36 protein-coding genes, 4 tRNA genes and 1 pseudogene are annotated in these 44,370 nt (G+C 60.2%); 23 read left to right on the top strand and 18 right to left on the bottom strand.

What is annotated here, in order from left to right; genetic code table 11:
- Window positions 1-58 precede the first annotated feature (58 nt).
- Complete coding sequence (locus tag SNL23_RS24880) at window positions 59-1,342, top strand: Zn-dependent hydrolase (RefSeq protein ID WP_318303914.1); 1,284 nt, start codon at window positions 59-61, stop codon at window positions 1,340-1,342.
- A gap of 19 nt (window positions 1,343-1,361) precedes the next feature.
- Here SNL23_RS24880 and SNL23_RS24875 read toward each other — a convergent pair.
- Both SNL23_RS24875 and SNL23_RS24870 read right to left on the bottom strand, forming a co-directional pair.
- Window positions 1,362-1,451 (bottom strand): annotated as a pseudogene (locus SNL23_RS24875) (outer membrane lipoprotein carrier protein LolA); the annotation flags it as partial.
- Window positions 1,452-1,472: 21 nt separating this feature from the next.
- Entirely contained in the window at window positions 1,473-1,721 is a 249-nt protein-coding gene (locus tag SNL23_RS24870) for a DUF6124 family protein (protein ID WP_167663080.1), read from the bottom strand.
- A 430-nt stretch (window positions 1,722-2,151) separates the two neighbouring features.
- Here SNL23_RS24870 and SNL23_RS24865 point away from each other — a divergent pair, with 430 nt between their 5' ends.
- A complete protein-coding gene (locus SNL23_RS24865; protein ID WP_318303912.1) occupies window positions 2,152-2,535 on the top strand; it encodes a polymorphic toxin type 44 domain-containing protein in 384 nt (127 codons plus the stop codon).
- A gap of 49 nt (window positions 2,536-2,584) precedes the next feature.
- A complete protein-coding gene (locus tag SNL23_RS24860; RefSeq protein WP_318303910.1) occupies window positions 2,585-2,965 on the top strand; it encodes a hypothetical protein in 381 nt (126 codons plus the stop codon).
- 230 nt (window positions 2,966-3,195) lie between these two features.
- On the opposite strand, the gene SNL23_RS24855 is transcribed toward SNL23_RS24860, so the two are convergent.
- From SNL23_RS24855 to SNL23_RS24845, 3 genes are read right to left on the bottom strand one after another with little or no spacing between them, the layout of a single operon-like run.
- Window positions 3,196-4,632, bottom strand: a complete 1,437-nt coding sequence (locus tag SNL23_RS24855; protein ID WP_318303909.1) for an efflux transporter outer membrane subunit — start codon at window positions 4,630-4,632, stop codon at window positions 3,196-3,198.
- On the bottom strand, window positions 4,616-5,782 hold the full coding sequence (locus SNL23_RS24850) for an efflux RND transporter periplasmic adaptor subunit (RefSeq protein WP_076014244.1): 1,167 nt from the start codon (window positions 5,780-5,782) through the stop codon (window positions 4,616-4,618). The genes SNL23_RS24855 and SNL23_RS24850 overlap by 17 nt, the downstream gene beginning before the upstream one ends.
- The gene (locus SNL23_RS24845) at window positions 5,772-8,993 is read right to left on the bottom strand and encodes an efflux RND transporter permease subunit (RefSeq protein WP_076014243.1); all 3,222 of its coding nucleotides are present in this window, start codon (window positions 8,991-8,993) and stop codon (window positions 5,772-5,774) included. The genes SNL23_RS24850 and SNL23_RS24845 overlap by 11 nt, the downstream gene beginning before the upstream one ends.
- Before the next feature lie 216 nt (window positions 8,994-9,209).
- On the opposite strand from SNL23_RS24845, the gene SNL23_RS24840 reads away from it, so the two are divergent.
- On the top strand, window positions 9,210-9,620 hold the full coding sequence (locus SNL23_RS24840; protein WP_017476929.1) for a PA0061/PA0062 family lipoprotein: 411 nt from the start codon (window positions 9,210-9,212) through the stop codon (window positions 9,618-9,620).
- 4 nt (window positions 9,621-9,624) lie between these two features.
- On the opposite strand, the gene SNL23_RS24835 is transcribed toward SNL23_RS24840, so the two are convergent.
- A complete protein-coding gene (locus SNL23_RS24835) occupies window positions 9,625-9,786 on the bottom strand; it encodes a hypothetical protein (RefSeq protein ID WP_167663083.1) in 162 nt (53 codons plus the stop codon).
- 262 nt (window positions 9,787-10,048) lie between these two features.
- Here SNL23_RS24835 and SNL23_RS24830 point away from each other — a divergent pair, with 262 nt between their 5' ends.
- Window positions 10,049-10,678, top strand: coding sequence for a peptidase C39 family protein (locus tag SNL23_RS24830; protein WP_318303908.1), 630 nt, complete (start codon window positions 10,049-10,051; stop codon window positions 10,676-10,678).
- Between the two features lie 47 nt (window positions 10,679-10,725).
- On the opposite strand, the gene pbpG is transcribed toward SNL23_RS24830, so the two are convergent.
- Window positions 10,726-11,658, bottom strand: coding sequence for a D-alanyl-D-alanine endopeptidase (gene pbpG, locus SNL23_RS24825; protein WP_076014240.1), 933 nt, complete (start codon window positions 11,656-11,658; stop codon window positions 10,726-10,728).
- A 209-nt stretch (window positions 11,659-11,867) separates the two neighbouring features.
- Complete coding sequence (folD, locus tag SNL23_RS24820) at window positions 11,868-12,722, bottom strand: bifunctional methylenetetrahydrofolate dehydrogenase/methenyltetrahydrofolate cyclohydrolase FolD (RefSeq protein WP_076014239.1); 855 nt, start codon at window positions 12,720-12,722, stop codon at window positions 11,868-11,870.
- A gap of 230 nt (window positions 12,723-12,952) precedes the next feature.
- Here folD and SNL23_RS24815 point away from each other — a divergent pair.
- The 10 genes from SNL23_RS24815 (at window position 12,953) to SNL23_RS24770 (ending at window position 22,344) form a co-directional block, all read left to right on the top strand.
- Window positions 12,953-13,029 (top strand) — tRNA-Arg (locus SNL23_RS24815).
- Between the two features lie 32 nt (window positions 13,030-13,061).
- Window positions 13,062-13,137: transfer RNA gene (locus SNL23_RS24810), tRNA-His, on the top strand.
- A 55-nt stretch (window positions 13,138-13,192) separates the two neighbouring features.
- Window positions 13,193-13,277, top strand: a tRNA-Leu gene (locus SNL23_RS24805).
- A gap of 83 nt (window positions 13,278-13,360) precedes the next feature.
- Window positions 13,361-13,436: transfer RNA gene (locus SNL23_RS24800), tRNA-His, on the top strand.
- Window positions 13,437-13,838: 402 nt separating this feature from the next.
- Window positions 13,839-15,149, top strand: coding sequence for a trigger factor (gene tig, locus SNL23_RS24795; protein WP_076014238.1), 1,311 nt, complete (start codon window positions 13,839-13,841; stop codon window positions 15,147-15,149).
- Window positions 15,150-15,241: 92 nt separating this feature from the next.
- Window positions 15,242-15,877, top strand: coding sequence for an ATP-dependent Clp endopeptidase proteolytic subunit ClpP (clpP, locus tag SNL23_RS24790; RefSeq protein ID WP_003174822.1), 636 nt, complete (start codon window positions 15,242-15,244; stop codon window positions 15,875-15,877).
- A gap of 112 nt (window positions 15,878-15,989) precedes the next feature.
- Window positions 15,990-17,273, top strand: a complete 1,284-nt coding sequence (clpX, locus tag SNL23_RS24785) for an ATP-dependent Clp protease ATP-binding subunit ClpX (RefSeq protein ID WP_003207856.1) — start codon at window positions 15,990-15,992, stop codon at window positions 17,271-17,273.
- 150 nt (window positions 17,274-17,423) lie between these two features.
- Window positions 17,424-19,820: an endopeptidase La gene (gene lon, locus SNL23_RS24780; protein ID WP_076014237.1), complete on the top strand. Its 2,397-nt coding sequence runs from the start codon at window positions 17,424-17,426 to the stop codon at window positions 19,818-19,820.
- 146 nt (window positions 19,821-19,966) lie between these two features.
- Entirely contained in the window at window positions 19,967-20,239 is a 273-nt protein-coding gene (locus SNL23_RS24775) for an HU family DNA-binding protein (protein ID WP_003174819.1), read from the top strand.
- Window positions 20,240-20,469: 230 nt separating this feature from the next.
- Window positions 20,470-22,344: a SurA N-terminal domain-containing protein gene (locus tag SNL23_RS24770; protein WP_318303906.1), complete on the top strand. Its 1,875-nt coding sequence runs from the start codon at window positions 20,470-20,472 to the stop codon at window positions 22,342-22,344.
- Window positions 22,345-22,435: 91 nt separating this feature from the next.
- On the opposite strand, the gene nhaA is transcribed toward SNL23_RS24770, so the two are convergent.
- Together nhaA and SNL23_RS24760 are read right to left on the bottom strand one after the other, a co-directional pair.
- Window positions 22,436-23,770 carry a Na+/H+ antiporter NhaA gene (gene nhaA / locus SNL23_RS24765; protein ID WP_076014235.1) on the bottom strand — a complete coding sequence of 445 codons (1,335 nt, stop codon included), beginning with the start codon at window positions 23,768-23,770 and terminating at the stop codon, window positions 22,436-22,438.
- Between the two features lie 115 nt (window positions 23,771-23,885).
- Complete coding sequence (locus SNL23_RS24760) at window positions 23,886-25,064, bottom strand: MFS transporter (protein ID WP_318303905.1); 1,179 nt, start codon at window positions 25,062-25,064, stop codon at window positions 23,886-23,888.
- Between the two features lie 127 nt (window positions 25,065-25,191).
- Between SNL23_RS24760 and SNL23_RS24755 the strand changes: the two genes are divergently transcribed.
- Entirely contained in the window at window positions 25,192-26,091 is a 900-nt protein-coding gene (locus tag SNL23_RS24755) for a LysR family transcriptional regulator (protein WP_318303904.1), read from the top strand.
- A gap of 89 nt (window positions 26,092-26,180) precedes the next feature.
- The gene (locus SNL23_RS24750) at window positions 26,181-27,011 is read left to right on the top strand and encodes a DUF2242 domain-containing protein (protein WP_076014232.1); all 831 of its coding nucleotides are present in this window, start codon (window positions 26,181-26,183) and stop codon (window positions 27,009-27,011) included.
- Here SNL23_RS24750 and aceE read toward each other — a convergent pair whose 3' ends face one another.
- A complete protein-coding gene (aceE, locus tag SNL23_RS24745; RefSeq protein ID WP_318303902.1) occupies window positions 27,012-29,681 on the bottom strand; it encodes a pyruvate dehydrogenase (acetyl-transferring), homodimeric type in 2,670 nt (889 codons plus the stop codon). It lies immediately after the preceding gene.
- Between the two features lie 145 nt (window positions 29,682-29,826).
- On the opposite strand from aceE, the gene SNL23_RS24740 reads away from it, so the two are divergent.
- On the top strand, window positions 29,827-30,297 hold the full coding sequence (locus tag SNL23_RS24740) for a MarR family winged helix-turn-helix transcriptional regulator (RefSeq protein WP_076014230.1): 471 nt from the start codon (window positions 29,827-29,829) through the stop codon (window positions 30,295-30,297).
- Window positions 30,298-30,441: 144 nt separating this feature from the next.
- On the opposite strand, the gene SNL23_RS24735 is transcribed toward SNL23_RS24740, so the two are convergent.
- The 3 genes from SNL23_RS24735 to SNL23_RS24725 form a co-directional block, all read right to left on the bottom strand.
- Window positions 30,442-31,431, bottom strand: a complete 990-nt coding sequence (locus SNL23_RS24735) for a transketolase-like TK C-terminal-containing protein (RefSeq protein ID WP_318303900.1) — start codon at window positions 31,429-31,431, stop codon at window positions 30,442-30,444.
- 330 nt (window positions 31,432-31,761) lie between these two features.
- Complete coding sequence (locus tag SNL23_RS24730; protein WP_076014228.1) at window positions 31,762-32,796, bottom strand: AraC family transcriptional regulator; 1,035 nt, start codon at window positions 32,794-32,796, stop codon at window positions 31,762-31,764.
- A gap of 4 nt (window positions 32,797-32,800) precedes the next feature.
- Window positions 32,801-33,931: a carbon-nitrogen hydrolase family protein gene (locus tag SNL23_RS24725; protein ID WP_076014227.1), complete on the bottom strand. Its 1,131-nt coding sequence runs from the start codon at window positions 33,929-33,931 to the stop codon at window positions 32,801-32,803.
- 211 nt (window positions 33,932-34,142) lie between these two features.
- Between SNL23_RS24725 and SNL23_RS24720 the strand changes: the two genes are divergently transcribed.
- Together SNL23_RS24720 and SNL23_RS24715 are read left to right on the top strand one after the other, a co-directional pair.
- The gene (locus SNL23_RS24720; RefSeq protein ID WP_318303899.1) at window positions 34,143-36,182 is read left to right on the top strand and encodes an NADPH-dependent 2,4-dienoyl-CoA reductase; all 2,040 of its coding nucleotides are present in this window, start codon (window positions 34,143-34,145) and stop codon (window positions 36,180-36,182) included.
- A 57-nt stretch (window positions 36,183-36,239) separates the two neighbouring features.
- Entirely contained in the window at window positions 36,240-37,127 is an 888-nt protein-coding gene (locus SNL23_RS24715; RefSeq protein ID WP_318303898.1) for a 1-aminocyclopropane-1-carboxylate deaminase/D-cysteine desulfhydrase, read from the top strand.
- Between the two features lie 97 nt (window positions 37,128-37,224).
- Here SNL23_RS24715 and SNL23_RS24710 read toward each other — a convergent pair whose 3' ends face one another.
- The 3 genes from SNL23_RS24710 to SNL23_RS24700 form a co-directional block, all read right to left on the bottom strand.
- Window positions 37,225-37,785, bottom strand: a complete 561-nt coding sequence (locus SNL23_RS24710) for a cytochrome b (protein ID WP_318303897.1) — start codon at window positions 37,783-37,785, stop codon at window positions 37,225-37,227.
- 123 nt (window positions 37,786-37,908) lie between these two features.
- Window positions 37,909-38,736, bottom strand: coding sequence for a phosphonoacetaldehyde hydrolase (phnX, locus tag SNL23_RS24705; RefSeq protein WP_318303896.1), 828 nt, complete (start codon window positions 38,734-38,736; stop codon window positions 37,909-37,911).
- Between the two features lie 143 nt (window positions 38,737-38,879).
- Window positions 38,880-39,989: a 2-aminoethylphosphonate--pyruvate transaminase gene (locus SNL23_RS24700; RefSeq protein ID WP_318303895.1), complete on the bottom strand. Its 1,110-nt coding sequence runs from the start codon at window positions 39,987-39,989 to the stop codon at window positions 38,880-38,882.
- A 112-nt stretch (window positions 39,990-40,101) separates the two neighbouring features.
- Between SNL23_RS24700 and SNL23_RS24695 the strand changes: the two genes are divergently transcribed.
- Window positions 40,102-40,959: a LysR substrate-binding domain-containing protein gene (locus SNL23_RS24695; RefSeq protein ID WP_318303893.1), complete on the top strand. Its 858-nt coding sequence runs from the start codon at window positions 40,102-40,104 to the stop codon at window positions 40,957-40,959.
- A gap of 125 nt (window positions 40,960-41,084) precedes the next feature.
- On the opposite strand, the gene SNL23_RS24690 is transcribed toward SNL23_RS24695, so the two are convergent.
- Window positions 41,085-41,957, bottom strand: a complete 873-nt coding sequence (locus tag SNL23_RS24690) for a LysR substrate-binding domain-containing protein (protein WP_076014221.1) — start codon at window positions 41,955-41,957, stop codon at window positions 41,085-41,087.
- Window positions 41,958-42,223: 266 nt separating this feature from the next.
- Here SNL23_RS24690 and SNL23_RS24685 point away from each other — a divergent pair, with 266 nt between their 5' ends.
- Window positions 42,224-43,537 (top strand): MFS transporter, encoded by a 1,314-nt coding sequence (locus SNL23_RS24685; RefSeq protein WP_318303891.1) that lies wholly within the window; start codon window positions 42,224-42,226, stop codon window positions 43,535-43,537.
- 109 nt (window positions 43,538-43,646) lie between these two features.
- Window positions 43,647-44,354, top strand: a complete 708-nt coding sequence (locus SNL23_RS24680) for a YebC/PmpR family DNA-binding transcriptional regulator (protein ID WP_076014219.1) — start codon at window positions 43,647-43,649, stop codon at window positions 44,352-44,354.
- Window positions 44,355-44,370 lie beyond the last annotated feature (16 nt).

Below are 44,370 nucleotides of genomic sequence, written 5' to 3'. Positions count from 1 at the left end.
CAGTCCGCCAGTGAGAGCCTGGTCAAATTCATAAGAATTACTGTCTGAGGAGATCCCCATGAACGCTGCCATAGACGTTCTGCAATCCACCCATCAGCACATCAACCGCGATCGCCTGTGGCTGTCCCTGATGGAACTCGCCAAGCTCGGCGCCACCCCCAAGGGCGGCGTCTGCCGCCTGGCCCTGACCGACCTCGATCGCCAGGCCCGCGACCTTTTTGTGAAGTGGTGCGAGGAGGCGGGCTGTACCGTGACCATCGATGGCGTCGGCAATATCTTCGCCCGCCGGCCGGGGCGCAATCCCAAGTTGCCGCCGGTGATGACCGGCAGCCATATCGACACCCAACCCACCGGCGGCAAGTTTGATGGTTGTTTTGGGGTGTTGGCGGGAGTGGAAGTGCTGCGAACCCTCAATGACCTGAAAGTGGAAACCGAAGCGCCGCTGGAAGTGGTGGTGTGGACCAACGAAGAAGGCTCGCGCTTTCCGCCATGCATGATGGGGTCCGGGGTGTTTGCCGAGAAATTCACCCTGGCCGATACGCTGGCCAAGACGGATGCCGACGGCGTGACCGTGGGCGATGCGCTGAATGCTATTGGTTATGCCGGTACGCGGCCAGTGAGCGGGCACAAGGTCGGCGCATATTTCGAAGCGCATATCGAACAAGGCCCGATTCTTGAGGATGAAAAGAAAACCATCGGCGTAGTGCTGGGCGCCCTTGGCCAGAAATGGTTCGACCTGAAATTACGCGGTGTCGAGGCGCACGCCGGCCCAACGCCCATGCACCTGCGTAAAGACGCATTGGTAGGCGCTGCTGCTGTGGTCGCCGCCGTCAATGCGGCTGCGTTGGGTCATCAGCCTCACGCCTGTGGCACCGTCGGTTGCCTGCAAGCGTATCCCGGTTCACGCAACGTCATTCCTGGCGAAGTGCGCATGACCCTGGATTTCCGTCATCTGGAACCGGCACGACTGGATTCGATGATCGCCCAGGTGCGCAAGGTAATCGACGAGACCTGCGCCAAGCACGGCCTCACGTTCGAGATGACACCCACCGCTGACTTCCCGCCGCTGTATTTCGACAAGGGCTGCGTGGATGCTGTGCGTGATGCGGCCAATGGCCTGGGACTGTCGAACATGGACATTGTGAGCGGGGCAGGGCATGACGCGATTTTCGTCGCAGAGTTGGGGCCGGCGGGGATGATCTTTGTGCCATGTGAGGGCGGCATCAGCCACAACGAAATCGAGAATGCCGCACCGGATGATCTGGCGGCGGGCTGTGCGGTGTTGCTGAGGGCGATGGTGGCGGCGTCGGTGGCGATTGCCAACGGCAAACTGGCTGCATAAATCACTGACCCTAGAAACCTACTGTAGGAGCGAGCTTGCTCGCGAAAAACCTGAGGGCGCCGCGTACATCCAGGCTGTACGCGTAATCGTTGACGTTTTTCGCGAGCAAGCTCGCTCCTACAGTTATGGGTCAGCGCACGGCTACCGTCGCATCCACCACCCGATCTACCAGCAACTGCACGCCCTCCAGCATCCGACACATCCCCAGCACCACACTGCGCTGTGAACCATCAACCTCAAAGGCCAAGTGCGCGGCGATGGCATTGATGGATTCCAGATCCTGAGAGGCATTAAGCAGCAGGGTTTCGGTATCGAGACCAGGGCGGAGGGTGAAGAGCAGGTTCGAATCGGAAGGAGGATTTGGACTGTCTTTGATCATGATGCAGTTCCTGGAGAGTTAGAGACTACCACCAGGTTTTTCTCACGAACGAAGGTGGCAGCTGTACGCGGAGTGAGAAAACCAAAACCCCAGGAGCTTGGCCACGCCGAAGCGTGCCCGCGCACAGCCGCCATAACAGCGAGCACAGAAAAAGCGCCTGCACTGTATACGGAGGGCGCTTTTGCGCCAATGGAGTCTTCGGATTTCTCACGTCCGGTCGCTGAATTGGCAGCGACTGGCGAAGACTAGTGGTGCCCGTTCCGACCAGCAACCCGAAAGAAATGTAGGAAATATGTCGCTTCGAGGATGGGTTGTAAGGCATGTCCTGCACCTATGTACGAAGTCTCTTTTGTTCTTCGTACCGCTCATTATTTCGGGCTTCCAGTGTTAGGTTCCGTCACGCAAAAACCTAATGCAGAGGAAGCATTTGATGGCGGACCCTATGCCACCACCCGGCGTATCGCTCGACGAAAATATGGCCGCCGCGTTCCACAAAAAGAATGTGCTGAAGGCTGGTTCCGCGTTTATGTACTCTTGGTTTTATACTCAGGTCCGCAATCGCGGTCCTTGGGACTACAAGAAGATTTCTAAAGAATATGAAGCCTTTGGAAACTTTCATTATGGCGCCGTGGGGACAGCTGCTGGTTTCAGCGAAGAAGTGCTTTTGCGCGCAGCGGGGCTTGCTCAAAGCAGAGCGGGCACGGATAAACCCGAGTTCGGCCGTTGGTGGGGAGAGGCACCTTTCGGTGATGATCCGGTCGACCAATATTGGATCAAGGAAGGAATCAGGTATGCCAGGTTCAGGGACTACTAGAAAGTCAGTTTATTCAGTTGTCACTACTATCCTATTGGCGTGTTGCCTGGTGTATATCGGCGGTGATTGGCTGCTTTCGCCGGGTCGCCCGCAATTGACAGAAGTTGTAATGAGAGTGCCACTTGGCACTGACGGGGCCATCTATGGCGTCAAGGATGACCGTGGAGGGTCAACTGTTCCGTTCAGCTATCGATATTACGTTTACCGCACCTTGGAGGACGACAGTGAAGTATTGGCTGCGTTGAGGGATGCCAGTCCATTTTTAATTACGCGTGACGCATCGGCAAAAGTCGATGTTCAGGGCCGTACCATCACTGTGTCGGTGGCGGGGGACGTATCCGACTATCACAGCAGTACGCTATATCGACATGCCAATGGCAGTGACTACACAGCGGTGAGCGTTTTTCTGAATAGTCGGCCGGAAGATTGAAATTGGCGGTGGCTCAGTCTAGATGTTTGACTGACCCACCGCCTTCGCGAGCAAGCCCGCTCCCACATTTGATCACTGTCGTTCTTGAGACAGGTGCGATCGTTCCCACGCTCTGCGTGGGAATGCATCCCGTGACGCTCTGCGTCACCACTGCGCATGACTTTAACCTTGCATCGCCAGTTGGACGCAGAGCGTCCGAGGCGGCATTCCCACGCAGAGCGTGGGAACGATCATCCAGTGGGCTCGAGATTTGTGTCAGGCTTCCAACCGCCGCCGAGTGCTGTCACCAAACCCACACTCGCCTGCAACTGCCGTGTCTGCACCGCTTGCAACGTGCGCTGTGCCTGCAACGCTGCGGTCTGTGCCGTCACCACATCCAGATAGCTCACAGCCCCCGCCTGATAACTGTTCATCGCCAGCGCCTGGGTGTGCTCGGCTGCATTGGCGGCGGCCTGTTCATCCATCGCCTCCTGCTGCAAATCACGCAGTTGCCCAAGGTTGTCTTCCACCTCACGCACGGCTCTTAACACCTGGCTACGATAGTGCGCCGAAGCCTCTTCAAACTCCGCCTTGGCCTGGCGTTCATTGGCGCTCAGCCGTCCGCCATCAAAGATCGGCAGGTTGACCAAGGGCCCCAGCGCCCAGTACCGATTGGCCGCCGAGAACAAGTTGCCGACGCCTTGGGTCTGCCCGCCAATCAATCCGGTCAAACTGAAATCCGGATACCACGCGGCCTTTGCCACGCCGATATTCGCGTTGGCCGCAAACACCCGTCGCTCCGCCGCCGCAATATCCGGCCGGCGTTGCAGCAGATGGCTCGGCAGCTGTTGCGGAATCCCCGGCAACGCAATCAATTGCCGGCTCGGCGGCAGCTGGAATTCACTGGCCGACACACCCACCAATTCACCAATCGCATGCTCGGTGAGATTGCGCTGACCGCGTACATCGTCAAGCTGGGCCTCGGCTTCAGCCAGCTGATTCTGTGCGCGGGTCAGGTCGAGTTCCGAGGCGATCTGTCCTTCATACCGGCTGCGGGTCAGTTGCAGCGCCTGGCCAAAATCATCCAGCGAACTGCTGAGAATCCGGCTCTGCGCATCCAGCCCGTTGAGCTGCACGTACAGCGTCGCCAACTGATGCTGCAAGCTCAGGCGTGCCACCGCCAAATCATCCCCGGAGGCTTGGGCCTGCGCATCGCCAGCCGCCACTTGGTTGCGGATTTTGCCCCACAGATCCAGGTCAAAACTCAGTGAAAACCCTGCCGTGTTGCTGTTGTACACCGAAGGCTGGGTATCGCCCCGCAGCGGCCGGGAATCCGATTGGCGCTGACGCAACGGCTGTGCGCTGGCGGTGATTTGCGGGAACAATCCGGCATGCAGCTGGCTGGCATACGCCTGGGACGCGTCGAAATGCGCCAGCGCCGCCGCCAGGTCCGGGTTGGCCTTGAGCAGTTGTTCCTGCAGGCCGTTCAAGCGCTGGTCCTGGTAAAGCTGCCACCACTTCGGCGCCAGTTGGTCGGAGGGTTGGGCGCTGTGCCACGGACCGTCGCTGGTCTGTTCGCGGTATTTGGCCGGCAGGTCAATGGTCGGTGCCTTGTAGGTGGGCGCCAACGAGCAACCGTGCAGCGCCAGCAACACCAAGGCTGCGAGGGGTTTAAGCCTTGGGTGCATGGGCACCTCCGGCGTCGGCCAGTTGCACGGCGTCGCCTTCGCGCAGGGCGTCGGGCGGGTTGTCGACTACGCGATCGGCGGGTTTCAGGCCTTGATCGATGACCAGGCGCTCGCCGAGGTCGAGGCCGATGTGGATGTCTTGCAGGTGCACATGGTTCTTGGCGTCCAGAACCGCGACCTGGGTGCCTTGGGCGCGGAAGATCAGGGCGCTGGCCGGGATGCTCACACCATGGGTGTCTGCCGGAATCGCCAGGGTGGCTTCTGCGTAGTCGCCGGGCAGCAACTTGCCGTCCGGATTGTCTGCCACGAACTGCGCGAGCAGGGTGCCGGAGCGGCGGTCGATGGCGGTGGAGTCGCCCATCAGCTTCGCGCTGAAGTGTTCGCCGGGGTGCTCGGGTACCGTCAGTTGGGCGGCCAATCCGGGATGAATCACCGCCGCATAGTTCTGCGGCACCGGCACATAGAGCCGCAGTTGGTGGGTGTCGGCGATGTCGAACAGTTCCGGATCGCTGTCGCTGTCGGCCTTGATCAATTGGCCGATGTCGGTATTACGCGCGGTGATTACGCCAGCGAACGGCGCGCGGATGGTCTTGTAGTCTTCCAGGGCCGACAGCCGCGCATAGTCTGCCTCTGCTGCCTGGGCATTGGCCTTGGCAGCCAGGGCGTTGGAGGTTTTTTCATCGGCCTCCTGGCGCGATACCGAATGGCTGTCCAGCAGGTTTTTCCAACGGGTGGCGGTGGTTTCCGCCAGTCGTGCGTTGGCCTGTTCCTGCACCATGCGCGCGTGGGTTTGTGCCACTTGCTGGTCGAGGTCGGGGCTGTCGATCTCGGCGAGGATTTGCCCGGCCTTGACCTGGGTGCCGATGTCGACCTTCCAGTCTTTGAGATAACCGCTGACCCGCGCATGAATCGGTGCCTTGCTCCAGGCTTCCAGGTGTGCGGGCAGGCGCAGGGTGTCGCCGGCCGCGTTCTGCTTCGGCTGGAACACCAGCACCTGCGGCACTGCGGCGGTTTCGGTCCAGGCGGTGACGGATTTTTCATGCATCGTACGGGCGTGCAGGCCGTTGGCGACCAACAGGGCAGCCAGTGTCAGGCCGCCGACACCCATGAACATCAGACGCTTGCGCGAGGGTTTGTGATCAGACGACATGTGGGGTTTCTCCAGCAGCAGCGCGAGTAGGGTGACGACCGTGGACCAAACTGAAGACCACGGGTACAAACAGCAAAGTGGCAGTGGTGGCGAGGATCAGGCCGCCGATCACGGCACGTCCCAGCGGCGCGTTTTGTTCTTCGGACAAGGCCAGCGGCAACATGCCGATGATCATCGCCAGAGCGGTCATGCACACCGGGCGGAAACGTGTGTAGCCGGCTTCCAGTGCGGCCTTGAGTGCGTCGCCATGTTCGGCCAGGCGCTCTCGGCAGAAACTCACCACCAGGATCGAGTTGGCGGTGGCCACGCCCATACAGAGGATGGCCCCCGTGAGTGCGGGCACCGACAGCGAGGTGCCGCTGAGGAACAGCATCCACACGATGCCCGCGAGGGCCGCCGGCAGCGCGGTGATGATCACGAACGGGTCAGTCCAGGACTGGAAGTTGACCACGATCAGCAGGTAGATCAGCACCACTGCGCCGAGCAGGCCGAAGCTCAAGCCGTTGAACGCTTCATGCAGCGCATCGATCTGCCCGTGCAGGCTGATGGTCGCGCCTTTGGGGCGCATCGGGGCCATGTCATTCAGCACCTTTTGCACATCGCTGGCGACGCCGCCGAGGTCGCGGCCCTGCACGTTGGCGTACAGGTCCAGGGTCGGTTCGATGTTGTAGTGGGTCACCACCGCCGGGCTTTGTACCCGTGAAATCGTCGCTACGCCGCCGAGGATTTGCGACTGCCCATCGGCACCGGTCACCGGCAATGCTTCCAGGGACGGCAGGCTGTCGAGGCGATACTGCGGGGTGGCAGCCACGATCGAATACGACACGCCATTGGCCGGGTTCAGCCAGAACGTTGGTGCGGTTTGCGAGCTGCCGGCCAGGGACGCAACCATGCTGTTGGTCACGTCGCGCTCGGTGATGCCCAGGCCATTGGCGCGCATCCGGTCTACGTTGACTTGCAGTGACGGGTAGCCGGTGGACTGCTGGATACGCAGGTCGGCAATGCCCGGTACGTGTTTCAGGCGACGCTCCAGTTCCACGGCGTAGGCGCGGTTTTCTTCATCGCTGCGCCCGGAGATTTTCACATCCAGCGGTGCCGGTGAACCGAAGTTGAGGATCTGGCTGCTGATGTCGGCCGGCAGGAAGGCGAACTGGCTGCCGGGGAAACTTTCGGGCAGGGCTTCACGCAGTTTTTTCACGTAGTCAGCAGTTGGCGCGTGGTCTTTTTTCAGGGTGACCTGGATATCACCGTCCTGTGGGCCGATGGTGCCGCTGCTGCTGTAGGCCATGTCGATGCCGCTCAGCGGAATGCCGATGTTGTCGACGATAGTGTCTAGTTCGTCGGCCGGAACGATCTCGCGAATCCGCGCTTCGATCCGATCAAACGCTGCGGCGCTTTCTTCGATCCGCGTGCCCAGCGGCAAGCGCACATGCAGGGCCATGGCCCCGGCGTCGGTGGCCGGGAAGAAGTCCTGGCCCAGGCTTGGCAGCAGCAGGAACGAGGCAAGAATGCAGGCCAGGAAGCCGACGATGAAACGCTTGCGAGCACCCAGGGCCAGGGTCAGCAGGCTGTGGTAGACGTCGCGCACGTTGGAGAAGTGACGCTCGAAACCCTGCTGGAAATTCAGCACCGATTGCAGCACGGCGTTGCGCTGGGGTTTGTGCTGGTCGCCCTCGTGATGGTTGATGAATTCATCTTCCGGGTGATGGCCCTGGCCTTGCTCCGGCACGTGCGGCTTGAGCAGGAACATCGCCAGGGTCGGCACCAACGTTCGCGACAGAATGAACGAGCTGGCCATGGCGAAGATCACCGCCAACGCCATCGGGCGGAACAGATAACCGGCGATGCCTTGCAGCATGAACATCGGCACGAACACGATGCAGATACACAGCAGGGACACGAACGCCGGGCCGACAATCTGCTTGGCGCCGTCGAGGATCGCGTCTTTCACCGCCTTGCCTTGTTCCAGGTGCCAGTTGATGTTCTCGATGGTCACCGTGGCGTCGTCCACCAGAATCCCCACCGCCAACGCCAGCCCGCCGAGGGTCATGACGTTGAGGGTTTGCCCGGTGGCTGCCAGCAATGCGATGGCCGAGAGCACCGCCAGGGGAATCGAGGCGGCGATGATGATGGTCGAGCGCCAGCTGCCGAGGAACAGCAGGATCATCGCGCTGGTCAGCAACGCCGCGATGATGCCTTCCTGGGCCACGCTGCCCACCGACTGTTTAACGAACACCGAGGCGTCGCCGAGCAGTGAGGTCTTCAGTGAAGGCGGCAACGTTTCATTGATGCGCGGCAGCATCTGGCGGATGCCGTCGATAATCGACAGGGTGGAGATGCTGCCGTTTTTCAGGGCCGGCATCAGCACCGCACGGTGGCCGTCAACGCGCACGATGTTGGTCTGCGGCGGCGAGCCGTCACGCACGTGGGCCACCTGGCCGATGGTGATGATCGCACCGTCGACCGTCTTGATCGGCAGGTCGTTGAGCTCGTCAATCGCCTTGGGGCTGTTGTTGAGCAAGATCGTGTATTCGTTGGGGCCGAGTTTGGCGGTACCCACCGGGATGATCTGGTTCTGCAAGGCGAGAGCGTTGCCCACGTCCTGTGCTGACAACCCTTTGGCGGCCAGCGCCTGCGGGTCGAGATCGAGGGTGATCTGGCGTTGCTTGCCGCCCATTGGCGTGGGCATGGCCAGGCCGGGCAGGGCACTCAGGGGCAGGCGGATATTGTTCTGTACCAGGTCGCGGATTTTCGCTTCCGACAGGCTGGGGCTGGAGAACGCCATCTGCAGGATCGGCACCGTCGAGGCGCTGTAGTTGAGGATCAGCGGTGGGGTGATGCCCGGTGGCATCTGCTTGAGCACGGTTTGTGACACCGCTGTTACCTGGGCGTTGGCGGTGCGGATATCCACGCCGGGCTGGAAGAAAATCTTCACGATGCCCATGCCGGGTAACGACTGCGATTCAATGTGTTCGATGTCGTTGACGGTGGTACTCAGGGAGCGTTCGTAGGTGTAGATCACGCGACCGGCCATGGCGTCCGGGGACAGGCCGTTGTACTGCCAAACCACCGCGACGACGGGGATGCCAATGTCGGGAAATACGTCAGTGGGGGTACGCAAGGCCGCCATGGGCCCAATGATGCAGATGAATATTGCCAGCACGATAAACGTGTAGGGCTTGAGCAGTGCGGTCTTTACCAGCCCGAGCATGCCGTAACCTCCAAAGGAGTGGGATTGCAAACCCCGGCAGTCTTGCCCGACCCACCTAACACGCACCTTTCAGCCAGGTGAAGGAAGATTTAGTTAACGGCTGAAGATCCTTTCATATGTATTCATTTGTTCAATAATGGTGACAGTACCAAGCTGGATACCGATCGAACGGGAGCTGTTTTGCCCCTTCACTCTTTATCCATTTGGAGTTCTGCCATGTCTCTTAAACCCTTGTTGTTGATCCCGGCCTTGAGTGCGGTCCTGCTGTTGTCGGCGTGTGCCGGCCCGATGCCGAAGGCGGACCCGAGCGAAGCCTGGATCGGCCTGCAAGAGGAGGCGCCCAACGACCTGATGGCCGAGCGGGTAGACGGTAAAAACATTAATGATGGCCGCTACTTCGAAGTGAAACCTGGCGCCCATCGCCTGGATGTCACCTTGTTTGAAGAAGAGGCGGGGGATGACAACCAGCAGGATTGTCGCGGGCATGTCACGTACGGCAACTTCAAGGCCGGTGAACATTACACCTTGGTGGAATCCAGTCTGGGTACCACGGTGCGTGCCGAGTTAAAGGATAGCCACGGCAAGGAATTGGCGCAGACCGATGACTTCAGTTGCATGCCTGGCTAAGGCGTCAGGCGTGGTGCCCGGCAGGTTTGTGCAGTTTGTCGGGCGCTGCGGGTTTTACCTGTGGGTGATGGTGCCGGCGGGTTACGCGCATCACGCCCCAAAGCATGGCGGCGGCGACGGCCAGCCAGCCACAGATCAAAAGTAGAATCGTTGTTGTCAGGCTCATAAGTGCCTCCTTTGCCCGGTACGGGGCACACACTGTCTTCTCAATGGACAGTCTAGCTATCCGCAGGTTGCCTGCTATTGACCAATGGTCGTGTGCATCCAACTTGTTTGCTCTATGGCGGGCCCTTTACTGCGGTACAAGGCTATACCCGCGCCCCTCAGCGTCCTATGATCAGGGCCCATGTCGGCAGTTGATCAAGTGAGTGAAGAAGTTGCGGTTTCCCTCGAACATTAAAACCTCCTGGTGGGTCGCAGCCTGTTTCATGGGGCTGGCGGCCTGCACCTCGCACCCTAAACCCACGAGCATCCCGGGCCTGCCGGAGAGCGTCGAACTCAAGGGCGTGCCGGCGTTTCGCGGCGAGACTTACCTCGGTGGCCCGGCCGCTCTGGCCAGCATGCTGTCCCAACAAGGCATTGTGATTACACCGGGGCTATTGGATAAGCCTCTGCATTTGCCGGGCGCCGAAGCGGACCTCGAGCGCAACATGCAGGTGTTGGCCCGTGAATACGGGATGTTGGTGTATCCGCTGGAAGGTCAGCTGCCGGCGCTGCTGGCACAGGTCGCGGCCGGGTACCCGGTGATGGCGCGTATCACCCAGGGCTCGACCTTCTGGGCCGGGCCGCGGTATGTCGTGGTGGTGGGTTACAACAAGCAGAAGAGCATGGTGTTGCTGCGTTCGGGCTTGGAGCGACGCATGCCGATGGATTTCAGCGCGTTTGAGTCGGCGTGGAAAGACGGCGGCAAGTGGGCGGTACTGATTCAGCGGCCCACCCAGTTGCCGGTCAAGGTCGACGCCCAGCGCTGGCAGCAGGCGGCAAGCGCCACGGCCCAGGCCGGGCAGGAGCAGGCCGCGGCTCAGGCGGTCAAGACGCTGGCCAGTCAGGCCAAATAAAAAAACGGCGCTCAAGGGCGCCGTTTTTTATTGTCGCCATTGAATACTCAGCGGGACTCGGTCACCTGAACGTTAGCCCGTGGGCGGTTCTTCAGGTTCTTGTCAGCCTTGTAGCGCAAGGCGACGTCCGGCACCGAGCCGCTCTTGCCGGTCTCGACCCAGCTGCGGATGCGACTGGCATCGGCAAAGTGGGTGAACTTGCCGAAGGCGTCGAGGATCACCAGCGACACCGGACGATTACCCATGCTGGTCACCAGCACCAGGCAGTGGCCGGCCTGGTTGGTAAAGCCGGTCTTGGTCAGCTTGATGTCCCAGTTGGCGCGGTTGATCAGGTGGTCTGTGTTGGAGAAACCCAGGGTGTAGTTGGGCTTGCGGAACGAGACGGTCTTTTCCTTGGTGGTACTCAGTTGGCTGAGCATCGGGTATTTGCGCGCGGCGGCCAGCAGCTTGCTCAAGTCGCGGGCGGTGGACACGTTGTGAATCGACAGGCCGGTGGGTTCTACATAGTGGGTGCTGGTCATGCCCAGCGCCTTGGCCTTGGCGTTCATCGCCGCGATAAAGGCCGGGTAGCCGCCCGGGTAGTGGTGGGCCAGGCTGGCGGCGGCGCGGTTTTCGGAGGACATCAGGGCAATCAGCAACATCTCTTTGCGCGGCATCTCGCTGCCAATCTTGACCCGGGAGAACACGCCTTTCATCTCCGGCGTGTCCTTGATGTTGATGTCGATGTATTCATCCATGTTCTGCTTGGCTTCCAGCACGATCAGGCCGGTCATCAGTTTGCTGACTGAGGCGATCGGCACGATGACATCCGGGTTGCTGGCATAGATGACTTTGTTGGTCTGCAGGTCTACCACCATCGCACTGCCGGAGGCGATGTGCAGGGTGGACATGTCGCGGGGGGCCATAGTGGTTTCGCCGGCGTTCGCGAAGGTGCCTGTAAATGCAAAAAATAGGCTGATGATGGAAAGATGAATTTTCACGCGGATGAACTCGCTAAAAAAAGTAGGGATATACCGTTTTGCACGGACTTTCTGATAAATGCCGTTACATTTTAGGAGTATGGATCAGAAACTGTCGAATGTTCATCTGAAAACAGATGAAAGCCCTTAAAAACTAAGAAAAAAGTGCTTTTTATCCGGCCAATAAAAAGCCCTGCGATAAGGCAGGGCTTTTTCAGAGCAGCTGGTTATTAGCTGTGCAGGGTTTCGGCTGCGTACAGGGTATTTTCCAGCAGGCAGGCGCGGGTCATCGGGCCAACACCACCCGGTACCGGGGTGATCCATCCGGCGCGGGGCAGGGCGGTTTCGTACACCACGTCGCCCACCAGCTTGCCGTCGTCCTGGCGGTTGATGCCTACGTCGATAACGATGGCGCCTTCCTTGATCCACTCACCCTTGACCAGGCCCGGCTTGCCAGCAGCGACCACTACCAGGTCGGCGCGGCCAACGTGGCCAGCCAGGTCCTTGGTGAAACGGTGGGTGACGGTCACGGTGCAGCCGGCCAGCAGCAGTTCCATGGCCATCGGGCGTCCGACGATGTTCGATGCGCCAACAACGACTGCATCCAGGCCATACAGATCGACGCCGGTGCTTTCCAGCAGGGTCATGATGCCCTTCGGAGTGCACGGGCGCAGCAGCGGAATACGCTGGGCCAGGCGGCCGACGTTATAAGGGTGGAAACCGTCGACGTCTTTGTCCGGGCGGATGCGTTCAAGCAATTTCGACGCGTCCAGGTGCTCGGGCAATGGCAGTTGCAGCAGGATGCCGTCGATGGCCGGATCGTCATTGAGGCTGTCGATCAGGTCGGTGAGGGCCTGCTGGGTGGTGTCGGAATCCAAGTCGTAGGCTTTTGAGATAAAGCCGACCTCTTCACAGTCTTTACGCTTGTGCGAGACATAAACCTGAGAGGCAGGATCGCTGCCGACCAGGATCACCGCGAGGCCCGGCGTGCGCAGGCCTTGTTGGCTGCGCTCGGCGACTCGTTTGGCGATCTGCTGGCGCAGGCTGGCGGCGATTGATTTGCCGTCGATAAGTTGTGCAGTCATTACGCGTGATTAACCATCGAGAGGGGGAAGAAAAGTGCGCGCATTCTCGCATGCCATGGCGCGAGGGCAAAGGCGCTTGGTCTGCAAATTCCCCTAACCCCTTAAATAAAATGAATTTTTTATAAAAAGGATTTGACGGGTTTCGGGTGCATCTATACTATTCGTCGCACTTGTCGGGCACAGCCTAGCACTGGTTAGTTTGTAATCCTCCAAGAGTACAGATTAATAAGGCGCCCGTAGCTCAGCTGGATAGAGCATCCGCCTTCTAAGCGGATGGTCGCAGGTTCGAGTCCTGCCGGGTGCGCCATTAGGCAGCTTTGGCACAAGTAGCGCAATATGGTGGGCGTAGCTCAGTTGGTAGAGCACGGGATTGTGACTCCCGTTGTCGAGGGTTCGATCCCCTTCGTCCACCCCATATTTAAAAGGCGCCAGATTAATAGTCTGGCGCCTTTGCTTTAAAAGCTTCAAGCGCGGATGTGGTGGAATTGGTAGACACACTGGATTTAGGTTCCAGCGCCGCAAGGTGTAAGAGTTCGAGTCTCTTCATCCGCACCAAATAAAGCTTCATGAAAAGCCTGCTGGCTTTCCTGAGGCTCAACAAATAGCCATTTTGACGGGCTTTTTGGTCACGCAATATGGTGGGCGTAGCTCAGTTGGTAGAGCACGGGATTGTGACTCCCGTTGTCGAGGGTTCGATCCCCTTCGTCCACCCCATATTTCGAAAGGCGCCAGATTAATAGTCTGGCGCCTTTTTTGTTTCAGCGGTTTGAGTTTTAACGCAGTCGCAGGTGCTGGGCTGCAAGGGCAGGGCGTTTCGTCGTATTTATGTTTCGCGATGATGCCGCACTGCTCGCTGGCCTTGTCCGCAGGGTCGGTTGTCAGGGAGATGATTGGCAGCTGCTTCTATATATAGAAGGGTTGGCGCAGAGCCCTGGCGTGATGGGATGTATTTGCTACCGGGGCGAGCTGCACTCGTGCATTCGTACCTATAAATTGCCCGCTGTTTTTTTACCCGTTTTCAGTAGGGTGACTTCTTGAGTTTGACCCACTAGAATGCATGCCCTTGATTCTGGGGTCGGAAACGGCCAGCTAACGTCTGTGCAACGAGGAATATCCATGCAAGTTTCTGTTGAAAATACTTCTGCTCTTGAGCGCCGCATGAGCATCACCGTGCCGGCCGAGCGCATCGAGACCCAGGTCAACAAGCGTCTGCAGCAGACTGCCCAAAAGGCCAAGATCGCTGGTTTCCGTCCAGGCAAAGTGCCAATGAGCGAAATCAAGCGCCGCTTCGGTGCTGATGCACGTCAGGAAGCAGTAGGTGACGTGATCCAGGCTTCCTTCTACGAAGCCGTTGTCGAGCAAAAGCTGAACCCGGCTGGCTCGCCTTCCATCGAGCCTAAGTCCCTGGAAGCAGGCAAGGATCTGGAATACGTTGCAATCTTCGAAGTGTTCCCTGAATTCGAAGTTGCCGGTTTCGATTCGATCGCCATCGAGCGCCTGAGCGCTGATGTTGCTGACTCCGATCTGGACAACATGCTGGAAATCCTGCGCAAGCAGAACACTCGTTTTGAAGTGGCCGATCGCGCTGCCCAGAACGAAGACCAGCTGAACATCGATTTCGTTGGCAAGGTTGACGGCGAAGTGTTCGCTGGCGGCTCCGCCAAAGGCACTCAGCTGGTGCTGGGTTCCAACCGCATGATCCCTGGTTTTGAAGACGGCCTGGTTGGCGCCAAAGCTGGCGAAGAGCGCGTTCTGAACCTGACTTTCCCGGCTGACTATCAGAACCTGGACCTGGCTGGCAAAGCCGCCGAGTTCACCGTGACCGTCAACACTGTTTCCGAGCCTAAGCTGCCAGAACTGAACGAAGAGTTCTTCAACCAGTTCGGCATTAAGGAAACTGGCATCGAAGGTTTCCGCACCGAAGTTCGCAAGAACATGGAGCGTGAGCTGCGTCAGGCCATCAAGTCCAAGGTCAAGAACCAGGTGATGGACGGTCTGCTGGCCGCCAACCCGATCGAAGTGCCTAAGGCCCTGCTGTCCAACGAAGTTGATCGTCTGCGCGTGCAGGCTGTTCAGCAGTTCGGTGGCAACATCAAGCCTGACCAACTGCCGGCCGAGCTGTTCGAAGAGCAAGCCAAGCGCCGCGTTGTACTGGGTCTGATCGTGGCTGAAGTGGTCAAGCAATTCGACCTCAAGCCTGACGAAACCCGCGTTCGCGAAATGATCCAGGAAATGGCTTCTGCCTACCAGGAGCCTGAGGCTGTTGTGTCCTGGTACTACAAGAACGACCAGCAGCTGAACGAAGTGCGTTCGGTTGTGCTGGAAGAGCAAGTTGTGGATACTGTTCTGCAGAAGGCTAAGGTGACCGATAAAGCGGTCTCTTACGAAGAAGCAGTCAAGCCGGCTGAAGCAGCACAAGCCGACTGATCGCTCAACTCGTTTGAAAATACACCCATAAGCCAGCCTCGCGCTGGCTTATGCGTATTCAAGACATGACTATTTGGGAGTAACTGCAGAGCATGTTCCGTAATTCGTATATTCAGCAGAACTCTGATATCCAGGCCGCTGGCGGCCTGGTCCCGATGGTTGTCGAGCAATCTGCTCGTGGCGAACGCGCCTATGACATCTACTCGCGCCTGCTCAAGGAGCGAGTGATCTTTCTGGTTGGTCCGGTAGAGGACTACATGGCCAACCTGATCTGTGCGCAGCTGCTGTTCCTTGAAGCGGAAAACCCGGACAAGGACATCCATCTCTACATCAACTCCCCGGGCGGTTCGGTAACGGCTGGCATGTCGATCTACGACACCATGCAGTTCATCAAGCCGAACGTATCGACCACCTGTATCGGTCAGGCGTGCAGCATGGGTGCTTTCCTGCTGACCGCTGGTGCTGAGGGCAAGCGTTACTGCCTGCCGAACTCTCGCGTGATGATTCACCAGCCACTGGGCGGTTTCCAGGGCCAGGCATCGGACATCGAAATCCATGCCAAGGAAATCCTCTTTATTCGTGAGCGTCTCAACACGCTGATGGCCAAACATAGCGGGCATACCCTGGAAGAGATCGAGCGCGACACCAACCGTGACAATTTCATGAGCGCCGAAGCGGCTCGTGAATACGGGTTGATCGACGCAGTGATCGAAAAGCGCCCCGCTTAATATAAGCAGCTCAAAATAGGGCTGGTCGGCAGGTCCGACCACCAGTGGGCTTGAAAAAGCCCTCAATAGCCTTCATCTTGTGTTGCAAGCCTATCGGATTTGGATCGAACGAATGACTGACACCCGCAACGGCGAGGACAACGGCAAGCTGCTCTATTGCTCCTTCTGTGGCAAAAGCCAGCATGAAGTACGCAAGTTGATTGCCGGCCCCTCGGTCTTTATCTGCGACGAGTGCGTCGACCTGTGCAATGACATCATCCGTGAGGAGGTGCAGGAAGCCCAGGCCGAAAGCAGCGCGCATAAATTGCCTTCGCCTAAAGAAATCAGCGGCATCCTTGATCAGTATGTGATTGGTCAAGAGCGTGCAAAGAAGGTTCTGGCCGTAGCGGTGTACAACCACTACAAGCGTCTGAACCAGCGTGACAAGAAAAGTGACGACGTCGAGCTCGGCAAAAGCAACATCTTGCTGATCGGTCCTACAGGCTCGGGTAAAACCCTGCTTGCAGAAACCTTGGCTCGCCTGCTGAACGTTCCCTTCACCATCGCCGACGCAACCACTCTTACCGAGGCCGGTTACGTAGGTGAAGATGTCGAGAACATCATTCAGAAGTTGCTGCAGAAATGCGATTACGACGTGGAAAAGGCCCAGATGGGCATTGTCTACATCGATGAAATCGACAAGATTTCGCGCAAATCCGACAACCCGTCGATCACCCGGGACGTTTCCGGTGAAGGCGTGCAGCAAGCGCTGTTGAAACTGATCGAAGGTACAGTTGCTTCCGTACCGCCACAAGGCGGCCGCAAGCATCCACAGCAGGAATTCCTTCAGGTTGATACGCGCAACATCCTGTTCATCTGTGGCGGTGCGTTCTCCGGTCTGGAAAAGGTTATTCAAAACCGTTCCACCCGTGGTGGCATTGGCTTCAGTGCAGAAGTACGCAGCAAGGAAGAAGGCAAGAAAGTCGGTGAATCCCTGCGTGAAGTCGAGCCTGACGATTTGGTCAAGTTCGGTCTGATCCCGGAATTCGTTGGCCGTCTGCCGGTCCTGGCGACGTTGGACGAGCTGGATGAGGCTGCGTTGATGCAGATCCTCACCGAGCCGAAAAACGCCCTGACCAAGCAATACGCCAAGCTGTTCGAGATGGAAGGTGTGGACCTCGAGTTCCGTGCTGACGCGCTCAAATCGGTGGCCAAGCGGGCACTGGAGCGCAAGACCGGCGCCCGTGGTTTGCGCTCGATCCTCGAAGGCGTACTGCTCGACACCATGTATGAAATCCCCTCGCAGTCCGAGGTGAGTAAAGTGGTGATCGACGAAAGCGTTATAGAAGGTAAGTCCAAGCCACTGTATATCTACGAAAACAGTGAGCCGGCTGCCAAGGCTGCGCCAGACGCGTAAGCGTTGCACCGCCGAGCTGTACAAAATAAAGGGGCCTTAACGGGCCCCTTTGTTTTTACTGCGTTTAACTGATGCCATTACGCTTGTTTTTTTTGCAGGCAGCCCCCATCTTGGTTTCAAGTTACTTTCATCTGTCATAGAGGCGAAATCATGAAGACAACCATCGAATTGCCTCTCCTGCCGTTGCGTGATGTCGTCGTCTATCCGCACATGGTTATCCCGCTGTTCGTGGGGCGCGAGAAGTCTATCGAAGCCCTCGAGGCCGCGATGACGGGCGACAAGCAGATCCTGCTGCTGGCCCAGAGAAATCCTGCTGACGATGATCCGGGCGAAGATGCCCTGTATCGCGTTGGTACCGTTGCAACTGTCCTGCAACTGCTCAAGCTGCCTGATGGCACCGTCAAGGTGCTGGTGGAAGGTGAGCAGCGCGGTGCGGTCGAGCGCTTCATGGAAGTGGACGGCCACCTGCGCGCCGAAGTGGCGTTGATCGACGAAGTCGATGCCCCTGAGCGCGAATCCGAAGTGTTCGTTCGCAGCCTGCTGTCCCAGTTCGAGCAATACGTACAACTGGGAAAGAAAGTCCCCGCAGAAGTCCTCTCTTCCCTCAACAGCATTGATGAGCCAAGCCGCCTGGTCGACACCATGGCCGCGCACATGGCGCTGAAAATCGAGCAGAAGCAGGACATTCTCGAAATCATCGATTTGTCTGCCCGGGTCGAACACGTCCTGGCGCTGCTGGATGCCGAAATCGACCTGCTGCAGGTCGAGAAGCGCATTCGCGGCCGTGTCAAAAAGCAAATGGAGCGCAGCCAGCGCGAGTACTACCTGAATGAGCAGATGAAGGCCATTCAGAAAGAGCTGGGTGACAGCGAGGAAGGCCACAACGAAATCGAAGAGCTGAAAAAGCGCATCGATGCCGCCGGCCTGCCAAAAGACGCCTTGACCAAGGCCACTGCCGAGCTGAACAAGCTCAAGCAAATGTCGCCGATGTCGGCCGAAGCCACCGTGGTTCGCTCGTATATCGACTGGCTGGTGCAGGTGCCGTGGAAGGCCCAGACCAAAGTGCGCCTGGACCTGGCCCGCGCCGAAGATATTCTGGACGCCGATCACTACGGCCTCGAAGAAGTCAAAGAACGCATCCTCGAATACCTCGCCGTGCAAAAGCGCGTGAAGAAAATTCGTGGACCGGTGTTGTGCCTGGTCGGTCCTCCTGGTGTGGGTAAAACCTCGCTGGCTGAGTCGATTGCTCACGCAACAAACCGTAAATTCGTACGCATGGCCTTGGGTGGTGTGCGTGATGAAGCGGAAATTCGTGGTCATCGCCGGACTTATATCGGTTCGATGCCAGGAAGATTGATTCAAAAGATGACAAAGGTGGGTGTGCGCAACCCGCTGTTCCTGCTTGATGAAATCGACAAAATGGGCAGCGACATGCGTGGCGATCCGGCCTCTGCCTTGCTGGAAGTGCTCGACCCCGAGCAGAACCACAATTTCAACGACCATTACCTGGAAGTCGACTACGACCTGTCCGACGTAATGTTCCTGTGCACCTCCAACTCGATGAATATTCCGCCAGCCTTGCTGGACCGGATGGAGGTGATTCGTCTGCCGGGTTACACCGAAGACGAGAAGATCAACATCGCTGTCAAATACCTTTCGCCCAAGCAGATTGCGGCCAACGGCCTGAAAAAAGGCGAGATCGAATTTGATGCCGACGCGATCCGCGACATCATTCGTTTCTACACCCGCGAGGCCGGTGTACGGGGCCTTGAGCGTCAACTGGCGAAGATCTGCCGCAAGGCCGTGAAGGAACATGCGCTGGAAAAACGCTTCTCGGTGAAGGTCACCGCTGAGCTGCTGGAACACTTCCTGGGCGTGCGCAAATTCCGTTACGGCCTGGCTGAGCAGCAGGACCAGGTGGGTCAGGTCACGGGCCTGGCGTGGACTCAAGTGGGCGGCGAATTGCTGACCATCGAGGCCGCTGTTATCCCGGGCAAAGGGCAATTGATCAAGACCGGTTCCCTGGGTGACGTGATGGTCGAATCCATCACTGCCGCGCAGACCGTGGTGCGCAGCCGTGCGAAGAGCCTGGGAATCCCCCTGGACTTCCACGAGAAGCACGACACCCACATCCACATGCCGGAAGGGGCGACGCCGAAAGACGGCCCTAGCGCAGGCGTAGGCATGTGCACGGCACTGGTATCAGCCCTGACCGGCATTCCGGTGCGCGCCGATGTTGCCATGACTGGGGAAATAACCCTGCGTGGGCAAGTGCTGGCCATTGGTGGCCTCAAAGAGAAATTGTTGGCTGCACACCGTGGTGGTATCAAGACCGTGATCATTCCTGAAGAGAATGTTCGCGACTTGAAGGAGATTCCTGACAATATCAAGCAGGATCTGCAGATTAAACCGGTTAAATGGATTGACGAGGTCCTGCAAATTGCGCTGCAATACGCGCCGGAGCCCTTGCCGGATGTGGCTCCGGAGATAGTTGCAAAAGATGAAAAGCGCGAGACTGACTCTAAGGAAAGAATTAGCACGCATTAATACGTTTAAGCCTGGGGGCTTCCTTGACAGCTTTTTAGAGCCCTTGTTATAAAGCGGCTCTTAAGTGTCTGTAGGCCATTCAGCACTGGTTTTTGCTTTCACCAAAAAACTTAGAATCATACTCAATAGATATAAGGGGACTTAGAGTGAACAAGTCGGAACTGATTGATGCTATCGCTGCATCTGCTGATATCCCGAAAGCCGCTGCTGGCCGTGCGCTGGACGCAGTAATCGAATCCGTCACTGGCGCTCTCAAGGCCGGCGACTCTGTGGTACTGGTTGGTTTCGGTACTTTCTCTGTGACCGATCGCCCAGCTCGCACTGGTCGTAACCCACAGACTGGCAAGGCTCTGCAAATCGCCGCTGCCAAAAAGCCAGGTTTCAAAGCTGGTAAAGCCCTGAAAGAAGCCGTTAACTAAGCTTCTCTCAAGCCTTACCCATCCGGGTCGGACGCAGGTCTGACCTGGCAGCGGAGCGGCAGCTGACCCAAGTATCCATCGGGTCGCCACGCCGGGGGTGTGGGTTCAAACCCCCGTCCGCTCCGCCAGCTACGAGAAGGCGCATCCTCGGATGCGCCTTTCTTCTATCCGGACTCTACCCACGCTCCACGGTTGCCTAATTTTGAAGTTCAACCGTTTCTGGGGGACGCATGCTGCAGAATATCAGGGACAATTCACAAGGCTGGATTGCCAAGACCATTATCGGGATCATCGTCGCATTGATGGCGTTTACCGGTATCGAGGCTATTTTTCAGGCTTCGACCAACAACAAGCAGGACGTGGCCAAGGTCAACGGTGAAGAAATCACCCAAAGTGAACTGGGCCAGGCCGTCGACATGCAACGTCGTCAACTGATGCAACAGCTGGGCAAGGACTTCGATGCTTCCTTGCTGGACGAAAAGCTGCTGCGCGACGCCGCGCTCAAAAGCCTGATCGATCGCAAGCTGCTGCTGCAAGGCGCGGCGGATTCGAAATTCGCTTTCTCCGAAGCTGCGCTGGATCAAGTGATCCTGCAGACACCGGAATTCCAGGTGGATGGCCAGTTCAACGCTGAGCGTTTCGACCAGGTGATCCGTCAGCTGGGCTATAGCCGTATGCAATTCCGCCAGATGCTGAGCCAGGAAATGCTGATCGGCCAGGTTCGTGCTGGTATTGCCGGCAGCGGTTTTGTGACTGATGCCGAAGTGCTCGCTTTTGCCCGTCTGGAAAAACAGACCCGCGATTTCGCCACCGTCAGCGTCAAGGCCAACCCTGCGGCGGTGAAGCTCACCGACGACGAGGTCAAGGCTTACTACGACCAGCACGCCAAAGAGTTCATGACCCCGGACCAGGTGGTCATCGACTATCTGGAGTTGAAGAAGGCTTCCTTCTTCGACCAGGTCGCGGTCAAGGACGATGAGCTGCAGGCTCTCTATCAGAAAGAAACCGCCAACCTCGCTGAACAGCGTCGCGCGGCGCACATCCTGATTGAAGTCAACGACAAGACCACCGACGAGCAGGCCAAGGCCAAGATCGAAGAGATCCAGGCACGCCTGGCCAAAGGCGAGAAGTTCGAAGCCCTGGCCAAAGAGTTCTCCCAGGATCCGGGTTCTGCAAACAACGGCGGTGACCTCGGTTTCGCCGGCCCTGGCGTTTACGACCCAGCCTTCGAAACAGCGCTGTACGCGTTGAACAAGGACCAGGTTTCGGCGCCGGTGCGTTCGAGCTTCGGCTGGCACCTGATCAAGCTGTTGGGCGTTGAAGCACCTGAAGTGCCATCGTTCGCCAGCCTGAAAGACAAGCTGACCCGCGAGCTCAAGACCCAGCAGGTTGAACAGCGTTTCGTCGACGCGACCAAGCAACTGGAAGACGCTGCATTCGAAGCTTCCGACCTGGCCCAGCCGGCGTCTGACCTGAAGCTGACCGTGCACACCTCCGCGCCATTCGGCCGTGAAGGTGGCGAAGGTATCGCGGCCAACCGTGCCGTGGTGACCGCTGCATTCAGCCCTGAAGTACTGGATGAAGGTGCCAACAGCACCGCCATCGAGCTGGATCCGGAAACCATCGTGGTGCTGCGTGCCAAAGAGCACTTGAAGCCTACCCAGCTGCCGCTGGAAAGCGTTGCCACTGCCATCCGTGCCCAGTTGACCAAGGAGCGCGCAAGCGCTGCGGCGAAGACTCACGCGGACGAGCTGATTGCCAACCTGCGTGATGGCAAGACACCGCTGAATCAGCCGGTGGATGGCCAGGCCTGGAAAGTCACCGAAGCGGCCACCCGTGGCCAGGAAGGCGTCGAGCCAGCCGTGCTGCAAGCCCTGTTCCGCATGCCAAAGCCTGCGGCCAAGGACAAGCCGACCTTCACCAGCGTGACTCTGCCAGACGGTAGCCTGGTGATCGTGCGCTTGAACGCGGTCAACGAAGCCGCTGCCCCGACCGATGACGAGAAGGCTCAGTACCGCCGCTTCCTCGCGTCGCGTGTGGGCCAGCAAGACTTCGCCGCGTATCGCAAGCAGTTGGAAACCAAGGCTGAGATCAAGAAGTTCTGATCTCGTTACTGCCTGAATAAAAAGACCCCGGCCTGAAGAGGCCGGGGTCTTTTTTTATCCACTCACGCAGCTGACTCAACCAGTCCTTGATTCAACGCGCAAACTTGAGCTTGCCCCAACTCAAGCCAATCACAGCTGCCAGGGTCGAAGCGCTCAGCACACTCAGCTTGGCAGCCGACAGCAGCGTCGGATCGGAGAAGGCCAGCGACGAGATGAAAATCGACATGGTGAAACCAATCCCGGCCAACAGGCCGACCAGGGCGACGCCGTTCCAGGTCACGCCTTCCGGCAGTTGGCAGATGTTCAGTTTGACCAGCACGAAACTCGCCAGCATCACCCCCAGCGGCTTGCCGAGCACCAAGGCCAGGATGACGCCCATGAACACGCCGTGGGGCAGCGGGTCGTCCAGATTGAACCCTTGCAGGCTCACCCCCGCGTTGGCCAGGGCAAACAGCGGCATGACGCCGAAGGCTACCCACGGGTGTAACCCGGCTTGAATCCGCTGCACCGGCGGCAACATTTCTCGCTGGGCCTTTCTCAACTGCTGCAACGGTTTGGCCACCTGATGAGCGCTTTCAGCGGGATGCGAAAGCCGGTCCATCAGTTCGTTAAATGTGCGCCCGATGGTGTCCAGCGGGCGTTCACGGGTGGGCCTTGAAATGACAGGCGTCATCAAGCCAAGCACCACGCCGGCGAGCGTAGGATGTACACCTGTCTTCAGCAGCCCGAACCAGACAATCGCCCCGGGCAGCAGGTACACAACCGCCTTGCCAATCCCCATCCGCTGAAAGACCAGCACCAGTGCCAGCCCGCAGGCTGCGATCACCAGGCCCATGTAGTCCAGGCTCGCGGTGTAGAAGATCGCAATGATCAGGATGGCGACGATGTCATCAATGATCGCCAACGCCAGCAACAGAATGCGCACGCCGGCCGGAATGGATTTACCCAACAGCGCCAGCACACCTACGGCAAACGCGATGTCGGTTGCGGTGGGCACCGCCCAGCCGCTGGCCGCTTCAGTGCCATGGTTGAGCAGGGTATAGAGCAGCGCCGGCATCAGCACGCCACCGAGTGCAGCGCCCAAGGGCAGGGTGGCCAGTTTCAGGTTGGCGAGTGCACCGTCCCTGATCTCCTGGCGAATCTCGGCGCCCACCACCAGGAAGAAGATGGTCATCAGCCCGTCGTTCACCAGGAAGTGTAACGAGCGCGAGACCGTGAAGTCTCCCAGCCCGATAGTGAGTGGGGTGTTCCAGAAGTGTTCGTAGGAATCGGCGACCGGGCTGTTGGCCCAAATCAGCGCGACAATCGCCGCCAGCAGCAACACGATGCCGCTGACGGCCTCGATGCGTGAAAACCGCTCCAATGCAGAAAGAGCGCCTTCGACCAAAACCTGGGGGCGAGGAATAGCAGGGTGTTTATCAGGCACGACAAGTCTCCATTGGCGGCCCGACCAATGCTTATCCTTTAACCTGCGCTGTGCCGTATGCAGCAGCGCACCCAGGGCGATCATAAGAGTTAAGAAACATTACGTCACGTTTCGTTTAAACATCGGTTAAACGCAGCGTCGCCATCAGGGCCAGCACGACCAACGCGACGACCGCCCACGGAAACGCTGTCACGCCCCAACCCTGTAGCAACATGCCGCCGAGCAGTCCACCGCCGGCGATGCCCAGGTTCCACACCGTCACCAGCATCGACTGCGCGGCATCGGCTGAATCCCCGGCCGACTTGGCCAGCGCTGTTTGCAGCAATGCCGGCAGGCCGCCAAACGCCAGCCCCCATAACGCCACTGTGGTGTAGATCACGGTCGCCGAGGTGATCCAGAACGCCAGCGCCAGGGCCGACAGTGCGAACATTGCGCAGCTGATCACCAACAACGCACGCAGCCGCTGATCAATCAACGCGCCGACAATCCAGATGCCCAGCAGCGCCGCCACGCCAAATACCAGCAACACCTGATCGATGTCCGCCGCAATCCCGGCAGGTACCAGGAATGGCGCTATATAGGTGTAGAGAATGTTATGGGCCAGCACGTAGGTAAGGGTCACAAACAGCACCGGACGAATCCCGGGCAGGGCCAGCACCTGGCGTAGCCCCAAGCGTTTTTCCGCTCGCTGCCCGGCAAAGTCCGGGACCTGCCAGCGCACCCAGGCCAGCAGCACAACCGTAAGACCGGTCATGATCGCAAAGCTCAGGCGCCAGCCCACCGTGGTGCCCAGGAATGTCCCGGCGGGCACGCCCAGTGACAGCGCCAACGGCGCCCCGAGCATGGCCACGGCAATCGCCCGGCCTTGCAAGTGTGGCGCAACCATGCGGCTGGCGTAACCGGCGAGCAGCGCCCAAAGCAACCCCGCGAACACCCCGGCGAAGAACCTCGCCACCAGGGTCAGCAGGTAATCGCTGGAAAACGCTGTCACGCTGTTAACCAAGGCAAACCCGCCGATGGCAATCATCAGCAACGGCCGCCTGCGCCAGCCCCGGGTGGCGATGGTCAGGGGAATCGCGGCCAGCAGCGAACCAAGGGCGTAAAGGGTCACCAACTGGCCCACCAAGGCGTCGGACACCCCGAGCCCGGCGCCCATTTGCGGGAGCAAGCCCGCTGGCATGGCTTCGGTGAGGATGGTGATGAAGCCGGCGGTTGCCAATGCCAGCAAACCGCCCAGTGGCAGGCGTTCACGGCTCGCCGCAAGGGCCGGGGAGGGTAAGGCGTTGTCGCTCATGTTTATTGGCTCCGGGTTTCAAACGAAAGGGCAGGGAGCCAGAGTAGGGTGCTGCGCGGTGTAGAAAAACAGGCTAAGGTTCCGAACTTATCGGACGCCAACGTCCGCAATCCTCGGGAGCGAGACGATGGACAGCCTCGGCAGTATTTCAGTGTTTGTGCAGGTGGCGGAAACCCGCAGCTTTACCGAGGCCGGGCGCCTGCTGGGAGTGTCGTCCTCGGCGATTGGCAAAAGCATTGCGCGCATCGAAGAGCGCCTGGGTGTGCGCCTGTTCCATCGCAGCACCCGCAGCATCACCCTGACCAGCGAGGGCGCGCTGTTTCTCGAGCGATCCCGACGGATCCTGGCCGAAGTCGAGGCCGCAGAGCAGGAGCTGAGCCAGGCATCCGCCACACCCAGAGGCAAGCTGCGCGTCAGCCTGCCCCAAGTGCGGGGCCTGTTGATGCCGGTGCTGACGGACTTCATGCGGGCGTATCCCGAGATCGAACTGGACGTGGACTTCTCCGACCGCATGGTGGATGTGATCGAGGAAGGCTTCGACGCGGTGATCCGCACCGGCAAACCCGAGGATTCGCGCTTGATGGCACGCCATCTCGGGTATTACCGCCTGGTGCTGGTGGCGTCCCCGGAATACCTGCGTCTGCACGGCACACCGCGCCAGCCCCGGGACTTGAACGACCACGCCTGTTTGCGCCACAAGTTCTGCGCCACCGGCAAGCTGGAAGCCTGGCCATTGCGCCCCGAACCTGGCCTGCCGGAGCCGGTCCTGCGAGCGCCGCTGGTCTCCACCACCATCGAATCGCTGATGTACGTGTCCCATGCAGGCCTGGGGATTGCCTGCCTGCCGGACTTCATGGTCCGCGAGTCGGTGGAGCAGGGCCGGTTGCAACGGGTGCTGGACTATTACCTGGACCACAGCGGCAGCTTCTGGATGCTCTGGCCATCAAGTCGCCATGCTTCGGCGAAATTGCGCGTGTTTATTGACCATATGGGCGAGCGGCTTTTTCCCGCAGACACCGTCCCATAAGGCTGTGACGTTTTACCGACAGGAATTCGCGCGCCAAGGCCACGTTCTGTTGCACAATACCGCCCTGACTGTTTTCCTCAGGATTTTCGATGTCGACATCATTTCACTTGCGTAGCCTCGGGTTGGCGCTGGTGCTGGCGGGCGCTGCGGGCTGCTCGTCACCCAAGACCGCTATTTATGAACATGAGAATTTCGACGACTCCGGTACGTTTTCCCGGGATTACCCGGTCAGTGATACCGCCGCCTGCGAAGCGGCGCGGCGTGCGCTGTTGAGCCAGGGTTACATCATTACCAGCAGCGATCCAAAGCTGGTGGCGGGTAACAAGAGCTTCCAGCAGACCGGCGAAACTCACCTGCAGATCAGTTTCAACGTGGTGTGTGCCGACGATGGCAGTGGCAATCATCACTCGACGATGTTCGCCAACGCCTTGCAGGATCGCTACGCGCTGAAGAAGGTCAACAACTCCGCGAGTCTCGGCGTGGGTGTGTTGGGCTCGGTGTCGATGCCGATTGGCTCCACCGATGATTCGATGGTCAAGGTGGCCAGCGAGACGGTGTCTGCGCCAAAGTTCTATGAGCGTTATTTCGCGCTGGTGGATGTTTTCCTGCCCCAGGAAGTGAAAAAGGCTGCGCATATTCCAGAGAAACCCAAGGCTGACCTGGGCATTCCGGAACCGAAGGCAGCTCCGGTGGCCGATAAGGTGGAGGCGCCTAAAGAAGCGCCGAAAGAAGTGCCCGCCACCCCGGCGGCCCCCGTGACGCCGGCGGTTGAGCCAGCGGCATCGGAGCCGGTCGTACCGCCGGCAGAACCTGCACCGATTGCGCCAAAGGAAACCCCGGCACCTGCGCCGGAGGCTACCCAACCAACGCTGCCGGCGCCGACCGAAGCGATTCCGCCTCTGCCGACGCCTGCGCAGTAACTACACCGCTACGGGGTTGGCCTTGTCGACGTTGATCCCGTAGCGGCTGATCGCCTCCGCCACCTTGGTGCGGCTGATCAGGCCGTCATCCGCCAGCGCCTTCAAGGCCGCCAGTGCAATGAAATACCGGTCCACCTCGAAGAACTCACGCAAGGTTTCGCGGGTATCCGATTGCCCGAAGCCATCAGTGCCCAGCGCTACAAAACGCCGGCCCGGTACGAACGGGCGGATCTGGTCAGCAAAGATCTTCATGTAGTCGGTAGCGACCACCACGGGCCCGGGCTGGTCCTCCAGGCACTGCTCGACATAGCTGGTACGCGGCTCGCTTTCCGGGTGCAGCAGGTTCCAGCGCTCCACGGCATGGCCTTCCCGGCGCAGCTCGGTCAGGCTGGTGACGCTCCACACATCACTGGCCACGGCGAAGTCATCCCGCAGCAAATCAGCGGCGGCGATGACTTCCCGCAGGATCGAACCGCTGCCCATCAGCTGTACCCGTGGTTGCGCGGTGTCTTCAGCCGCCTTCAACCGATACATGCCCTTGAGAATCCCATCCTCGACGCCGTCGGGCATCGCCGGGTGCGGGTAGTTTTCGTTGAGCAGGGTGATGTAGTAGTAAATGTCCTCTTGCTCGACGTACATCCGGCGCATGCCCTCGCGAATGATCACTGCGAGTTCGAAGGCAAAGGTCGGGTCGTAGGAAATGCAGCACGGGATCACCGATGACAGCACATGGCTGTGGCCATCGTCATGCTGCAAACCTTCGCCCATCAAGGTCGTGCGCCCGGCGGTGGCCCCCAGCAGGAAACCCCGTGCCCGAGCATCGCCCGCGGCCCAGGCCAGGTCACCCACTCGCTGGAAGCCGAACATCGAATAGAAGATGTAGAACGGTACGGTCATCAACCCGTGGTTGGCGTAGGACGTACTCGCGGCGATCCACGAGGAAATGGCGCCGGATTCATTCAGGCCTTCCTGCATGATCTGTCCGTCCTTGCTCTCCTTGTAGTAGGAAAGCTGACCGGCATCCTGTGGGGTGTAGAGCTGGCCGACCGCGGAGTGAATGCCGATCTGGCGGAACAGGCTTTCCATGCCGAAGGTGCGGGACTCGTCCGGCACGATCGGCACGATCAACTTGCCCAGATTCGGGTCCTTGAGCAGGGTGCCGAGGATGCGCACGAAGGCCATGGTGGTTGAAATCGAGCGCTCGCCGGTGTCCTTGAGCTGGGTGGCGAAGGCTTCCAGTTCCGGGATCTTCAACGACTCGACCGCGCTGTGGCGAGCCGGTACGTAACCCCCTAACGACTGGCGGCGCGCGGCGAAATAGCGCGCTTCTTCGCTGTCGGCAGCGGGTTTGAGATAAGGGATTTCGGCCAGTTGATCGTCGGCCACTTCCAGTCCGAAGCGGTCGCGGAAAGCTTTGACGGCTTCAGCGCCCATCTTTTTCAATTGGTGGTTGATGTTCTGGCCTTCGCCGGCCTCGCCCATGCCGAAGCCCTTGACGGTTTTCGCGAGGATCACTGTAGGCTGGCCGCTGTGGCGCACGGCGGCGGCATAGGCGTTGTAGACCTTGTCCGGGTCATGGCCGCCTCGTGAGAGTTTCCAGATATCGTCGTCGGAAATGTCCGCCACCAGCGCCAGCAACTCCGGGTATTTGCCGAAGAAGTGTTCCCGCACGTAGGCGCCGTTTTGCGATTTGTAGTTCTGATAGTCGCCGTCCACGCATTCCATCATGCGCTGGCGCAGCAAGCCGCTTTTATCCTTTTCCAGCAGCGCATCCCAGCCGCCGCCCCAGATCACCTTGATCACGTTCCAGCCGGCGGCGCGGTACAGGCTTTCGAACTCCTGGATCACCTTGCCATTGCCACGCACCGGGCCATCGAGTCGTTGCAGGTTGCAGTTGACCACGAAGATCAGGTTGTCGAGTTTCTCGCGCCCGGCCAGGGAGATAGATGCCAGGGATTCCGGCTGATCCATCTCGCCATCACCGAGGAATGCCCACACCTTTCGGCCCTGGTGTTGCTTGAGGTCGCGGAACTCCAGGTAGCGCATGAAGCGCGCCTGGTAGGCGGCGGTGATCGGTCCGAGGCCCATGGATACTGTAGGAAACTGCCAGAAATCGGGCATCAGCCGTGGGTGCGGATAGGACGATAAACCGTCGCCGCCGGCTTCCCGTCGGAAGTTGTCCAGTTGCGCTTCGCTGATTCGGCCTTCGAGGTACGCACGCCCGTAAATGCCCGGCGCCGAGTGGCCCTGGATGTACACCAGGTCGCCATCGAAACTCTCGGTACGCCCACGGAAGAAGTGGTCGAAGCCTACGTCATACAGCACGGCAGCCGACGCGTAGGTCGCGATATGCCCACCCACGCCGGAATGTTTGCCGGCGCGCAGCACCATGGCCATCGCGTTCCAGCGAATAAACGCATTCAGCCGCCGCTCGGTCGCCAGGTTGCCGGGGTAGGGCAACTGGCGGTCCACCGGGATGGTGTTGACGTAAGGCGTGGTCACCCGCCCGTAGAAGTCGCCATGCCGCGCCACGTCGAAATCCAGCAACTGATCAATCAGGTAATGCGCGCGCGGGCGGCCTTCGGTGGACAGCACCGATTCGATGGACTCCAGCCATTCGCGGGTTTCCTGTGGATCGTCGTCGAGGCGTACTGCAGTGTTCGGGGTCATGTCAGGCTCCAGGGTGGACGGGTTTCAGCGTGTGGGCTCCTTGTGGGAGCTTTGCGAATGTAGTTGCAATTGCAACTACATGACTGAATCTAGCGCGGGATGAGCTACTATTGCAACCTTCTTGAAATTCCCCGGATGGTGTTGCATGTCGTCGAAAGAGCCTGATGTCTGGTTCCGTTTTGTTCGGGCCCACAGGACGGTCATCCGTGAAATCGAACGGCGCCTGGCCGATGCCGGTCTGCCGCCGTATGCCTGGTACGACGCTTTATGGGGCCTGGAAAGTGGCCCCGATGGCACCCGGCGCATGCACGAATTGGCCGATGTGCTGGCCATCGAGCGTTACAACCTGACGCGCCTGGTGGACCGCTTGGAAAAGGACGGCCTAGTGGTGCGTTCGCGCTCCGACGGTGACGGGCGTGCAGCCTTTGTCTCGATCACCGATGCGGGCCGGGTGTTGCGTAAAAAGATGTGGAAAATCTACGAAAGCAGCGTGGACGAGTTGTTTTTGTCGCAGCTCGACAGCGAGCAACGCCGGGGCTTTGCCGAGGCGCTGGAACGCACGGCGGGGCTGGCGGTGGAGGCGGGCGTGCAGACCCGTGGGCGGCGTAAGACCTGAAGCCAATATTCCAGGCGACGCGGATCCCGTGTGGGAGCGGGCTTGCTCGCGAAAGCGGTGTGTCAGCAACAGAAATATCAACAGGCACACCGCCTTCGCGAGCAAGCCCGCTCCCACATTTGATCTGTGATGGATTACAGATCGTCATTTCAGGTGATATCGATGCAGGGCGGTCTCCACCTGTTCTGCTTCGATCCAGCCGTCATCCGCCAAAGCCTTCAATGCCAGCACCGCGATCCAATATCGACCGGGTGCTGACGCCTCTATCGAGCCCGCGCCCAACGCCACAAACCGCGCATCCACATACCCCGCCAACTGATCGACGATCGGCTGCGGATACCCGGTGACCGCGACCACCGGCGCGCCATCCCCAGCCAGGCAATCCCTTAGATGGCAACTGCGCTTCGGTGCCAACGGGTGCAGGCGATTCCAGCGTTGCGCCGCCTCCGCCTCGCGGGCCAGCCGTGTGTAGCTGGGGCAGCTCCACAGTTGTGCCTCGACGTTCCACTCCGTTTCTAGCAACCGCGCGGCGTGCACGACTTCTTCAAACGCTCGACCCGCGCCCAGCAACCGCACCTTCAACTCGCTCGTGTATGAGCGTCGGACCCTGTACATGCCCCTGAGCGCATGGTCACAATCCTGCGGGCTCAACCTCGGCCCGTCGTGCTGGTCGTGCAGTGCCAGGTAGTAAAAGCCCGACTGGCCGTCGACATACAGCGCCTGCAAACCTGCCAGCACAATCGCCCGGGCTTCCTCGCCGGAGGCCGGGTCATAAGGTGTGCAGTGGGGATTGCTGGCCAGCCATAAGGGCAGTGAAGGGGAGGGCCGGGTTTCATTGTCGTTGCACAAGATGCCCCGCTGGCGGGTTTCGCTGGACAGTGCGCGCAACTGCGCCGATGACGCGGCCGTGTGCAGGTACAACATGGGCTTTTCCCCGGTGTTGCGCGCGAACCACGTGGGCCAGCTCATCACCCGGCGGGAGCGCGACTGGCCGCGAATCACCCATGCCTGCCGGCTGGACTCCAGGGTGTTAGCCATGGTCATCACGCTATACAGTGGCGAACAGCGGGGCTGCTGCATTGCATTCAGGGCGTCGATACAGATCAGGGCAGAGCGTTCGGTGCTGGCAGTCATGAGCAGGGTCGCTTGGCAACGGGTGCTCTTACCCTAATGGAATTCGGCTTGTGATTGCAATTGCAATGATTGCAGTTGCATCTAAAATTCACCCGGCTAAATCAACCTAACCCTGCTACGTTTAATCTTGAAGTGCAGGAACGTCATGCCACGGACATTTTTTCGTCATGACGGCACTTTAGGCTGGTTGTGCAGGTCACTTAGCAACCCCTTTTCATAAAACAAGGAGTCAATAATGGACGATTACCAGGAAGAACTGCTGGAGTACCACGCCTTCGAACTGGATCCGCTGGATCCGGCCGATGATGCAACCGAGCTGTAAGACAGACGTCAGGCGGAATGCCGCTGACTGCGGCGAAATTCCCCTGGGGTCTGGCTGTTCCAGCGCTTGAAGGCCCGTTGAAAGGCTTCCGCTGAGGCAAAACCGAGTAAATAGGCAATTTCACCGAATGCCAGTTCGGTATCGCGAATATAGGTCATGGCCAGGTCGCGGCGAGTGTCATTGAGAATCGCCCGGAACTGAGTCCCTTCTTCCGCCAGCTTGCGCCGCAAGGTCCAGGTCGGCAGTTTCAAGCGTGCCGCCACTTCTTCCAGGTCGGGTTCCCGGCCACCATTGAGCATCGGCCCGAGCAACCGGGTAATGCGCTCGCGCAGGCTGCGGGTGCGCGTCAACTGCTCCAATTCCCGTTCACACAACTGCACCAGTAATTGCCAGGTACTCGGGCAATGTTCCGGGTTGCGCATGGCCAGGGTTTGCTGGCTCAGGCGCAGTTGATTGTGCTCGGCGCCAAACTGGATCGGGCAGTCCCCCAGCACGCTATAGCGTTCGCTGTAGTCGGGGGCCTCGAATTCGATTTCGATGCGCTGCGCCTGCACCGGTTGCAAGCTTATGCTCGACAATTGATGCAGCCAGCCGGCGATGATCGAGTCCACCACGAAGCGGTTGTACGCGTTGTACGGGCTGATGGAATAGAAGCGCAGCCAGGCGCCGTCAGTGTCCTCGTGAAAGCTCGACTGGCCTCGATAGTTGGAGCCGTACAAGGCTTCGAAGCGCGTCAGGGTGCGGGCGGCTTCGCGAACGGTGGGCGCTTGGGCGGCTGTAACACCGGCGAGGCCGGCCTGGCTCAAGCGGCTGAGCTGGCCCATGCGCAGACCCAGGCTGGGGTCGCCGGTCAGCTGGATGGCGGCGTGGCCCAGGCGCATATAACGCGGGATCGACAAGCGAGCACCCGCCTCGGCCAGGCGCGCAGGGTCAAAGCCGTATTGCAGCAGCAACGGTTGCGGGTCCAGGCCATGGCTGTGGATCGCATCGGCCAAGGTGTGGACAAAACCCACCGACAGGTCCCCAAGCCGCACCGGTTTCATCGCGTTACAGCCACACGTTCAGCAGGCGTGCGCCACGGGCATTGCCGTCGGCGAACACCTGGCCGTTGCTGCTGAGGAAGCTTTGCCCGGCGCTGCCCATGTCGAAGAATTGCCCACGCAGGAACACGCTCATGCCGGCGGTGGCCTGGCTGATGGGTTGCTGGCTGATCAGGGTCAGGCGGTGCCAGGCTTCGCCTTCGCTGAGTTCTTCCGGCTTGAGGCTGATTTCCGGTGGTGTCGACACGCTTTTGAAACCGCGCCACGGCTTGTCCCAGGTCTCGCGGCCAATCACGAAGGCCGGTACCGCCACCAATTGCGCGCCTTGCTCGTTGAGCTTGCGGTAGTTGTCCGGGTACCAGCTGTCACTGCCGATCAGGATGCCCAGGCGCCCGGCCGGGGTGTCGACCACGCTGACGGTGTTTTCGTCGCCGGGCTCGATAAAGCCGCGTTCATCGAAAATCGGATACAGCTGGCGTTGCGGCTGGCCCACCGCCAAGCCATCACGGTCAAAGACCACGCTGGTGTTGTACAACGCGCCGTGGCCGATCTGCAGTTGGCCCTGGCTGACGCTCGGGTTGGGCAGGGCAATGGAGCCGGCCACCAGGGTCACGCCGAATTCCTTGGCCAGGCCGCCGAACAGCACCTGATAGTCGCGGGCCATTGCCGGGGCCTTCATGCGCAGGTAGGCGTCGTCGATGCGGTCATCCCCCTTGGCGCTGATCAACGCCCGCACGAACAACAACGGGTTGCTCGCCGACAGCCAGTTCATCGCTTCCTTGAGGTTGGTGGCCTGGTACAGCTCGTTCTTCTCGCCACTGACCATCAGCCAGGTGCCGATATGTTCCGGCAGCACCACGATGGTCTTGTCGTTGATCAAGCCCTGGTCGCGGGCCTTTTGCAGGTAGGCCGCCAGCTTCAGGTGCAGGCGTTCCAGGCTCTGGTAGTCGGCGGGGAACAGTTCCGGCTGGATGCCCAGCAGGTTGCCGCGGTCGGCGGGTACGCCTTGGTCGACGGCCAGGTTGATCCGCAGGTCGGACAGGTAATGGCCCACTGGGCGTTCCTGGGTCCAGACCAGATAGGCGGAAACGGCGGCGACCAGGGCCATGATGAGGGTGAATCCAAGAAGTTTACGCATGGGAAAAAGACAACGGACCGGGTGCAGGGTTCGGTACCTAGGGTAGGGCTCATGTACGCAGTTGCCAAGGGGCGCTGCGCATTTGGATCAATAACTTGTCAGTTACAGTCATTGAGCGGCAACCGGCAGCCTCTTAGTCTGTGGGACATAAACCGATGGAGTGCCATTCGAGCGCTCCACGTCCCGTGATGATCCGTTGTGGAGCTGTACCATGACCGCTGCTGCCTACCCGCACCTGCTGGCCCCGTTGGACCTGGGTTTTACCACCCTGCGTAACCGCACCCTGATGGGCTCGATGCACACCGGCCTTGAAGAGAAACCCGGCGGCTTCGAGCGCATGGCGGCCTATTTTGCCGAGCGCGCCCGTGGCGGCGTGGGCCTGATGGTCACCGGCGGCATTGGCCCGAACGATGAAGGTGGGGTGTATGGCGGTGCAGCCAAGCTGACCACCGACGAAGAAGCGCAGAAGCACAAGATCGTGACGAAAGCGGTGCACGAGGCGGGCGGCAAGATCTGCATGCAGATTCTCCACGCCGGGCGCTATGCCTACAGCCCGAAACAGGTGGCGCCAAGCGCAATCCAGGCACCGATCAACCCGTTCAAGCCCAAAGAGCTGGACGAAGAAGGTATCGAAAAGCAGATCAATGATTTCGTCACCTGCTCGGTACTGGCCCAGGTCGCCGAGTACGACGGCGTGGAAATCATGGGCTCCGAAGGCTACTTCATTAACCAGTTCCTCGCGGCTCACACCAACCACCGCACCGACCGTTGGGGTGGCAGCTACGAAAACCGCATGCGCCTGCCGGTGGAAATCGTGCGCCGGGTGCGCGAAGCCGTAGGCCCGAATTTCATCATCATCTTCCGCCTGTCGATGCTCGACCTGGTGGAAGGCGGCGGCACCTGGGAAGAGATCGTGCAGCTGGCCAAGGCCATCGAGCAGGCGGGTGCAACGATCATCAACACCGGCATCGGCTGGCACGAAGCACGCATCCCGACCATCGCCACCAAGGTGCCGCGTGGCGCGTTCAGCAAGGTCACCGCGAAGTTGCGCGGGGCGGTGCAGATTCCGTTGATCACCACCAACCGGATCAACACCCCGGAAATCGCCGAGCAGATCCTGGCCGAAGGCGACGCCGACATGGTCTCGATGGCCCGCCCATTCCTGGCCGACCCGGACTTCGTCAACAAGGCTGCCGAAGGCCGCGCCGATGAAATCAACACCTGCATCGGCTGCAACCAGGCGTGCCTGGACCACACCTTCGGCGGCAAGCTGACCACCTGCCTGGTCAACCCGCGTGCGTGCTACGAAACCGAACTCAACTACCTGCCGGTCAAGCAGATCAAGAAAATCGCCGTGGTGGGTGCCGGTCCTGCGGGCCTGGCGGCCGCCACCGTTGCCGCCGAGCGTGGGCATCAAGTGACGCTGTTTGATTCGGCCAGCGAGATCGGCGGCCAGTTCAACATCGCCAAGCGCGTGCCGGGCAAGGAAGAGTTCTTTGAAACCCTGCGCTACTTCAAGCGCAAGTTGCAGACCACCCACGTCGAGCTGTGCCTGAACACTCGGGTCGACGTTGAGCAGCTTGTTGCGGGTGGTTACGACGAGATCATTCTTGCCACCGGCATCGCGCCGCGTACGCCGGCCATCCCGGGTGTGGAAAACGCCAAGGTGCTTAGCTACCTGGACGTGATTCTGGAGCGCAAGCCAGTAGGCCATCGCGTGGCCGTGATCGGTGCCGGCGGTATCGGTTTTGACGTGTCGGAGTTCCTCGTGCACCAGGGCGTGTCCACCAGCCTGGACCGCGAGGCGTTCTGGAAAGAGTGGGGCATCGACACCCACCTTGAAGCCCGCGGCGGTGTGGCCGGGATCAAGCCCGAGCGCCATGCGCCGGCGCGTGAAGTGTTCCTGTTGCAGCGCAAGACGTCCAAGGTCGGCGACGGCCTGGGCAAGACTACCGGCTGGATTCATCGCACCGGCCTGAAGAACAAACAGGTGCAGATGCTCAACAGCGTCGAGTACCTGAAGATCGACGACGACGGCCTGCATATCCGCATTGGCGCCGAGGGTGAGCCGCAGGTGCTGGCGGTGGACAATATCGTCATCTGTGCCGGCCAGGACCCGCTGCGGGAATTGCAGGATGGCCTGGTCGCAGCCGGGCAGAACGTGCACCTGATCGGCGGTGCGGATGTGGCGGCCGAGCTGGATGCCAAGCGCGCCATCAACCAGGGTTCGCGCCTGGCGGCCGAGCTGTAAACACTCAAAAGGGGCGGTGGTAGACTACCGCCCCTTTTCTTGTGCAGAACCGCCCTTATGGGTCCTTTCGACTGGCTTCCCCACGCGCCCCTTGAACCCCTGAAGCTCGACTGGATGGGGCCGGTGGACGTCGCCGTGCTGCGCCTGGATCGTATCGACCCGCTGATCAGCGGCAACAAGTGGTTCAAGCTCACCGAGCACCTGGCGCAAGGCCGGGCGGTGGGGGCCAGCGGGATCATCAGCCTGGGCGGGGCTTACTCCAATCATTTGCATGCACTGGCGGCGGCCGGGAAACGCTTCGGCTTTCCCACCGTTGGCTTGCTGCGTGGCCATCCACAAGACACGCCCACGGTGCTCGACCTCAAGGCCTTCGGCATGCAACTGCATTGGTTGGGGTATGGCGGCTATCGCGCGCGCAATGAGCCGGACTTCTGGCTGCCCTGGCGCGAGCAGTATCCGCACCTGCACCCGGTGCCTGAAGGCGGTGGTGGCGTGGCCGGTGCGTTGGGCTGCGGGGTGTTGGTCCGTCAGGCACAGGCGCAGTTAAGTGGCCTGGGCTGGGCGGATTATCACGGTTGGTGGCTGGCGGCGGGTACCGGCACCACGCTGGCGGGATTGGTGCTGGCCGAGGCGGGCGCGCATCCGGTGTATGGCGCGCTGGCGGTGCCCGACGACCATGGGGTGGCGCAGCAGGTACACACGCTTGTGCAGGAGGGTTATGAATTGCTGGAGGCCAGCCGGGGCGGCTTTGCCAAGGTCGATCCGGAGTTGCTGGCCTTTATCGACACCACCGAGCAAGCCTGTGGCCTGCCCCTGGAGCCGCTTTACACCGGCAAAGCGTTATTGGCGTTGAAGCAGCAGATTGAAGCCGGAAGATTTTCCCCCGGCACCCGCCTGATCTTCGTCCACACCGGTGGCCTACAAGGCCGCCGGGGCTTTCTGTAGGAGCGAGCTTGCTCACGAAAAACGTCAACGAGAACGCAGCGCTATCAGGTTGCCCGTGTCGCCTATTCGTTTTTCGCGAGCAAGCTCGCTCCTACAGTCATCCATGATTTCGCTCGCGCCCCGGCATCATTCGCAGCGCTGTAGTATCGCGCAGGATGTAATGGTGAACGATCGCAGCCAACGCATGCAGCCCGATCAACCAGTAACCCACCTTGCCGAACAGCACATGCCAGCTTTCAATCTCCTTGGCCAACGCCTTGTTTTCGGCAATCAGCGGCGGCAACTCGATGCCGTAGAACATCACCGAATGCCCCTCGGCGCTGACGATCAGCCAGCCGGCGATGGGCATGCCGATCATCAAGGCATACAACGCCATGTGCATCAGGGTGGCCAGCAAGGATTGCCATTGCGGTGGGGCCGGCACGATCTTCGGCGCCACCCCCAGGCTGCGGGCGAACAACCGTAGCCACACCAGCACAAACACCGTCAGGCCGAACATGAAGTGCATTTCCACGATCAACGTACGTGCGCCGCTGCCTTTGGGAAACTGCCCGCGTAACTCAATGCAGGCGTAGACCACCGCCAGCAGCACCACCATCAGCCAGTGCAACGCAATCGACATGGTGCTGTAACGCGTATCGGAATTTTTCCAGGGCATCGCTTTCTTCCTCACTCATCAGGGCAAACCTCCGTTCTTTCGCGACGGAGTCCTTCCAATGTAAGCCTGTTTTACGAGGTTTGCCCGTGAGAGGAGGGTGTATAGGCGATCTTTTGATCTCGATCAGTTGCCCTGCGGCATTTCACCCCGTGCCAGGCGCTGGTTGATGTCGGCGATCACCGCAGGCAGGTCGGTGATGGTGTCGATCATGTAGTGCGGGCGCGAGCCTTCGAACATGGCCTCGATGCGTGTGCGTTCGCTGGCGAGCGTGCCGGCATCGAGGGCGCGGAACTGCTCGTAGGTCAGGCCCAGGGCGTTGCCCGAACAGGTCAGCGCCACGGTCCACATCCCGGCGCGACGGCCTTCGAGAATGCCCGGCACGGTGTCGTCAATCTTCACGCAGGCCGCGACATCATCAATCCCGAGGGCGATCACGTTGGCCAGAGCCTGGGCTGGCCATGGGCGACCGTTGGGTACTTCGTCGGTGGCGACCACGTGGTCGGCAACGTAGCCGTTGGTGGCGGCCAGTTCGACGACTTTGTCCATTACCTGCTTGGGGTAGCCGGAGCACGAGCCGACCTTGATCCCTTGCTTGCGCAGGTTGGCGATGGTGTCCAGGGCGCCGGGGATCAATGCCGAGTGCTCGGCGATTTTCTCGATCTGCAGCGGCATGAAGCGCTGGTAGATGGCGGTCACATCATCGTCAGTCGGTGTGCGGCCAAAGGCCTTGCGATAGCGCTCGGCCACTTGCGGCTGGTCGCACAGAGTGCGGATGTGGTCCCACTTGCCCATGCCCATCGGGCCACGGGCTTCTTCGATGGAAACCTGCACGTCGAATTCAGCGAAGGCTTCGACAAAAATCTGCGTGGGCGCGAACGAGCCGAAATCGACCACGGTGCCGGCCCAGTCGAGGATCGCGGCTTGAAGCTGGGTTGGGTTTGCGTAGTTCATGGTTCAGATCCTGTTTAAAGGGGATTTATGTAGGCGTGCGCTTGCTCGCGAAGGTCGTTAACGATGACGCTGGCATGCTGGATGAGCGCGGCGCCCTCGGGTTTTTCGCGAGCAAGCTCGCTCCTACAGGAGGCAATTCAGTTTTATATCTCGAGCACGTTCATTTCTTGCAGCACCTCGGCCACCGCCGCGACAGCGGCTTGCATCTCGGCCTGGTTTACATGGCCGATGCAGCCCACGCGGAAGGTTTCCACCTGGGTCAATTTGCCGGGATACAGGATGAAACCCTTGGCCTTGACCCGTTCGTAGAACTCCTTGAACTGGTAGCGCGGGTCTTTCGGCGCATGGAAGGTGACGATGATCGGTGCCTGGATCGCCGCAGGCAGGAAGCTGCGCAGGCCCAGTTCGGCCATGCCGTCCAGCAGCGCCTGGCAGTTGTCGGCGTAGCGCTGGTGCCGGGCGGGCAGGCCGCCTTCTTCGTTGTATTGCAGCAGCGCTTCGTGCAGTGCGGCGACCACGTGGGTCGGCGGAGTGAAGCGCCACTGACCGGTCTTGGCCATGTAGCTGTGCTGGTCGAACAGGTCCATCGCCAGGGAATGGCTGTTGCCTTGGGCAGCGGCCAGCGCCTGCTTTTCAGCGAACACAAAACCCATCCCCGGTACGCCTTCCAGGCACTTGCCGGAGGCGGCGATCAGCGCGTCGAATGGCACCTCGCGGGCGTCGATCGGCAGCGCGCCGAAGGAACTCATGGCGTCGATGATCAGGCGCTTGCCGTGGCGGGCGATGACCTGGGCGATCTCGGGCAGCGGGTTGAGAATCCCGGTGCTGGTTTCGCAATGGATCAGTGCGACGTGGGTGATGCCCTTGTCGGCGTGCAGCAGGCGGTCGACGTCGGCGGCGGTGGTGGGTTCGTCTTCGGCGGTTTCAAAGGTACTGAACTCGCGGCCGAGCACTTCGCAAATCTTCGCCAGGCGTTTGCCGTAGGCGCCGTTGATCAGCACCAGCACCTTGCCGTCTCGTGGGACCAGGGTGCCGATGGCCGCTTCCACGGCGAAGGTGCCGCTGCCTTGCAACGGCACGCAATCGTGGCTGTCGGTGCCGTTGACGATCACCAGCAGCTGCTCGCAGAGGCTGGCGGTCAGTTGATTGAAGCGGTCATCCCATGAACCCCAGTCGACCATCATGGCCTGGCGGGTACGGGCCGAGGTGGTCAAGGGCCCGGGGGTCAGCAGGATCGGCGCGGCAGTGCTCATTCGTGTGTCCTCGCAAAACAATGGGATGAACTTACGGCGCCTAAATTGCAGTTTGGCTTGTCATCAATCAAATTGTTTGTTGTTATGCGAGCTATCAGTGAGGCCGATAGCTATGAACCTGTTTCAACTGCGTGCATTTGATGCCGTCGCCCGCGAGGGCAGTTTTACCCGGGCGGCCGAGCGCCTGTTCATCAGCCAGCCGGCGGTGACCGGGCATATCAAGGCGCTGGAGGAGCACTACCAGATTGCCCTGCTGCGGCGTACCGCGCGGCGGGTGGAGTTAACCGAGGAGGGCACCAAGCTGGCGGCGATCACCCGGGCGATCTTCGGCCTGGTGGAGGAGGCGCAGACCTTGCTGGAGGCCAACCGGCAACTGCTCACCGGGCGCCTTGAAGTAGCGGCGGACGGGCCGCACATGGTCATGCCGATGTTGGCCAGCCTGCGGCAGCGGTATCCGGGGATTACCGTCAATTTGCGCCTGGGCAACGCTCAGGAAACCCTCGCGGCGCTATTGTCGGAACGCGCCGATGTGGCGGTGTTGACGGAGGTGGAGCCGCGCAAGGGCCTGCATTTGCAGCCGTTGATCGAGTCCCGGATTTGCGCGTTGGTGCCTGCCGGTCACCCGTGGTTCGCGGCGCCTGAGGGGATTCGGTTGGAGCAGCTGGATCAGGTAATCATGGTGCTGCGTGAGCCCAGCTCGATCACCCGGCGCACTTTCGACGATGCCTGCGCCCAGGCCGGTGTGCAGCCCAGGGTGTTGCTCGAGTTGGACAGCCGTGAGGCGGTGACGGAAGCGGTGGCAGCGGAATTGGGGGTTGGGGTGGTGTCGTCGATGGAGGTCAGCCGGGATCCGCGGGTGCACGCGATTCCGATCCAGGGTGAGGGGCTGGTGAACCGGCATGTGATCGGGTGCATGGAGCGGCGGCGGGAGTTGCGGTTGATTCAGGCGTTTTTCGAGTTGGCGCCTTAGAGGGTGTTGGCTCAAGGTCTAGTTGGCCCCTTCGCGAGCAAGCCCGCTCCCACACTTGACCGCATTCCATGGGTAGAACTCGGTCAAGTGTGGGAGCGGGCTTGCTCGCGAAGGGGCCCTCAAATTCACCGCAAACTTTCCCGCACAATCTCCAGAAAAGTCGCCACCACCCGCCGCGAACTCTGCTCTTTCAAACACACCAGGGTTTCCTTCATCCGCTGCGTACAATCACGGATCGGCATCGCGTACACCCGTGAGTCCGCCCCAAACTCCGCAGCCGACACCACCCCCACGCCAATCCCCACCACCACCGCCTCCCGCGCGGCTTCGCGGCCTTCCACCTGGATCGCCGGGCGAATCCGCAGCCCGGCCTGGTGCATTTCCTGCTCCAGGGTCTGGCGGGTCACCGAGCCGATTTCCCGCAACACCAGCGGCGTATCGTCCAGGTCCGCCAGGCAGATCGACTCGCGCCCCGCCCACGGATGGTTGCGGGCGACAAACGCGAGCAATTGATCATCGGGCAAGCGCAGTGACAGCAGCCGCTCGTCGTCCACATCGCGCCCCAGCAGCGCAAGGTCGGCCTGATAGTTGTAGAGGCGAAACAGCGATTCATCGGTGTTGCCGGTTTCGATCTTCACGCTGATGCCCGGATATAACTGGCAGAAGCGCGCGATCTGCGGCAACACATGCACGGGCGCATCCACCGCGAGCGTCAGAGTGCCGGTTTGCAAGGCGCGGGAATCCTGCAGCAGCTCTTCGGCTTCCGCCGCGACGGCAAACAAGCGCTGGGTAATACTCAGCAGGCGCTCTCCGAGGTCGGTCAATCGCACCGAGCGTTTGTTGCGATGAAACAGCAGCACGCCGAAGCGTTCTTCGAGTTTGCGCACCTGGTCGGAAATGGCCGGCTGGCTGAGGAACAAGCGCTCGGCGGCGTGGGTAAAACTGCCGTGCACGGCCACCGCATGGAAGGCTTTGAGTTGGGCGTGGGACACCGACATCGCGAATCCTCTTACAAGCTCAGCTTATATTTGAAATACGATAAATCGATTTTACCTATTAGTCAGCCATTGCTTTTATAGCCCCAGTCGCCGTAGGTCGAGCCCTACACCTTTGGCGGCCATGGGTCTTTTGCGTGTTTACCAGCAGGACTCATCTGACCAGTACCGCCGCCTCCCAGGCGCCGGTACTGCAGTGCTCAACAATAAAAATACAGGCGTTTGCTTTTCATTCTGCCGGCACACTCACACCCGAGGTCAGAACCACCATGAATACTCCCTTGAGTAGCATCAAGCGTTGGCGCGTGCAGATTTTCGCCATCACCTGGCTGGCGTACGCCGCCTTCTACTTCACCCGCAAAGCCTTTTCGGTGGCCAAACTGGGGATCGTCGACGACCCGAGTTTCCCGCTGGACAAGATGATGATGGCCAACCTGGATGGCATCTACCTGGCGGCCTACGCCGTTGGCCAGTTCACCTGGGGCATGCTTGCCGACCGTTTCGGGCCACGTGTGGTGGTGCTCGGCGGGTTGCTGATTTCAGCCGCCGCCGCCCTGGTGATGGGCACGTTTGCCACTTTGCCGATCTTTGTCACCTGCATGTTGATCCAGGGCCTGGCCCAGTCCACCGGCTGGTCGGGGTTGTGCAAGAACCTCGGCAGCTTCTTCCCGGCGCAGCAGCGTGGGCGGGTGCTGGGGTTATGGAGTTCGTGCTACGCCTTTGGTGGCCTGGTGGCGTCGCCCTTTGCGGGTTGGTGGGCGTATACGCTGATCGGCACCTGGCATGCGGCGTTTATCTCCAGTGCCGCTGTGGTCGCCGTGGTCGCGGTGCTGTTTTTCATTTTTCAGCGCAACACGCCACAGGATGTGGGCTTGCCGGCGGTGGAACCGGAGCCGGAACAGACTGCTGCTGAAAAGAACCCCAGTGTGCTGGCGCCGCTGCGTGCCATTTTGCGCAACCGTACGGTGTTGACCCTGGGGCTGGCGTATTTTCTGTTGAAACCGGCGCGTTACGCGATCCTGTTGTGGGGGCCGGTGATTGTGTATGAGCAGATGCCGTCGGTGGGCAAGGTCGGCGCGGCGATTGTGCCGACGGCGTTCGAGCTGGCGGGGTTGCTGGGGCCGATCATGATCGGCATGGCGTCCGACAAACTGTTCGGCGCCCGGCGCATGCCGGCCTGTGTCCTCAGCCTGTTGGCGCTGACGGTGGCCCTGGCGTTGTTCATGGGCGCCTTGCACACCGGCAGTGTGGCGCTGGTGATGGCGTTGCTGTTTGTGATGGGCCTGACCCTGTACGGGCCGGACTCAATGATCAGCAGCACCGCCGCCATCGACTTCGGCACCGCCAAGGCCGGCGCGACGGCGGCGGGGTTCGTCAACGGCTGCGGTTCGGTGGGGGCGATCCTTGGCGGCTTGCTGCCGGGCTACTTCGACACGGTCACAGTGTTCATTGTGTTTGCCGGTGCCGCGCTGTTTTCCTCGCTGGTGTTGATGCCGTACTGGAACGCCAGGCCGGCGGTGCTGGCGCAGGTGGGTGACTTCGTGCCCGACCGTGAGCGCGCAATCAATCCCTTGCGGACCTGAGGGGCATGGCCGGTTTTTTGGTGGATTAGAGTGTTTCAGCGCTATAAACTCTGCCCCCAAAGCGCCGGCCAGTAGACGTCTCGGCGCGATGGACAGAAGAGAGTGAGTCATGGGCGCACAGTGGAAAGTCAAACATAAAGAAGCGGCATCCAATGCCAAGGGCAAGATCTTCGGCAAGTTGGTGAAAGAGATCACCATTGCTGCCCGTAACGGTGCCGACACCTCCACCAACGCACACTTGCGCCTGGTGGTGGAGCAGGCCAAAAAAGCCTCGATGCCCAAGGAAACCCTGGAACGCGCGATCAAAAAAGGCGCCGGTCTGCTCGGTGAGACCGTGCAATACCACCGCGTGACCTACGAAGGTTTTGCCCCGCACCAGGTGCCGCTGATCGTTGAATGCGTGACCGACAACATCAACCGCACCGTGGCAGAAATCCGTGTGGCGTTCCGCAAGGGCCAACTCGGTGCGTCCGGCTCCGTGGCCTGGGACTTCAACCATGTGGGCCTCATCGAAGCCTCGCCGGACAGCCCGGAAGCCGATCCAGAAATGGCCGCGATTGAAGCCGGTGCCCAGGATTTCGAAGAAGGCGAAGAAGAGGGCACGACCCTGTTCATCACCGAGACCACCGACCTGGACGCCGTGCAGAAAGCCTTGCCGGAGCAGGGTTTCACCGTGTTGTCGGCCAAGCTGGGCTACATCGCGAAGAACCCGGTAAGCGGTTTGAGCGATGAGCAGATGGCTGAAGTCGAAGCCTTCCTGGAAGGCTTGGACAACCATGATGACGTGCAGGATATGTTCGTCGGGTTGGCGGGTTAATTCTAATCTGATGTGA

It is taken from the genome of Pseudomonas sp. SED1 (assembly GCF_034044025.1).
Taxonomy (GTDB): Bacteria; Pseudomonadota; Gammaproteobacteria; order Pseudomonadales; family Pseudomonadaceae; genus Aquipseudomonas.
The sequence above is the reverse complement of the archived record's forward strand: the minus strand, read 5'-3'. Positions and strand labels throughout refer to the sequence as shown.

Bases quoted from the DNA above. Each gene is read 5' to 3' on its own strand.
- SNL23_RS24880 (WP_318303914.1), top strand. From the start codon at position 59: ATGAACGCTGCCATAGACGTTCTGCAATCCACCCATCAGCACATCAAC.
- SNL23_RS24870 (WP_167663080.1), bottom strand. From the start codon at position 1,721: ATGATCAAAGACAGTCCAAATCCTCCTTCCGATTCGAACCTGCTCTTC.
- SNL23_RS24865 (WP_318303912.1), top strand. From the start codon at position 2,152: ATGGCGGACCCTATGCCACCACCCGGCGTATCGCTCGACGAAAATATG.
- SNL23_RS24855 (WP_318303909.1), bottom strand. From the start codon at position 4,632: ATGCACCCAAGGCTTAAACCCCTCGCAGCCTTGGTGTTGCTGGCGCTG.
- SNL23_RS24850 (WP_076014244.1), bottom strand. From the start codon at position 5,782: ATGTCGTCTGATCACAAACCCTCGCGCAAGCGTCTGATGTTCATGGGT.
- SNL23_RS24845 (WP_076014243.1), bottom strand. From the start codon at position 8,993: ATGCTCGGGCTGGTAAAGACCGCACTGCTCAAGCCCTACACGTTTATC.
- SNL23_RS24840 (WP_017476929.1), top strand. From the start codon at position 9,210: ATGTCTCTTAAACCCTTGTTGTTGATCCCGGCCTTGAGTGCGGTCCTG.
- SNL23_RS24835 (WP_167663083.1), bottom strand. From the start codon at position 9,786: ATGAGCCTGACAACAACGATTCTACTTTTGATCTGTGGCTGGCTGGCC.
- SNL23_RS24830 (WP_318303908.1), top strand. From the start codon at position 10,049: ATGGGGCTGGCGGCCTGCACCTCGCACCCTAAACCCACGAGCATCCCG.
- folD (WP_076014239.1), bottom strand. From the start codon at position 12,722: ATGACTGCACAACTTATCGACGGCAAATCAATCGCCGCCAGCCTGCGC.
- tig (WP_076014238.1), top strand. From the start codon at position 13,839: ATGCAAGTTTCTGTTGAAAATACTTCTGCTCTTGAGCGCCGCATGAGC.
- clpP (WP_003174822.1), top strand. From the start codon at position 15,242: ATGTTCCGTAATTCGTATATTCAGCAGAACTCTGATATCCAGGCCGCT.
- clpX (WP_003207856.1), top strand. From the start codon at position 15,990: ATGACTGACACCCGCAACGGCGAGGACAACGGCAAGCTGCTCTATTGC.
- lon (WP_076014237.1), top strand. From the start codon at position 17,424: ATGAAGACAACCATCGAATTGCCTCTCCTGCCGTTGCGTGATGTCGTC.
- SNL23_RS24770 (WP_318303906.1), top strand. From the start codon at position 20,470: ATGCTGCAGAATATCAGGGACAATTCACAAGGCTGGATTGCCAAGACC.
- SNL23_RS24760 (WP_318303905.1), bottom strand. From the start codon at position 25,064: ATGAGCGACAACGCCTTACCCTCCCCGGCCCTTGCGGCGAGCCGTGAA.
- SNL23_RS24755 (WP_318303904.1), top strand. From the start codon at position 25,192: ATGGACAGCCTCGGCAGTATTTCAGTGTTTGTGCAGGTGGCGGAAACC.
- SNL23_RS24750 (WP_076014232.1), top strand. From the start codon at position 26,181: ATGTCGACATCATTTCACTTGCGTAGCCTCGGGTTGGCGCTGGTGCTG.
- aceE (WP_318303902.1), bottom strand. From the start codon at position 29,681: ATGACCCCGAACACTGCAGTACGCCTCGACGACGATCCACAGGAAACC.
- SNL23_RS24740 (WP_076014230.1), top strand. From the start codon at position 29,827: ATGTCGTCGAAAGAGCCTGATGTCTGGTTCCGTTTTGTTCGGGCCCAC.
- SNL23_RS24735 (WP_318303900.1), bottom strand. From the start codon at position 31,431: ATGACTGCCAGCACCGAACGCTCTGCCCTGATCTGTATCGACGCCCTG.
- SNL23_RS24730 (WP_076014228.1), bottom strand. From the start codon at position 32,796: ATGAAACCGGTGCGGCTTGGGGACCTGTCGGTGGGTTTTGTCCACACC.
- SNL23_RS24725 (WP_076014227.1), bottom strand. From the start codon at position 33,931: ATGCGTAAACTTCTTGGATTCACCCTCATCATGGCCCTGGTCGCCGCC.
- SNL23_RS24720 (WP_318303899.1), top strand. From the start codon at position 34,143: ATGACCGCTGCTGCCTACCCGCACCTGCTGGCCCCGTTGGACCTGGGT.
- SNL23_RS24715 (WP_318303898.1), top strand. From the start codon at position 36,240: ATGGGTCCTTTCGACTGGCTTCCCCACGCGCCCCTTGAACCCCTGAAG.
- SNL23_RS24710 (WP_318303897.1), bottom strand. From the start codon at position 37,785: ATGCCCTGGAAAAATTCCGATACGCGTTACAGCACCATGTCGATTGCG.
- phnX (WP_318303896.1), bottom strand. From the start codon at position 38,736: ATGAACTACGCAAACCCAACCCAGCTTCAAGCCGCGATCCTCGACTGG.
- SNL23_RS24700 (WP_318303895.1), bottom strand. From the start codon at position 39,989: ATGAGCACTGCCGCGCCGATCCTGCTGACCCCCGGGCCCTTGACCACC.
- SNL23_RS24695 (WP_318303893.1), top strand. From the start codon at position 40,102: ATGAACCTGTTTCAACTGCGTGCATTTGATGCCGTCGCCCGCGAGGGC.
- SNL23_RS24690 (WP_076014221.1), bottom strand. From the start codon at position 41,957: ATGTCGGTGTCCCACGCCCAACTCAAAGCCTTCCATGCGGTGGCCGTG.
- SNL23_RS24685 (WP_318303891.1), top strand. From the start codon at position 42,224: ATGAATACTCCCTTGAGTAGCATCAAGCGTTGGCGCGTGCAGATTTTC.
- SNL23_RS24680 (WP_076014219.1), top strand. From the start codon at position 43,647: ATGGGCGCACAGTGGAAAGTCAAACATAAAGAAGCGGCATCCAATGCC.